The 56,289-nt window shown below is 66.6% G+C and carries 51 protein-coding genes, 1 tRNA gene and 1 other RNA gene (2 of these 53 cut by a window edge); 31 read left to right on the top strand and 22 right to left on the bottom strand.

Going from position 1 to position 56,289, the window contains the following annotated elements:
- The 6 genes from ASG86_RS17585 to ASG86_RS17560 all read left to right on the top strand — a co-directional run.
- Positions 1–86 carry the end of an NUDIX hydrolase family protein gene (locus tag ASG86_RS17585; RefSeq protein ID WP_056337381.1) on the top strand. 454 nt of this gene lie to the left of the window's left edge, so the window shows 86 of its 540 coding nt (coding positions 455–540); its start codon lies off the left edge, out of view; its stop codon occupies positions 84–86.
- 88 nt (positions 87–174) lie between these two features.
- The gene (locus tag ASG86_RS17580) at positions 175–1,206 is read left to right on the top strand and encodes a DUF6707 family protein (protein WP_056337378.1); all 1,032 of its coding nucleotides are present in this window, start codon (positions 175–177) and stop codon (positions 1,204–1,206) included.
- Between the two features lie 72 nt (positions 1,207–1,278).
- Positions 1,279–2,007, top strand: a complete 729-nt coding sequence (locus ASG86_RS17575; RefSeq protein ID WP_056337375.1) for an SRPBCC family protein — start codon at positions 1,279–1,281, stop codon at positions 2,005–2,007.
- A gap of 81 nt (positions 2,008–2,088) precedes the next feature.
- Positions 2,089–3,384, top strand: a complete 1,296-nt coding sequence (tgt, locus tag ASG86_RS17570) for a tRNA guanosine(34) transglycosylase Tgt (RefSeq protein WP_056337372.1) — start codon at positions 2,089–2,091, stop codon at positions 3,382–3,384.
- Positions 3,385–3,418: 34 nt separating this feature from the next.
- Positions 3,419–4,168, top strand: a complete 750-nt coding sequence (locus tag ASG86_RS17565; protein WP_056337369.1) for a dienelactone hydrolase family protein — start codon at positions 3,419–3,421, stop codon at positions 4,166–4,168.
- Positions 4,169–4,335: 167 nt separating this feature from the next.
- Positions 4,336–5,274, top strand: coding sequence for a type IV toxin-antitoxin system AbiEi family antitoxin domain-containing protein (locus tag ASG86_RS17560; protein WP_056337364.1), 939 nt, complete (start codon positions 4,336–4,338; stop codon positions 5,272–5,274).
- Positions 5,275–5,409: 135 nt separating this feature from the next.
- Here ASG86_RS17560 and ASG86_RS17555 read toward each other — a convergent pair whose 3' ends face one another.
- Positions 5,410–6,171, bottom strand: coding sequence for a queuosine precursor transporter (locus ASG86_RS17555; RefSeq protein WP_056337361.1), 762 nt, complete (start codon positions 6,169–6,171; stop codon positions 5,410–5,412).
- Positions 6,172–6,357: 186 nt separating this feature from the next.
- Here ASG86_RS17555 and ASG86_RS17550 point away from each other — a divergent pair, with 186 nt between their 5' ends.
- Positions 6,358–7,215: a hydroxymethylpyrimidine/phosphomethylpyrimidine kinase gene (locus ASG86_RS17550; RefSeq protein ID WP_056337358.1), complete on the top strand. Its 858-nt coding sequence runs from the start codon at positions 6,358–6,360 to the stop codon at positions 7,213–7,215.
- A 93-nt stretch (positions 7,216–7,308) separates the two neighbouring features.
- Here ASG86_RS17550 and ASG86_RS17545 read toward each other — a convergent pair whose 3' ends face one another.
- Complete coding sequence (locus tag ASG86_RS17545; RefSeq protein ID WP_056337356.1) at positions 7,309–9,057, bottom strand: pyruvate dehydrogenase; 1,749 nt, start codon at positions 9,055–9,057, stop codon at positions 7,309–7,311.
- 166 nt (positions 9,058–9,223) lie between these two features.
- A complete protein-coding gene (locus ASG86_RS17540) occupies positions 9,224–10,618 on the bottom strand; it encodes an MFS transporter (RefSeq protein WP_056337352.1) in 1,395 nt (464 codons plus the stop codon).
- Between the two features lie 244 nt (positions 10,619–10,862).
- On the opposite strand from ASG86_RS17540, the gene ASG86_RS17535 reads away from it, so the two are divergent.
- From ASG86_RS17535 to ASG86_RS17520, 4 genes are all read left to right on the top strand, one after another.
- On the top strand, positions 10,863–11,534 hold the full coding sequence (locus ASG86_RS17535; RefSeq protein WP_056337492.1) for a response regulator transcription factor: 672 nt from the start codon (positions 10,863–10,865) through the stop codon (positions 11,532–11,534).
- Positions 11,531–12,982: a sensor histidine kinase gene (locus ASG86_RS17530; RefSeq protein WP_056337349.1), complete on the top strand. Its 1,452-nt coding sequence runs from the start codon at positions 11,531–11,533 to the stop codon at positions 12,980–12,982. Before ASG86_RS17535 ends, ASG86_RS17530 begins: the two co-directional genes overlap by 4 nt.
- Positions 12,966–14,006 (top strand): TAXI family TRAP transporter solute-binding subunit, encoded by a 1,041-nt coding sequence (locus tag ASG86_RS17525; RefSeq protein WP_056337346.1) that lies wholly within the window; start codon positions 12,966–12,968, stop codon positions 14,004–14,006. The genes ASG86_RS17530 and ASG86_RS17525 overlap by 17 nt, the downstream gene beginning before the upstream one ends.
- 312 nt (positions 14,007–14,318) lie before the next feature.
- Positions 14,319–14,825: a hypothetical protein gene (locus ASG86_RS17520; RefSeq protein WP_156386215.1), complete on the top strand. Its 507-nt coding sequence runs from the start codon at positions 14,319–14,321 to the stop codon at positions 14,823–14,825.
- A 1-nt stretch (position 14,826) separates the two neighbouring features.
- Here ASG86_RS17520 and ASG86_RS17515 read toward each other — a convergent pair whose 3' ends face one another.
- Positions 14,827–16,311 (bottom strand): helix-turn-helix transcriptional regulator, encoded by a 1,485-nt coding sequence (locus ASG86_RS17515; protein WP_056337340.1) that lies wholly within the window; start codon positions 16,309–16,311, stop codon positions 14,827–14,829.
- A 176-nt stretch (positions 16,312–16,487) separates the two neighbouring features.
- On the opposite strand from ASG86_RS17515, the gene aceA reads away from it, so the two are divergent.
- Entirely contained in the window at positions 16,488–17,804 is a 1,317-nt protein-coding gene (gene aceA / locus ASG86_RS17510; RefSeq protein ID WP_056337336.1) for an isocitrate lyase, read from the top strand.
- A gap of 251 nt (positions 17,805–18,055) precedes the next feature.
- Positions 18,056–19,708, top strand: coding sequence for a malate synthase A (gene aceB / locus ASG86_RS17505; protein ID WP_056337333.1), 1,653 nt, complete (start codon positions 18,056–18,058; stop codon positions 19,706–19,708).
- Between the two features lie 269 nt (positions 19,709–19,977).
- Here the strand turns inward: aceB and ASG86_RS17500 are convergent, their stop codons facing one another.
- Complete coding sequence (locus ASG86_RS17500) at positions 19,978–21,174, bottom strand: MFS transporter (protein WP_056337331.1); 1,197 nt, start codon at positions 21,172–21,174, stop codon at positions 19,978–19,980.
- A gap of 142 nt (positions 21,175–21,316) precedes the next feature.
- On the opposite strand from ASG86_RS17500, the gene ASG86_RS17495 reads away from it, so the two are divergent.
- Positions 21,317–22,276, top strand: coding sequence for a D-2-hydroxyacid dehydrogenase family protein (locus tag ASG86_RS17495; protein WP_056337328.1), 960 nt, complete (start codon positions 21,317–21,319; stop codon positions 22,274–22,276).
- Positions 22,277–22,289: 13 nt separating this feature from the next.
- The gene (locus ASG86_RS17490) at positions 22,290–22,823 is read left to right on the top strand and encodes a GNAT family N-acetyltransferase (RefSeq protein WP_056337325.1); all 534 of its coding nucleotides are present in this window, start codon (positions 22,290–22,292) and stop codon (positions 22,821–22,823) included.
- Between the two features lie 31 nt (positions 22,824–22,854).
- Here the strand turns inward: ASG86_RS17490 and ASG86_RS17485 are convergent, their stop codons facing one another.
- The gene (locus tag ASG86_RS17485; protein ID WP_056337322.1) at positions 22,855–25,023 is read right to left on the bottom strand and encodes an amylo-alpha-1,6-glucosidase; all 2,169 of its coding nucleotides are present in this window, start codon (positions 25,021–25,023) and stop codon (positions 22,855–22,857) included.
- Between the two features lie 58 nt (positions 25,024–25,081).
- Positions 25,082–26,143 carry a glycosyltransferase family 4 protein gene (locus tag ASG86_RS17480; RefSeq protein ID WP_056337319.1) on the bottom strand — a complete coding sequence of 354 codons (1,062 nt, stop codon included), beginning with the start codon at positions 26,141–26,143 and terminating at the stop codon, positions 25,082–25,084.
- Between the two features lie 213 nt (positions 26,144–26,356).
- Between ASG86_RS17480 and ASG86_RS17475 the strand changes: the two genes are divergently transcribed.
- Both ASG86_RS17475 and ASG86_RS17470 read left to right on the top strand, forming a co-directional pair.
- Positions 26,357–27,055 (top strand): DsbA family oxidoreductase, encoded by a 699-nt coding sequence (locus tag ASG86_RS17475; RefSeq protein ID WP_056337316.1) that lies wholly within the window; start codon positions 26,357–26,359, stop codon positions 27,053–27,055.
- Between the two features lie 35 nt (positions 27,056–27,090).
- Positions 27,091–27,741, top strand: a complete 651-nt coding sequence (locus ASG86_RS17470; protein ID WP_056337314.1) for a TetR/AcrR family transcriptional regulator — start codon at positions 27,091–27,093, stop codon at positions 27,739–27,741.
- Positions 27,742–27,748: 7 nt separating this feature from the next.
- On the opposite strand, the gene ASG86_RS17465 is transcribed toward ASG86_RS17470, so the two are convergent.
- The gene (locus ASG86_RS17465) at positions 27,749–28,411 is read right to left on the bottom strand and encodes a LytR C-terminal domain-containing protein (protein WP_056337311.1); all 663 of its coding nucleotides are present in this window, start codon (positions 28,409–28,411) and stop codon (positions 27,749–27,751) included.
- Positions 28,404–28,703: a type II toxin-antitoxin system VapB family antitoxin gene (locus tag ASG86_RS17460; RefSeq protein WP_026264985.1), complete on the bottom strand. Its 300-nt coding sequence runs from the start codon at positions 28,701–28,703 to the stop codon at positions 28,404–28,406. Before ASG86_RS17460 ends, ASG86_RS17465 begins: the two co-directional genes overlap by 8 nt.
- A 138-nt stretch (positions 28,704–28,841) precedes the next feature.
- Here ASG86_RS17460 and ASG86_RS17455 point away from each other — a divergent pair, with 138 nt between their 5' ends.
- Positions 28,842–29,771 (top strand): hypothetical protein, encoded by a 930-nt coding sequence (locus tag ASG86_RS17455; protein WP_056337308.1) that lies wholly within the window; start codon positions 28,842–28,844, stop codon positions 29,769–29,771.
- Between the two features lie 82 nt (positions 29,772–29,853).
- Positions 29,854–31,491 (top strand): stealth family protein, encoded by a 1,638-nt coding sequence (locus ASG86_RS17450; RefSeq protein ID WP_056337305.1) that lies wholly within the window; start codon positions 29,854–29,856, stop codon positions 31,489–31,491.
- Positions 31,492–31,542: 51 nt separating this feature from the next.
- On the opposite strand, the gene ASG86_RS17445 is transcribed toward ASG86_RS17450, so the two are convergent.
- The 3 genes from ASG86_RS17445 to ASG86_RS21125 form a co-directional block, all read right to left on the bottom strand.
- Positions 31,543–32,472 carry a phosphodiesterase gene (locus ASG86_RS17445; RefSeq protein WP_056337302.1) on the bottom strand — a complete coding sequence of 310 codons (930 nt, stop codon included), beginning with the start codon at positions 32,470–32,472 and terminating at the stop codon, positions 31,543–31,545.
- 160 nt (positions 32,473–32,632) lie between these two features.
- Complete coding sequence (locus tag ASG86_RS17440) at positions 32,633–33,145, bottom strand: glutathione peroxidase (RefSeq protein ID WP_056337298.1); 513 nt, start codon at positions 33,143–33,145, stop codon at positions 32,633–32,635.
- A gap of 52 nt (positions 33,146–33,197) precedes the next feature.
- On the bottom strand, positions 33,198–34,502 hold the full coding sequence (locus tag ASG86_RS21125; protein WP_200946288.1) for a peptidoglycan DD-metalloendopeptidase family protein: 1,305 nt from the start codon (positions 34,500–34,502) through the stop codon (positions 33,198–33,200).
- Between the two features lie 601 nt (positions 34,503–35,103).
- Here ASG86_RS21125 and ASG86_RS17420 point away from each other — a divergent pair.
- Complete coding sequence (locus ASG86_RS17420) at positions 35,104–36,039, top strand: oxygenase MpaB family protein (protein ID WP_056337286.1); 936 nt, start codon at positions 35,104–35,106, stop codon at positions 36,037–36,039.
- Between the two features lie 78 nt (positions 36,040–36,117).
- On the opposite strand, the gene ASG86_RS17415 is transcribed toward ASG86_RS17420, so the two are convergent.
- A tRNA-Ser gene (locus ASG86_RS17415) sits at positions 36,118–36,202 on the bottom strand.
- Between the two features lie 389 nt (positions 36,203–36,591).
- Between ASG86_RS17415 and ffs the strand changes: the two genes are divergently transcribed.
- The 3 genes from ffs (at position 36,592) to recR (ending at position 40,919) form a co-directional block, all read left to right on the top strand.
- An RNA gene (gene ffs / locus ASG86_RS20320) (signal recognition particle sRNA small type) lies at positions 36,592–36,688 on the top strand.
- 21 nt (positions 36,689–36,709) lie between these two features.
- A complete protein-coding gene (locus ASG86_RS17405) occupies positions 36,710–40,243 on the top strand; it encodes a DNA polymerase III subunit gamma and tau (protein WP_082566842.1) in 3,534 nt (1,177 codons plus the stop codon).
- Between the two features lie 76 nt (positions 40,244–40,319).
- The gene (gene recR / locus ASG86_RS17400) at positions 40,320–40,919 is read left to right on the top strand and encodes a recombination mediator RecR (protein ID WP_056337278.1); all 600 of its coding nucleotides are present in this window, start codon (positions 40,320–40,322) and stop codon (positions 40,917–40,919) included.
- A 13-nt stretch (positions 40,920–40,932) separates the two neighbouring features.
- Here recR and ASG86_RS17395 read toward each other — a convergent pair whose 3' ends face one another.
- Positions 40,933–42,159, bottom strand: a complete 1,227-nt coding sequence (locus ASG86_RS17395; protein ID WP_056337275.1) for a hypothetical protein — start codon at positions 42,157–42,159, stop codon at positions 40,933–40,935.
- A gap of 166 nt (positions 42,160–42,325) precedes the next feature.
- On the opposite strand from ASG86_RS17395, the gene ASG86_RS17390 reads away from it, so the two are divergent.
- Positions 42,326–43,684, top strand: a complete 1,359-nt coding sequence (locus ASG86_RS17390; RefSeq protein WP_056337271.1) for an aspartate kinase — start codon at positions 42,326–42,328, stop codon at positions 43,682–43,684.
- Positions 43,685–43,765: 81 nt separating this feature from the next.
- Here ASG86_RS17390 and ASG86_RS17385 read toward each other — a convergent pair whose 3' ends face one another.
- Together ASG86_RS17385 and ASG86_RS17380 are read right to left on the bottom strand one after the other, a co-directional pair.
- A complete protein-coding gene (locus ASG86_RS17385) occupies positions 43,766–43,957 on the bottom strand; it encodes a hypothetical protein (protein WP_440153589.1) in 192 nt (63 codons plus the stop codon).
- Between the two features lie 156 nt (positions 43,958–44,113).
- Complete coding sequence (locus ASG86_RS17380) at positions 44,114–44,356, bottom strand: hypothetical protein (RefSeq protein WP_056337263.1); 243 nt, start codon at positions 44,354–44,356, stop codon at positions 44,114–44,116.
- 76 nt (positions 44,357–44,432) lie between these two features.
- Here ASG86_RS17380 and ASG86_RS17375 point away from each other — a divergent pair, with 76 nt between their 5' ends.
- The 4 genes from ASG86_RS17375 (at position 44,433) to ASG86_RS17360 (ending at position 46,817) form a co-directional block, all read left to right on the top strand.
- Positions 44,433–44,924, top strand: a complete 492-nt coding sequence (locus ASG86_RS17375; protein ID WP_056337260.1) for a MarR family winged helix-turn-helix transcriptional regulator — start codon at positions 44,433–44,435, stop codon at positions 44,922–44,924.
- Positions 44,925–45,014: 90 nt separating this feature from the next.
- Positions 45,015–45,578, top strand: a complete 564-nt coding sequence (locus ASG86_RS17370; RefSeq protein WP_056337258.1) for an SSI family serine proteinase inhibitor — start codon at positions 45,015–45,017, stop codon at positions 45,576–45,578.
- Complete coding sequence (locus ASG86_RS17365) at positions 45,547–46,488, top strand: hypothetical protein (protein WP_056337255.1); 942 nt, start codon at positions 45,547–45,549, stop codon at positions 46,486–46,488. Before ASG86_RS17370 ends, ASG86_RS17365 begins: the two co-directional genes overlap by 32 nt.
- Entirely contained in the window at positions 46,485–46,817 is a 333-nt protein-coding gene (locus ASG86_RS17360; RefSeq protein WP_056337251.1) for a hypothetical protein, read from the top strand. The genes ASG86_RS17365 and ASG86_RS17360 overlap by 4 nt, the downstream gene beginning before the upstream one ends.
- Positions 46,818–46,908: 91 nt before the next feature.
- Here ASG86_RS17360 and ASG86_RS17355 read toward each other — a convergent pair whose 3' ends face one another.
- Positions 46,909–50,040, bottom strand: coding sequence for a S8 family serine peptidase (locus ASG86_RS17355; RefSeq protein WP_056337249.1), 3,132 nt, complete (start codon positions 50,038–50,040; stop codon positions 46,909–46,911).
- A 263-nt stretch (positions 50,041–50,303) separates the two neighbouring features.
- The gene (locus ASG86_RS20315; protein ID WP_082566836.1) at positions 50,304–50,489 is read right to left on the bottom strand and encodes a hypothetical protein; all 186 of its coding nucleotides are present in this window, start codon (positions 50,487–50,489) and stop codon (positions 50,304–50,306) included.
- A 246-nt stretch (positions 50,490–50,735) separates the two neighbouring features.
- Here ASG86_RS20315 and purS point away from each other — a divergent pair, with 246 nt between their 5' ends.
- From purS to purL, 3 genes are read left to right on the top strand one after another with little or no spacing between them, the layout of a single operon-like run.
- Positions 50,736–50,987 carry a phosphoribosylformylglycinamidine synthase subunit PurS gene (gene purS, locus ASG86_RS17345; protein ID WP_056337243.1) on the top strand — a complete coding sequence of 84 codons (252 nt, stop codon included), beginning with the start codon at positions 50,736–50,738 and terminating at the stop codon, positions 50,985–50,987.
- 1 nt (position 50,988) lies between these two features.
- On the top strand, positions 50,989–51,762 hold the full coding sequence (gene purQ / locus ASG86_RS17340) for a phosphoribosylformylglycinamidine synthase subunit PurQ (protein ID WP_056337240.1): 774 nt from the start codon (positions 50,989–50,991) through the stop codon (positions 51,760–51,762).
- Positions 51,759–54,068, top strand: a complete 2,310-nt coding sequence (purL, locus tag ASG86_RS17335) for a phosphoribosylformylglycinamidine synthase subunit PurL (RefSeq protein ID WP_056337237.1) — start codon at positions 51,759–51,761, stop codon at positions 54,066–54,068. Before purQ ends, purL begins: the two co-directional genes overlap by 4 nt.
- 84 nt (positions 54,069–54,152) lie before the next feature.
- Here purL and ASG86_RS17330 read toward each other — a convergent pair whose 3' ends face one another.
- The 4 genes from ASG86_RS17330 to ASG86_RS17315 form a co-directional block, all read right to left on the bottom strand.
- The gene (locus ASG86_RS17330; protein ID WP_082566840.1) at positions 54,153–54,929 is read right to left on the bottom strand and encodes a hypothetical protein; all 777 of its coding nucleotides are present in this window, start codon (positions 54,927–54,929) and stop codon (positions 54,153–54,155) included.
- Between the two features lie 283 nt (positions 54,930–55,212).
- Positions 55,213–55,506, bottom strand: coding sequence for a DUF503 domain-containing protein (locus ASG86_RS17325; protein WP_056337233.1), 294 nt, complete (start codon positions 55,504–55,506; stop codon positions 55,213–55,215).
- Between the two features lie 74 nt (positions 55,507–55,580).
- On the bottom strand, positions 55,581–55,898 hold the full coding sequence (locus ASG86_RS17320; RefSeq protein WP_056337230.1) for a putative quinol monooxygenase: 318 nt from the start codon (positions 55,896–55,898) through the stop codon (positions 55,581–55,583).
- A protein-coding gene (locus ASG86_RS17315) for a DUF1990 family protein (RefSeq protein ID WP_056337228.1) crosses the window boundary here: on the bottom strand, positions 55,895–56,289 show its 3' portion. Its footprint extends 148 nt past the window's final position; only the last 395 of its 543 coding nucleotides appear in the window; the start codon falls outside the window, past its right edge; it ends in the stop codon at positions 55,895–55,897. Before ASG86_RS17315 ends, ASG86_RS17320 begins: the two co-directional genes overlap by 4 nt.

Below are 56,289 nucleotides of genomic sequence, written 5' to 3'. Positions count from 1 at the left end.
TCAGCCCGGGCGTCCAGATGGAGTTCGTGGGCGGCCGCGGCGGCCTCATCCGGCAGGCCCTGGCGTTCGCAGGTGTTGGCTTCTGACAACCCCGCCGGGACGTGGGGGTCCCCGGTTTTAGGCGTCCGCCTTTGTAGACTGTAGGGCGGACCGCAAGAGAACTTAAGGACTCCCATGACCGAATCACCAGCCGCCAGGCACCACCGTGAACAGCAGGCTGGATCTCTGACCACCGGCACCCACATCCTCCTTCCGGACGGCCGGCGTACCGCCGAAATCGACCAGGTGGAGCTTGAGCACGACGACTTCGGCTCCCCGGCGCTGGTGCTGGCGAGCCTTTCCGGCGGCGGGACGTTGCGGGTGGCCATCGGCACCACGGTCACCGTGGTTGACGGAGCGCACGACGACGTCACCCAGCTTCCGCTGCCGGCCAACCTTCCGGAGGCCACACCGCCGCTGGAAACCGCCGCACCTGCCGATGGGCGGCAGGAGCAGCCCGGCCGCGGGACGGGACCCATCAATGTGACGCCCGCCGTCGTCGTACCTCCCCTGCCGCCGGTACCGCCTGCGGTGACCGGGCCCAGCGAGGAGGAACTCGCGCTCATCCCGGCGCCGGCCGGCACACCCGAATCCGTGGTGGAAGCGGCCGCCGAGGCGCATCCGGATGCGGAGGGCGTCCTGCTCCTGGCCGACCGGCTTTCCAAAGGCGTCAATTTCAAGTCCGGAAGCTGCCTGAAGGACCTCAGCGACCTGGCCCACGAACTGTTCATCACGCTCAAGGACGCCGACGGGGCACTGTCCGTGGCCGACCTCCTCACCGTGCTGCCCTACGACGGGAACCCCGGCCGGTGGACCTCGGTGGAGGCTTCCCTCGCCCTGGCCAGCTACATTTGCCGGCAGGATGGCCAGAACGCGCGCGCCGAGGTCTACGAAAAGCTGATCCGCACCCCTGAGAACCAGGAAACGGACCCGTTCAAGGCGCGCATGGCGGCCAAGGTGCGCCAGCGCTCACTCAACGAGCCCAACCTGTACGACAAGGAAATCTTCCGCTCCATCGACAACTCCAACCACGACGCCGAGCGCGAATGGCGGCTGCTGCGGCTGGAGTCCCTGTTGTTCCTGCGGGCGCACGGCGGTTCGGAAACCATCGGGATGTCCGAGCTGGAACGACGGATCAGCAACGAGCTGGAGGCCGTGCGCTCCTGAGCGCCGGAGCGGCGTCCGGGCGGGGGAAATTACCCCTACCCGGGGCGTGGCCGGAGTTGTACATTCGGGGCTATGACCAACAATCTCAGCGTAGTGATCAACGCCGACGCGCCGCAGGTCTGGACCATGCTGCGCGAACCGTCCAAGGTGGCCCAGTGGCACGGCTGGCAGGCCGGGGACCTGGACTCCGAGATCAAGGAGATCTACTTCTCCGGCGACGTGGAGGAATCCGCGGACCACACCCGCCTCACCGTCCACGGCGGGGACACCTTTGAGCTCCACCCGGAGGCCGGCGGAACCCGGGTCAGCGTGACCCGCGGGGCCATGGACCATGACTCCGAGTGGGCTGCCTGGGACGAGGACATCACGCAGGGCTGGCTGACCTTCCTGCAGCAGCTCCGCTTTGCCCTGGAACGCCACCCGCACGGCAAGCGGCACACCCTGTTCCTGCACTTGACGGAAGGGAAGGGCTCCGCGATCGAGAAGCTCGGGCTGGCCGATCTTCCTGCCCCGGGCGAGCCGTACCATGTGACACTGGACACCGGCGAGGAGATCAGCGGCAAGGTCTGGTACCGGACCAGCCACCAGGTGGGACTCACGGTGCACAACTACGCCGAGCACGGCGAAGGGCTGCTGGTGGTGGCCGACCATCCCGCCATCAAGGACGTCCGCGCAGAGGGTGAAGGCTCGCTGGTCATCGCCTCTACGTATGACCTGGGCGCCGGCAAGCTTGAGGCCATCCGGTCCGAATGGGACTCCTGGCGGACCAGAAACTACCCGGACTCGGAACCGGTCAGCTGACCCCGTCTGCTGATTTTTGGGGCACGCGCATTGCCGGCGCTGGTTTATTGAGGCGGCGCCAATTGCTGGCACACTGGTACGGTGCCAGCCAACCCCGCCTTCGCCCTGCCTGATACCCGGTCACAGTTTTCCTATACGGTAGGCACGCGCCTGGCGGAAACCTGCCCGCCCACCGGGGCGCAGGTGGCCGACAACGGCGGGGAATTCCTCGGCCGCACCGGCACCATCTCCACGCCGCATGGTGACATCCAGACCCCGGCGTTCATCGCCGTCGGAACCAAGGCCACGGTCAAGGCGGTGCTGCCGGAAGCCGTAGCGGATCTCGGCGCGCAGGCTGTGCTTGCCAATGCCTACCACCTGTACCTCCAGCCCGGCGCGGACATCCTGGATGAGGCGGGCGGCCTGGGTGCGTTCATGAACTGGTCCGGGCCCACCTTCACGGACTCCGGCGGGTTCCAGGTGATGAGCCTGGGTTCGGGGTTCAAGAAGGTCATCGACATGAAGACCGTCGCCGCCGCCGGTGCTCCAGGACCGGACGACGCCGTGGCGCCGGGCAAGGAACGCCTGGCGCACATCGACGACGACGGCGTGTGGTTCAAGAGCCACCTCAACGGGGACCGCCACCGCTTCTCCCCCGAGATCTCCATGCAGGTCCAGCACCAGATCGGCGCCGACATCATGTTCGCGTTCGACGAGCTCACCACGCTGCAGAACTCCCGCGGGTACCAGGAGGAATCGCTGGAGCGCACGCGGCTGTGGGCAGAGCGGTGCATCACGGAGCACTTCCGCCTCACGGAGGAACGGGCGGGCAAGCCGTACCAGGCATTGTTCGGCGTGATCCAGGGCGCCCAGTACGAGGACCTGCGCCGGAAGGCCTGCCGGGACCTGGGCGGCATACCGTTCGATGGCTTCGGCATCGGCGGCGCTCTGGAAAAGGAGAACCTGGGCACAATTGTTCGCTGGTGCAATGAGGAACTGCCGGAGGACAAGCCGCGCCACCTGCTGGGCATTTCCGAGCCGGACGACATTTTCTCCGCCATCGAAAACGGCGCCGACACCTTCGACTGCGTCTCCCCCACCCGGGTGGCCCGCAACTCAGCGTTCTACACCCCGGAGGGCCGGTACAACCTCTCGGGGGCGAAGTACAAGCGCGACTTCGGGCCGCTGCAGGACGGCTGCGACTGCTACGCCTGCGCCAACTACTCCCGGGCGTACATCCACCACCTGTTCAAGGCCAAGGAGATGCTGTCCGCCACCCTGATCTCCATCCACAACGAGCGGTTCGTGGTGAAGATGGTGGACGACGCCCGGCTGGCCATCGAGTCCGGCACCTTCTTCGATTTCAAGGCAGAAACCCTGGGCCGGTACTACTCCTAGGCTGTGCACCTGGGAGCTCCGGTAGTGTGGGCGGATGCCTATCGAAATCCCTGCCGCAGAAGGCACCGCAGAGGCCCTGGTGGCCCGCCCGTCCACTGGAGCCGGTCCCTTTCCCGCCGTCATCCTCTACATGGATGCCTTCGGCCTGCGCCCCCGCATCCAGGAGATGGCCCAGCGCATCGCCGACTGGGGCTACGTGGTGCTGGCGCCCAACGTCTTCTACCGTGAAGGAACGGCCGCGGAACTCGCCCCCACCGGGGACATGTCCACCCAGGAAGGCCGGGAAGCCGCGGGCAAGGCCGCTTTCCCGCGGGTTGGCCGCCTGACCCCGGACAAGGCGCTGCCGGACATCGGTGCGTGGGTTTCGGCCCTGGCAGCGCTCGACGGCGTGGCGCCCGGCCCCATCGGCACCGTGGGCTACTGCATGGGCGCCCGGCTCGCCGTCCGTACCGCCACCTCCCACCCTGACCTGGTGGCTGCATGTGGCGGCTTCCACGGCGGCGGCCTGGCCACTGACGAGCCGGACAGCCCGCACCTGGGGCTCCCGAATGCGCGGGCCCGGTTCGTGTTCGGCCATGCGGACCATGACCGGAGCATGGCTCCCGACGCCGTTGCCCGGCTGGGCGAAGCCCTCCAGGCTGCGGGGCTCGAGGCCTCGAACGTTATCTATGAAGGGGCGCCGCACGGATACACCATGGCCGACACTTCGGCCTTCCACCCGGACGCCACCGAGCGTCACTTCAAGGAACTGCGGGCCCTCCTGGACGCGACCCTGAAGGGCTAAGCCGGCGGTCCGTCGTCGAACCCGCCGGAAAGCGTCCGGCGCGCCGGAACGTTGCGGCGAGCCGGACGGGTTCCGGCGGTCCCGGGAACCAGGGCGGCGGTGGCGGGTTGTCCACATGACGACGGCGGCGCCTTCCGCAGCTGCCACAGCCGCGGGATCCTGCCGGGATGACACCACAGCAGCCAGTCCGTCTCCCCTCTCTTCCGAGCACCGGCAACCTGTGGCGGACGGGGCAACTGCACGAGAGGGGACTCAATTCCCGGGCCATCAAGGCCTTGGTCCTCCGCGGGAAGCTGGTCCGCCTTCGCCACGGCTGCTACATCCGCGCTGAGCTGTGGGAGAAGCAGACACGTCCCGTCCGCAGCAGGCAGCTGATTCGCGCCCATGCCCACGCGACGCTGACCACTTCAACGGGCGGCTATGTGTACAGCCACACCTCGGCGGCCCGGCTGCACGGTTTGTATCTGTGGGATCTTGATGACCTGGTGCACATTCTGCTGCCGGGGAGCCCTTCCACTGAGCGGCTCGGCAAGGACGTCCGGGGCCATACCCGGCCGTGGACCGCGCCGGAGGTGGTCACTCTCCGCGGCCTCCGGGTGACCTCGCTTGAGCGGACGACAGTGGATTGCGGCATGATGCTGGGCTATCGCCAGGCACTGGTGCTGATGGACCACGCCCTCCGGCTCGGCGCTGACAAAGCCCTGATGGAGAGTATGGCGGAGTCCCTGCAGGGACGCCGCGGGATCCGGACCCTTAGACGCGCACTCGCCCACGCAGATCCACGTTCGGAGTCACCCGGTGAGACGCTCACCCGCGAACTCCTGACACGGCTGAAGCTTCCCCTGCCGGAGCCCCAGGTTGAGGTGGCTACACGCGCTGGCCAGTACCGGCTGGATTTCGCCTGGAAGGAAAAGAAGGTGGCGCTGGAATTCGACGGGAAAGCGAAGTACTTCGACTACCGGCCAACGGCCGAGGTGCTGTTCCAGGAGCGGCAGCGCGAGAAGGCCCTCACCGAGAATGGTTGGACCTTCGTGCGTGTTTCATGGGCCGACCTGTTCCGCGAACATGAGTTCAAGGCCCGAATCCTTGCCGCGCTCCGGCGGTAGCCATGCTGCCGGACCGTCAAACCGCCGGAACGCGACCAGGCCGCCGGTACTTTCCAGCGATCCGGCACCATTCCGGCGATTCGGAACCAGGCAGCCAACAGGTCAGCAGTCAGAACGTGCGACGCCGGGTGGCAGTTACGCGGGGTTTGTCACCGCTGGGGCGGCCTGACCTGCAACGCCGTAACTGGGTTCGCGCCTCTTGACCCAGTTGATGGCCAATGAGGTGACGGGTACGAAGAGGAACTCCACCAGGGTCTTGTACACAAAGCCCACCACCACGTAGTTCACAAAGCTGCCGAAGTCCGCAATGCCGATCACCGATGCCGCGATGCTGCAGAAGATCAGCGTGTCCACGAACTCTCCGGCGCCCGAGGAGCCCATCAGCCGGGCCCACAGCGACTTCTCTCCGCTGCGGGCCTTCATCCGGACCAGGATCCAGGAGTTGATGGTCTGCCCGGCCAGGAAGGCCAGCAGTGACGCCAGCACGATCTGCGGCACGGGACCCAGCGCACCCTCCAGCGCCGACTGCTTCGCGGCACCGTACTCGTCGTCGAAGCCCGGCAAGGCAATGATCACCCAGTAGCAGACGGAGGCGAAGACAGACAGCGCGAAGGTGGTGAAAATGGCCTTTCGCGCCACCTTGAAGCCATAGACCTCGCTGATGACGTCGCCCAGGATGTACGCGAGCGGGAAGAGGAAGAAGCCTCCGTCGGTGATGATCGTCCCGATCGCAACACCCTTGGACGCCCCGATGTTGGAAAGGATCAGCACCACGGCCATCGCGGCCAGCATGATGCCGAAATAGGGCGAGCCGACGGCGGCGAAACGGACAACGGGGACTGCGGCCGCAGTCTTGATGGCGTCGGGCGCGGCGCTCTGGCCGGGGGCAGGGGACATGATGGATCCGTTCAGAAGTGGTTGGCCGGCGCCCGGAGCGGGACTGCCGGTTGTATTAGCACTCAGGCCATTCTTCCATTGCCGCTGCTCACGAACCCGGCCCTTGTGGCGGTGAACACTTCCCCGCAGCCTCCGCTGTACGTCGCCACATGGAAAGCGTCCGACGCCGGGTGGCAGGATGGGTGCATGACTTCCGCTTCCCCTGACGCAACGCTGTCCGCCAACGGTCCCGCCGTCGTCCTCACCATCGCAGGTTCCGAAGCCACCGGTGGCGCCGGCGCGCAGGCCGATCTGAAGACCTTCCAGGAACTGGGTGTCTTCGGCATCGCGAACCTCACCTGCATCGTCTCCTTCGATCCGAAGGACAGCTGGAATCACCGCTTCGTGCCGGTAGACCAGCAGGTGATCGCGGACCAATTGGAGGCGACGACGGCGGCGTACGGTCCGGGATCGGGCGCGCCGTCCGCTTTGGACACGGTGAAGATCGGCATGCTGGGCAGCCCGGCGACGATCAGCACGGTGGCCGGCGCGCTGCAGGAGAACAGGTTCGCCAACGTGGTCCTGGATCCGGTGCTGATCTGCAAGGGCCAGGAGCCCGGCCACGCGCTGAACACCGACCAGGCCCTCAAGGCGCAGATCCTGCCGCTGGCCACGTTTGTTACGCCCAACCACTTTGAGGCGGAGTCCCTGTCCGGCCTGGAGATCACCGACGTTGAGTCCCTCAAAGCCGCTGCCGTCCGCATTCATGAGCTCAGCGGCGCTGCAGTCCTGGCCAAAGGCGGGGTGCGGCTGGAAGGCCCGGACGCCGTCGACGTCTTCTACGACGGTGAGACCCTGGAAGTCCTGAGCGCCCCGAAGGTGGGCGAGGTGGCCGTCTCCGGCGCCGGCTGCTCCCTCGCCGCCGCCGTCACGGCTGAACTGGCCAAGGGCGCCAGCCCGTTGGAGGCTGCCCGCACGGCCAAGGACTTCGTCACCGCCGGCATCCGCAACCGCGTTGCCTCCGGCGCCCCCTTCGACGCCCTGTGGCAGGGCGGCGCCCGCTAGAACCTTTCTCCCCGCGCCGGATTCGCCGGAAGCCCTCGAGATCGCCGGGATTCTGCGGCGAACCCGGCAGTTTCCGGCGAACTCGACGTGCGCCTACCGCCGGGGGATGTTGCGCAGGTTGGAGCGGGCCATGCTTACGGCCTCGCCAGCGCCACGGTTGAGGACCACCTTGGACATGGCCGTGGCGAACCCGATCACCTGGGAGCCGGAGATCTTGGGCGGGATGGACAGCGCCTTCGGATCGGTGATCAGCTCCACCAGCGACGGGCCTGGGTGCGCGAACGCTTCCCGGTAGGCCGTCTCGATCTGCGCGGGATCCGTGACGCGGACCGCGTGGAAGCCCAGCGACTGCGCCACGGCAGCGTAATTGGCGTCCGGCACGTCCACGCCGAAGTCGGGCAGCCCGTCCACCAGCATCTCGAGCTTGACCATGCCCAGGGTGGAGTTGTTGAAGACCACCACGTTGACCGGCAGCTTGTAGGCGGCCGCGGTGAGGAGCTCGCCCAGCAGCATGGACAGCCCGCCGTCACCCGAAACCGAAACCACCTGCCGCCCCGGGTATGCCAGCTGCGCGCCGATGGCGTGCGGCAGGGCGTTGGCCATGGAGCCGTGCAGGAAGGACCCAATCAGCCGCCGCGTGCCCAGCGGGTTGATGTAGCGGGCAGTCCAGACGTTGCACATTCCGGTATCGGCCGTGAAGATGGCGTCCTCCGCGGCCACCTGGTCCAGCAGCGAGGCCGCGTACTCCGGGTGGATGGGCTGCTTCTTCTCCACTTTGCGGGTGTACGCGCCCACGGCCTTGTTCATGAGCCGGTCGTGCTTCTTCAGCATCTGGTCCAGGAACCGGCGGCTCTTCTTGGCATTCACCAGCGGCAGCAGCGCGCGCAGGGTGGGGAGGACGTCGCCATGGACGGCGATGTCGACGTCGGTCCGGCGGCCCAGGCGCTGCGCCGCCCGGTCAACCTGCGCGGTCCTGGTGTCCGGCAGGAACTGGTCATACGGGAAGTCCGTGCCCAGCAGGATCAGCAGGTCTGCGTCCTCGATCCCCTCTGCGGCGGCGCCGTAGCCCAGCAGGCCGGTCATTCCGATATCGAACGGGTTGTTGTACTGGACAAAATCCTTGCCCCGCAGCGAGTGCCCCACGGGCGCCTTCGCCAGCTCGGCGAGCGCCATTAGTTCCGCATGCGCGCCTTCAACGCCGACGCCGGCGAAGATGGCCACCTTCCCGGCGTCGTTGATGGCATCCGCCAGCTCCCGCACGCTTGCCGGGTCCGGGACCAGCGCTGCAGGGCGGAACGTGGCCGGGAGCGGTGTGGGTGCCGTTGCCTCCAGCCCGGCGATGTCGCCGGGCAGGGTCACGACGGCGACTCCCCCGAGTCCCAGCGCGTGCTGGATGGCGCTGTGCATGACGCGCGGGGCCTGCTCGGCCGTGCTGACGAGCTCGGAGTACACCGAGCACTCGTTAAAGAGCCTGTCCGGGTGGGTCTCCTGGAAGAAAGTGCTGCCGATCTGCTTGCTGGGAATGTTGGAGGCGATGGCCAGCACCGGAGCGCCGCTGCGGTTGGCGTCGTAGAGGCCGTTGATCAGGTGCAGGTTGCCGGGGCCGCAGGAGCCGGCGCACACCGCGAGCTTGCCGGTCAGCTGCGCTTCGGCGGCCGCTGCAAAGGCGGCGGCTTCCTCATGGCGGACGTGGATCCAGTCGATGCCGCCCTTCGCAGAGCCTCCCGTCTGGCGGACCGCGTCCACGATCGGGTTGAGGCTGTCACCGACAATCCCGTGGATCCGCTGCACGCCGGCAGCCTGGAGTTGTTCGATGAGCTGGGTGGCAAGTTCCTTGGCCATAGGTGCAGACTCCCGCGGTTGTGGTGGTGTGCCGACATGGCCCAATATAGTCCGCCCGGCTGAAGCGGCCATGTGGACCGGCAAACAATGGAGGCGTACGACGGCGGCCGGGCAGCCGCCGTCGTACGCCTCCTAAGGGAACAATCGCCTTGGTTCAGGCCGGGCACTAAACGCCGAGGGCGTCCTTGTCTTTGCCGCTGCCCGTGGGAGCCTGGTCCCAGGCGTGGCCCTGTTCGGTGTCCAGGTGCGTGGCCTTCTTGTTCTTCAGGGCGAAGATGTAGACCAGCAGGGAGATGGCGATGGCCACGGTGACGTAGGTGAAGAACAGGTCCTCGCGTTCCGCCTTCTGGAAAGCGGCGCCGATCAGCGGGACTGTGCCGCCGAAGAGCGAGTTGGCGATCGCGTAGCCCAGGCCCACGCCCAGGGCGCGGATGGAGGCCGGGAAGAGCTCGGCCTTCACCAGGGCGTTGATGGAGGTGTAGCCACCCACGATCAGCAGGCCGCCCATCATGAGCAGGAACGCGGTGAACGGATCCTTGGTGCCGGCCAGCGTGGACAGCAGCGGCCAGGTGAACAGGACGCCCGTGATGCCGAACCACAGCAGCAGGGGCTTGCGGCCCACCTTGTCCGAGATGATGCCGTAGACCGGCTGCAGCAGCATGAAGATGAACAGGGCCCAGAAGTTGATCACGGAGGTGTCGGTCTTGGCGATGCCGGAGGTATCGTTCATGAACTTCAGGATGAAGTTGGTGTAGGTGTAGAACGCCACGGTGCCGCCCAGGGTGATGCCGATGCAGACCAGCAGCGGCTTCCAGTAGCTGGTGAACAGCAGCTTCATGGTGCCCGGCTGGGCCTGGCCGGCCACTGCGGGGGTCTTGGCCGCCTCGATCTGTTCGGCCGAGACGGTCTCCTCCATGGAGCGGCGCAGCCACAGCACCACCAGGGCAGCGACGCCGCCGATGGCGAACGGGATCCGCCAGCCCCACTCGTTCAGGTCGCCCTTGGGCAGGGCGTTCTGCAGGATCACCAGCACCAGCAGGGCCATCATCTGGCCGCCGATCAGGGTGACGTACTGGAAGCTGGAGAAGAAGCCGCGGCGCTTGGAGGTGGCGGCCTCGGACATGTAGGTGGCGCTGGTGCCGTATTCGCCGCCAACCGAGAAGCCCTGGATCACGCGGACCAGCACCAGCAGGATCATGGCCCACAGGCCGATCACGTCCTGGGTTGGCAGCACCGCGATGGCGAAGGAGCCTGCGGACATCAGGGTGACGCTGAGCGTCAGCGCGGCCTTGCGGCCCTTGCGGTCCGCGTAGCGGCCGAAGAACCAGGCGCCGATGGGACGCATGAGGAACGACGTCGAGAAGACAGCCATTGCTTCGAGGCCGGCCTGCAGTTCGTCCTTGGAGTTGAAGAAGTGGGCTTGGAAATAGGCGGCGAAAACGGTGTAGACGTAGAGGTCGTACCATTCCACAAGGTTGCCGGCGGAGCCCTTCAGGATATTGCCCACGGCCCGTCGGGTCTGGGCTGCCTCCGATGGGGGCGCGGCTTGTTGGGTGCTCATCGGCGAGTTCCTCCTTGTAGTGACGGCGGCCTCCGGCAGCGGAGGGCCTTATCCAAGGTATGGGTGATCCACCGCACAACCTACGCGGCGGGGCATTTCCTAACACTTCCTTAGGATTCGGCGCGGGACGGCGTGCGCGCCGGCCTGGCAAGCCCCGCCGTCGGGCAAACTTTGCCGCCGCGCGGTAATCTCACGGAGCGGGGATGAACCGGCAACCGCGGATAACGCAGCAAGGAAGATGGCCATGGACGTGCTGATCGTCGAGGACGACGACGCCATGGCCGGTGCCCTGGGCGCCGCCGTCGAAAGCGCCGGGCACCACCCGCAGCGGCTGTCCCGGGGCGCCGACGCCCTGCTCTCGCACCGGAACTTCCAGGTGATCCTGCTGGACCTGGGGCTGCCGGACATGGATGGGCTGGAAGTGCTGCGCAAGCTGCGCCAGGTCACCGATGTCCCCATCCTGATCCTGACCGCCCGCGACGACGAACGCAGCGTGGTGCTCGGGCTCCGCTCCGGCGCCGACGACTACCTGGTCAAACCCGTAAAGCTGGTGGAACTGCTGGCCCGGATTGAAGCGGTGACGAGGCGGGCGGGACGGGGCCGCGGAACGCCGCAGGAGGACGTTATTGTCCTGGACGACCTGGCGATCGACCTCAACCGGCGCAGCGCTTCCAGGGCAGGCACGCCCCTCCCCCTGACCGCCACGGAATTCGAACTCCTGGCACTGCTGGCACGGCATGCCGGTTCTGTGGTGACGCGCGAGCAGATCCTGGACGCCCTGTGGGGCGACGCGTTCCTGGCGTCCTCCCGGTCCTTGGACGTGCACCTCACCGGGCTCCGGGCGAAACTGCAGAAGCCCGGGTTCATCATCAATGTGCGAGGCGTCGGGTACCGGGTGGAGGCGGCTTCCGGATGAGGCTGCGGGTGCTGGGCGTCCTCAGCGTGCTCTGCCTGGTGGTGGTGTTCCTGATTTCGGGGACCATCCTGGGTTCCGCGTCCCGTGAGCTGACCCAGGAACTGCAGATCAACCGGGCGGCGTCCCTGAACCGGCTGGCACAGGTCGCCTTTGACGCGGCAGGCGACGGCGATACGGCCCGCCTTCAGCGGGAGATGGACACGTACTCGGGGCTCTACGGGGAGGGCATCGTAGTGCGGGTGCAGCAGCGGACCCTCGCTTCCGGCGGCCTTGATGCGGGGCAGCCCGACGTGCAGGATGCCTTGTCCCTGGCCCGGCTGAACGTGAGCAACACAGCCCTGGAACCCCTCGAGCCCTTTGGCTCCGCTTCCCGCGTCATCTTCCGGCCCTTCGGCAGCGCCAGCCAGGTCCTGGGCGCCGTGGTCCTGGACGTCGATGCCGCAACGGCGCAGCAGAAACTCCGGGAGCGGTGGCTTGCGGTGGGAATCGCTGCCCTTGCACTGGCCGCCGTCCTTTTGGTGGGGGCCGCCCGGGTCACCGGATGGGTTCTGCGGCCCGTCCTGCGGCTGGATTCGGCCGTGCACCAGCTGGAGCGGACCGGGCAGGCAGGGCGCCTCCCCGAGGATGGCCCGCCGGAGCTGCGGGAACTGAGCCGGTCCTTTACGGCCATGGCACGGACCGTCAGCGCCAGCATGGCGGCGCAGCGGCAGCTGATCGCTGATGCGTCCCACCAGCTGCGGAACCCGGTGGCGGCGCTCCGGCTGCGGCTGGACCTGCTCCAGCTTGAGCTGAAGTCCGCCAGGGAACACGATGCCGCCGAGAAGGCCCTGGCAGAACTCGAAAGGGTGGAGGAGATCCTGGACGGAGTACTGAAGCTCGCGGCCGCGGAACACCGGGCGTCCGAGGGATACCTGCGGGCTTCCGGCAGTCCTGCAGGCCGTGCGCCTGCCCCACCGGTGGACCCCTTCCCCATCCTCCAGGGGGAGCTGGAGCGGGCAGCGCCGCTGGCGGATCAGGCCGGCTGCCAGCTGGCCCTTGCCCCGCCGCCGCAGCCGCCGGCACTGGTGGCCTGCCACCCTGCAGAGCTGGCCCAGATGGCGGGCGAACTCCTGAACAACGCCATCAAGTACGCCCAGGGTGCCGCCATTGCCGCTGCCGTGCGGACGGAACCGGACAAGGTGGTGGTGGAAATTTCCGACGACGGTCCCGGGCTTTCCGCTTCAGAACGCGCCTTGGCTGCCACCAGGTTTTGGCGGTCCCCCCAGCACTCCTCTGTTCCGGGGACCGGACTGGGCATGACCATCGTGGGTGAGCTTGCCGCCGCGAACGGGGGGCGCCTGGTCCTGGCCGAAGCGGCCCCGCATGGACTGGCGGCCCGGATCGAGTTTCCGGTGCCGCCAGCGGACCAGCTGGCAGCAGGGTCCGGCAGGGATGGTGCCCGTGCGTGAGCCCGGCGCCCCAAACAGCCCTGGTGCCCCGGGCGGTCCGGCCGCTCTCCCGCCGCGGCGGTCCGTGCTCAAGTCGGCCTTCGCCGTCGGACTCGCCGCATGCCTGCCGTCTGCCCTCGCTGCCTGTACCGGCGGGGACCGGCCGGAGACCCTGATCGTTGCCGGCGGCGAACCGGGCGGCTTCTACCTCGAGTTCTCAACGCTGCTGGCAGCCGCTCTGGAACGCCACGGAGTGGCGAACCAAGCCAGGCCCCTGGCCACCGGTGGCAGCCTGGACAATATCGCGGAGCTGCGGGCCGGGCGGGCTGCCTTTGCCGTGGCACTGGCAGATGCTGCCACCGACCAGCCGGGCGGGGACACAGCGGAGATCTCCGCGGTCGGCAAGGTGTACGAAAACTACGTCCACTGCGTGGTCCGGAAGGACAGTGGAATCCGGGACATCTCCGGGCTGGCCGGACGCCGGGTCGCCGTGGGCCAGCCCGGTTCCGGCACATCGCTGACCACGCCCCGGCTGTTCGAAGCGGCGGGAATCGCCACCTCCGAAGGTGCCGCTGCGCCTCCGGCCGGAACCGCCGCCGTCGAAAACCTTGGCCTGAACGACGGCATCGCCGCGCTCAAAGCGGAGAGGGTGGACGCCCTGTTCTGGTCAGGCGGAGTTCCCACCGCTGCCATCGCCGCAGCCCAACAGGAGGTGGGGCTGGCCCTCCTGGACCTGTCGGGCCTGCTGCCGGAACTGCGCCGGCGGTACGGCGGCATCTACGACCGCGTGCTCATTCCGGAGGGAAGCTATCCCGGTGTGCCGGCGGTGTGGACGGTGGGTGCTCCCAACCTCCTCCTGTGCCGCAGGGACCTGGACAACGCCACGGTGGAGCGGACGGTGCAGCTGCTGGTGCACTCCGCCGCCGAGCTGATCCCCCAGTCGAGCCTGGGCGTGCAGTTCCTCAGCGCCGAAAGCCTCATCAATACCGCCGGCGTCCCCCTGCACCCCGCCGCCGCGGACGCGTACCGGGCGCTCCACGGCTGACCCAACGCCCGCTCACATTTGACGCTAACCACAGAAACGCCCGCTCACCTCTGGCGCTAACCACAGAAACGCCCGCTCACCTCTGGCGCTAACCACAGAAACGCCCGCTCACCTCTGGCGCTAACCACAGAAACGCCCGCTCACGTTTGACGGCCATTCCCCAAACGCCCGCTCACTTTCTTCAGGAAAGTGAGCGGGCGTTGAGTCAGCCTGCACGCGGTCTTTCCACATACGGTTCTCGGGGCGTAGCTATCCGGTCGCTTCCTCCTTAGCGTTTGATCCGACCGAAACCCCAAGCAAACGAGGAACAAAGTGGCACGGAAGCAGGGCCAGCAGGCGGCACGAGCGAACCATGTGCGGAACCAACCAGGAGACCCGTTCAAAGCCGCCACCGGAAGAGTGACATTTCCTTCATCCGGCAACGTGCGGGAGTTGGAAGCCCTGGCACCGGCCTTTATCGAGTGGTACGGCCGGCACCAATTCAGTGCAGACATCGAGGAGGTGCTGGAGAGCCTGACACACTTTTTCCGCTATTACCCCGAGTTCGATGGAAGTCGAACCATCACTGCCCTTGAACCAGCGGAGGTGATTGCAAAGCTGACGACGCTCATGACGCATGCCCTCCTCGATGGCGTCATGGCCACCTACTCCCTCATGCGGCTTCTGGGCTTCCTCCGGGATTCCGGCCGATGGTCCGGCAGCCAGGAATCCTTCCAGACCGTGCACGGCATCTTGGAGGACATTTTGCACTCCGAGGTGCAGGTGGTAATTCGCCATCGGCCAATTACAGACCATGCCACCACCGGAACCGCTGAGTAGGTCAGTTCCCCGAGTGCGCCTGCAGGAAGCTGTACACCTCGGTTTCGTCCACGCCCGGGAAAGCGCCGGGGGGCATGGCCGCCAGCAAGTGCGAATGCGCACGGGCCGAGGGCCAGGCGTTGCCGGCCCACTCGCTGGCGAGGGTGGCCGGCGGCCGCTTGCAGCACGTGGGATCCGGACAGTTGGACGTGGCCCGGGCGGTGGTCTCCCGCCCGCGGAACCACTTCACGTGCTGGTACGGCACCCCGATGCTCAGCGAGAACTCCCCACTCGCAGACCGCTCAGTGCGGGCGGTGCACCAGTAGGTGCCCGACGGCGTATCCGTGTACTGGCTGTACGCGCTGAACTTGTCCGCGACGTCGAACACGGCCCGCGACGTCCATGCCTTGCACGACGGCTGGCCCTCGATGGCGCCGGTGTGGTCCTGGGGAAAATTCACGCCGTCGTTCTCATACGCCTTGTAGATGATGCCGCTCTGGTGTGTCTTCTGGAAATGCGTGGTGATGCCCAGGTGCTTGGTGGCCAGGTTCGTGAACCGGTGCGCTGCGGTCTCATAGGACACGGCGAACGCGTCCCGGATGTCCTCCACCGCGATTTCCTTGGCTGCCTTGGCTTTTTGCAAAAATTCCACGGTGGCCTGCTCCGGAAGCAGCAGGGCGGCGGCGAAATAGTTGGTGGCCACCCGCTGGGCCAGGAAGTCCCCGTAGTTCTTGGGCGTCTCGTGACCCAGGACGTAGTGACCCAGGGCCTGCAGCAGCACCGAGCGGGGGTCGTGGTCCTGCCGCTGGCTCTGCGTCAGGTAAATTCTGCGGTTCTTCAAATCCGTCACGGAGCGGGTGGAATGCGGCAAATCACCCACATGGTGGAGGGTGAACCCAAGGTGCGCGGCGATGTCCGCAATGACATGCTGGCTCAACGGTCCGGTGGTGTACCCCACCTCCTTAAGGACCTTCTGGGCCTCGGCCTCGTACTCCGGAAAGTAGTTCCCCCGCTCCCGCATCATGGCCCGCAGTTCACCATTGGCGCGGCGGGCTTCCTCAGGGGTGGCCACCTGCTCGTTCATCTTCCGTTCGAGCTCATGCAGCAGCCCCACCTGGGCCTCCAGCACATCCAGCGGAAGCCGTGAACTGATGCGGATTTTGGGCAGGTCCAGGGATTCGTACAGCGGGCCGCGCTGGTAACGCTCCAGCTCGATTTCCAGGGCAGCGCGCCGGCTCGGCGGCTCGGCGCCAAGCAACTGGTCAATGCTGACGTTGAGCGCCCCCGCGAGGTGCTGGAGCAAGGTCAGCTTGGGCTCACGCTTGCCGTTCTCGATCAGGCTGAGCTGGCTTGGAGCGGTCCCGACGGCGGCGCTCAGGTCATCGAGCGTCAGCCCGGCTTGTTTGCGCAGATGGCGGACGCGGCGGCCCAAGGCGATGACGTCCAGTTCCGCCGCGTCGGTGGACGGCGGCTGGGAAACGTCCCTGTTCCAGCTTGAAGGTGACATTTCTGAAGAATACGTGAAGAAGTGCGTTTCTTTCCAGAGGTTTCATCTAGAAAGGGGCTTGAAAGTGCTGAAAAGTAGTGGCTACGGAAAGAAACACCGCACCGGAAAAGCCGGTGGGAACCTCAACGACGCGGTTCCCACCTACTCCCTCCGGAGCTCAATCAAGGAGATCAACGATGACTGCAGCATTTGAGCCCACCCAGCAGACGCCCGAACAGCAGGCCGCCGCCCTGGAGCTCGAGTGGGCCGCCAACCCCCGCTGGGAAGGTGTGACCCGGGACTACTCAGCCTCCGACGTCGTCCGCCTCCGCGGCCGCGTCTCCGAAGAACACACCCTGGCCCGCCGCGGTTCGGAGAAGCTGTGGAAGCAGCTCACCGAAGAGCACAAGGAAGGCAAGTACACCAACGCCCTGGGCGCCCTCACCGGCAACCAGGCCGTCCAGCAGGTCAAGGCCGGCCTGCGCGCCATCTACCTCTCCGGCTGGCAGGTAGCCGCGGACGCCAACAACTCCGGCCACACCTACCCGGACCAGTCGCTCTACCCGGCCAACTCGGTTCCCACCGTGGTCCGCCGCATCAACAACGCGCTGCTCCGCGCCGACCAGATCGAATTCTCCGAGGGCGTGCAGACGGTCGAAGACTGGCTGGTCCCGATCGTTGCCGACGCAGAGGCCGGCTTCGGCGGCCCGCTGAACGCCTACGAACTCATGAAATCCATGATCCAGGCCGGCGCCTCCGGTGTTCACTGGGAAGACCAGCTCGCCTCGGAAAAGAAGTGCGGCCACCTCGGCGGCAAGGTCCTCATCCCCACCCAGCAGCACGTCCGCACCCTGAACGCCGCCCGCCTGGCAGCCGACGTCGCCTGCACCCCCACGGTCGTCATTGCCCGCACGGACGCCGAGGCCGCCACCCTGATCACCTCGGACGTCGACGAACGCGACCAGGAATTCATCACCGGCGAGCGCACTGCCGAGGGCTTCTACAAGGTCCGCAACGGCATCGAACCCTGCATTGCCCGCGCCAAGGCCTACGCCCCGTACTCCGACCTCATCTGGATGGAGACCGGCACCCCGGACCTGGAGCTGGCCCGCAAGTTCGCAGAATCCGTCAAGGCCGAGTTCCCGGACCAGATGCTCTCCTACAACTGCTCGCCGTCGTTCAACTGGCGCAAGCACCTGGACGACGCCACGATCGCAAAGTTCCAGCGCGAGCTCGGCGCCATGGGCTTCACCTTCCAGTTCATCACCCTGGCCGGCTTCCACGCCCTGAACTACTCGATGTTCGACCTCGCCCACGGCTACGCCCGTGAAGGCATGAGCGCCTACGTCGAGCTCCAGGAAAAGGAATTCGCCTCCGAATCCCGCGGCTACACCGCCACCAAGCACCAGCGCGAAGTCGGCACCGGCTACTTCGACACCATCTCCACGGCGCTCAACCCCAACGCCTCCACCCTCGCACTGGTCGGATCGACCGAAGAGGGCCAGTTCCACTAACTTCCCGCCCAAGGTGAGCCGTTCGCTTCGCTCACCGGAGAGGCACGACGGCGGCACTCACCTGAGAGTGTCGCCTGGCCGGGAGGGGGAATCCGGAAGCGTGCGTAAAAGGGGCCCCGTCCCCGCCATCGACCGAGCTCTGCGAGGTCTTAGGGCGGGGACGGGGAATAGCACGCGGAGGATTTCCCTTCCCGGCCCCACCTTGGCAAGTCCCGCCGTCGAACTTCCCTTTTGTCTTTAAGGAGACTGAGATGAACAGCTTTACTGACAGCTTCACGATCAATGGCATTACCCTGACCGCCCAGCCGATTTGCCGGCAGGACGAGGTGCTCACGCCGGATGCACTGGCCTTCATTGCAAAGCTGCACCGGGCCACCGCTGAGCGCCGGCAGGAACTGCTGCAGGCACGGCGGACCAGGCGGGCTGACATCGCCGCCGGCGCGGATCCCCGGTTCCTGCGGGAGACCGAGGAGATCCGCAACGATCCTTCCTGGCGCGTGGCTCCCCCGGCCCCCGGCCTGGAGGACAGGCGCGTTGAAATCACCGGCCCGGTGGACAAGAAGATGACCATCAACGCCCTGAACTCCGGTGCCAAGGTGTGGCTCGCGGACATGGAGGACTCCTCCACCCCCACATGGCGCAACGTCATCAAGGGCCAGCTGAACCTCACCGACGCCCTGGAACGCCGGATCGACTTCACTTCCGAGGAGGGCAAGGAATACAAGCTGCGCCCTGCCGGGGAACTGCCCACCATCGTGGTGCGTCCCCGCGGCTGGCACCTGCCGGAGAAGCACATGCTCATCGACGGCCAGCCAATCGCCGGTGGCATCGTGGACTTCGGCCTGTTCTTCTTCCACAACGCCCGCCGCCTGCTGGCCCAGGGCAAGGGTCCGTACTTCTACCTGCCCAAGATCGAGAACCACCTCGAAGCCCGGCTCTGGAACGACATCTTCATCCTCGCCCAGGACCTGCTCGGCATCCCGCAGGGCACCATCCGCGCCACCGTGCTCATCGAAACCATCACCGCAGCCTTCGAAATGGAGGAAATCCTCTACGAACTGCGCGACCACGCTTCAGGCCTGAACGCCGGCCGCTGGGACTACATCTTCTCCCTGATCAAGAACTTCCGCACCCGCGGGCCCCGCTTCGTCCTGCCGGACCGCGGACAGGTGACCATGACCCAGCCGTTCATGCGCGCCTACACCGAACAGCTGGTCCGGGCCTGCCACAAGCGCGGCGCCATGGCCATCGGCGGCATGGCCGCAGCTGTTCCCAACCGCAAGGACCCTGAGGCCAACGCCAACGCCCTGGAGAAGGTGCGTGCAGACAAGACCCGCGAGGCCAACGACGGCTTCGACGGTTCCTGGGTGGCCCATCCCGACCTCGTGCCCGTCTGCCGCGAGGTGTTCGACGCCGCCCTGGGCAGCAAGCCCAACCAGCTGGACCGGCTCCGCGAGGACGTCACTCCCGATGACCGCGCCCTGATCGACGTGGCCGCCACCACCGGCACCATTACCGAACAGGGCATCCGGAACAACATCGAGGTGGGCATCCGCTACATCGAGTCTTGGCTGCGCGGCAACGGCGCGGTGGCCATCCACAACCTGATGGAGGACGCCGCCACCGCCGAGATCTCCCGGTCCCAGCTCTGGCAGTGGATCTACGCCCGGGCCATCACGGACCACGGCGAGATCATCAGCCACGAGTGGGTCGAAGAACTGCTGGATGAGGAATTCGCCCGACTGGAGCGCTTCGACGGCGACCGGTTCGAGGACGCCCGGGACATCTTCGAAGAGGTCACGCTCAGCCGCGAGTTCCCGTCCTTCCTCACCCTCCCCGCCTACGCCCGCTACCTGACCGAGGCCCGCGAGAAGGCCACCGTGGAGGAACTGGCTGCGGCCTGACACGCAGTAGATTTCCGTCCGCCGGGCCGGCACGCCCTCCGCAACAGGCCCCCCGAAATCCGGGGCGCCGGTCCGGCGACGGAGCACGCACCACACGCCCGCTCAGTTGATGCGGGAAGACACGGGACGCCCGCTCACTATCCTCAGGAAAGTGAGCGGGCGTCGTCGTAATTGTTGCGATAAGTGAGCGGGCGTCGTCGTAATTGTTGCGATAAGTGAGCGGGCGTTTAGGAAACGCCGGCGGGTAAGGTTCGACGGCGGGAGGGGCCCTAGCGTCCTTTCGGCACCTTCCGCACGGACAGGGTGGTGGCGGCGAAGAAGGTGAGCACCGAACCCAGGACCAACAGCAAGGGCGCGGTCCAGGACCCTGAAGCGTCATGGACAAAGCCCACCAGCGGAGGGGCCACGGCAGCGAAGCAGTAGCCCACCCCCTGAACGGTGGCGGACATGCGCCCTGCCGACGCCTGGTCGCGGGCAAGCTTGATGATCGCGATGAAGATCAGGGTGATCCCGCCCCCTTGGGCAACACCGCCAAAGGCCGACCACAGCCACCACCACCCAGGCGCCAGGAGAAGGCCTGCCGGAACAGTTGTCCACAGCACGCCCAAGGTGACCGCCACCGCCGTCGTACTCATGGAGCGGGCCACCAACGGCACGCCCAGTCCGCCCACAATGGCGAGGATCTGGAAGAGCGAGGAACCCGCGCCTGCCGCAGAGGCTGACATGCCCAGCTCGTCGTTGAGGTAGCTCGGAAGCCAGGCCGTCACCGCGTAATAGGAAAATGCCTGCCCGGCGAATCCGGCGGTAAGCCCCGCAGTTATCCCCGCCGAACCCTGGACCGCGGCCTGCCGGATTTCACCGCCGTCTCCGTCGGGCTCAGGCAGGAACGCAGTCCGCGGCCCCACCGCCAGGATCCAGAAGACAATCGCAGCCCCCGCAAGCACTCCCACCGACGCCAACGCGGTCCGCCAGCCAACGGCTTCGGCCAGCGGTGCGGTGACCACGGAGGTCACGAACGAGCCGATGTTCAAGGCGGCTGTGTAGATCCCCATGGCCGCACCTTGCCGCCGGGGTGAGAAGTCGCGCCGGATGATGAGGGGAACGGCGATGTTCCCCACGGTGATGGCCAGGCCAATCACCACCGTGCCACTCACCACCAGCCCGGGACCGCCCGCGGATCGGACCAGCACCCCTGCCAGCACACCCAGGATGGTGAGGGTCACCGCGAACTCCGCCCCGAACTTCCTGGCCGCCAGGGACGCCAGCGGAGCCGCGAGCGAGAAGCAGAGCACGGGAATGCTGGTGAGCAGCCCCAGGACCACGGGCGAAAAACCCAGGTCCGCCTGCATCAGCCCAACCACAGGGGCCACCGCCACGAACGGCCCCCGCAGGTTCAGTGCCAACAGTCCTATGCAGGCGAGAAGGATCCAACTGCTGGGAAGGCGGGCCAATTGGCGGCCGCTCACGAAGACCGGCCGGGAAAGAGAGGTGAGTTCATCACTCCCATTGCTATCACGCCCGGCGTCCCAGGAGTTTCAGGCGCCCTGCCCGCCGCCCCTGCCATACGATGAACGTGACCAAGGACTCAGGACACCGCGAAGGACAGCCATGACGCACCGCCTTGCCATCCTCGACGACTACCAGGACGTGTCCCATGGCTTCGCCGATTTCGCGGCCCTGGAAACGGCAGGCGTCACGGTGACGTCCTACCGGGAGCCCTTTGCGTCCCCCGACGCCCTGGTGGCGGCGCTGGCGGACACCACCATGGTCATCGCCATGCGCGAGCGGACGGCGTTCCCGCGGGAGGTCTTCGAGAAGCTGCCGGCGCTTGAGCTGCTGGTCACTACCGGAATGGCCAACGCCTCGATCGACGTGGCCGCCGCAACCGAGCACGGGGTGACGGTGTGCGGCACCCCGGGCTCGCCCACCGCCGCGCCGGAACTGACCTGGGCCCTGCTGCTTGCCATCGCCCGGCATCTGCCGGCGGAGGAAAACTCCCTCCGGGCCGGTACGTGGCAGTCAACGGTGGGCGTGGAGCTGGCCGGGAAAACCCTGGGCATCGTGGGGCTTGGCAAGATCGGCCGGCGGGTGGCCGCATACGGGCAGGCGTTCGGCATGGACGTCGTCGCGTGGAGCCAGAACCTCACAGCCGGCGCTGCCGCGGAAGCCGGCGCCCGGCTGGTGTCCAAGAAAGAGCTCTTCACGGTCGCGGACGTCGCCACCCTGCACCTGCGGCTCTCCCCGCGGTCGGAGAACACCGTGGGTGAGGCCGAACTGCGGCTGCTGGGCCCCGAGGGCATCCTGGTGAACACAGCCCGCGGGCCGCTGGTGGACCAGGATGCACTGATCAAGGCGCTCAACCAGGGCTGGATCCGCGGAGCCGCCCTGGACGTCTTCGACCAGGAGCCGCTGCAGGCCGGGCATCCTCTTCTGGCCGCACCGAACACCGTCCTGTCCCCCCACCTGGGCTACGTCACCCAGGAAAGCTACCGCCAGTTCTACGGCGGGGCCCTTGAGGACATCACCGCGTGGCTCGCCGGCTCCCCCATCCGGACCATCACCGCCTGACCTGGAAGTGCGCATGACCCACACCATCCGTAAAGCAACAACGGACGACGCCGGCCCGCTCGCCGCGCTGGCGGCCGTCACCTTTCCGCTGGCCTGCCCGCCGTCGTCGTCGCCTGCCGACATTGCCGCCCACCTGGCCAACACCCTCAGCGAGGAACACTTTGAGGAGTACCTCGCGGACCCGGACACCACCATCCTGGTCATTGACGCGGACGGGCAGCTCAACGGCTACAGCCTGCTGGTGGACCGGCCTGCGGCGGATGAGGACGTGTCTTCCGTCCTGACCCTGCTGCCGTCCGTGGAGATCAGCAAATGCTATGTCCACCCCGACTACCACGGACTGGGGGCCGCCGCCGAGCTCATGCACGCCAGCCTGGCGGCGGCTGCAGACTCCGGCGGTGCCGGTGCCTGGCTGGGGGTCAACAGCCAGAATGCCCGCGCCATCCGCTTCTACGAAAAGTCTGGCTTCCGCAAGGTGGGCACCAAATCCTTCCGGCTGGGCAGCACGGTGGAGCACGACTACGTGCTGGAGCGTCCCCTGCCGTAAGCGGTACAGCCCCTCGGTGCCGCCGGGCCCGTCAGTGCAACCGGCGGGCGTCCATCCCGGCCGCCACTCCTTCCACCGGGTAGGCCAGCGGCGGCCGCGGTTCGGCCAGGAGCTTCAGTCCCGGGGGAAGGCCGTCAATGGTGCCGGTGGATCCGGCGGCGCTAATGGTCACGCGGCTGGTATCCAGCAGCACGTTCTCCGCCCGGAAACTTCCCACGGTCTCCGGCAGGATCGGTGCCAGGTGCACTACCCCGCGGGTAAAGACGGGGTCGAAACGCAGCAGGATCCGCGCCAGCTGCACCGGCGCCGCCGCTGCCCAGGCCTGTGGTGAGCACGCGGTGGGATAGGGAACAGGCCCGGGGAACTCGCCGCGGTCAAACCCGCAGAACAGCTCCGGCAACCGGCCGTCGAAATGTTCGGCAGCATCGAGGACGCCCAACGCCACCCGTTTGGCTTCGTCCACGAACCCGTACCGCATCAGGCCGGTGGCCACCAATGCCGTATCGTGCGGCCACACCGAGCCATTGTGGTAGCTCACCGGGTTGTAGGCGCCCATGTCGGACGCCAGGGTCCGGATGCCCCAGCCCGTGAACATCGTCGGGGACATCAGGTTCTCCATGACGGATTCCGCTTTGTCTTCGTCCACGATGCCGGTCCACAGGCAATGCCCAATGTTGGAAGTCAGCGCATCAACGTGCCGCTTGTCCTTGTCCAGCGCCACCGCGAAATAGCCCTTGTCCGGCAGCCAGAACCTCTTGTTGAACTCCTCTTTGAAGGCCGCCGCCTTCCCGGCCCAATGCTGTTCCAGGCCCGAATCCCCGCTCCAGTGGGCCAGCAATGACCTGCCAAGGTAGGCGGAGTAGACATAGGCCTGGACCTCGCAGAGCGCGATCGGTGCTTCCGCAATGGTGCCGTCAGCGAAGTTGATCCCGTCCCAGGAGTCCTTCCAGCCCTGGTTCACCAGCCCATGGTCGTTGGGCCGCTGGTATTCCACAAAGCCGTCGCCGTCGCGGTCGCCGTACTTCTCGATCCATTCAAGCGCCCGGTCCGCGTGCGCCAGCAGCGGCTGGATCGCATCCCGGGACAACCCCCACCGGCTCAACTCGCCCAGGGTGGACACGAAAAGAGGCGTGGCGTCCGCTGTCCCGTAATACGCCGTGCCGCCCAGCGACAGCCCGGCGGTGACACCCAGCCTGACCTCGTGCGGAATACGGCCGGGTTCCTCCTCGGAATCGGGGTCCACTTTCTTTCCCTGGATTCCGGCCAGGGTCTGCAGGGTGCCCAGGGCCAGGTTGGGGTTGACCATCAGGCTCATATAGGACGTCAGCAGCGAATCCCGCCCGAACAACGCCATGAACCAGGGGGCACCGGCGGCAACCGCGGCGCGGTCGGGATGATGCGCATCGAAGATCCGCAGGGCGCCAAGATCACTCTGGCTCCGGTTGAGCACGTTCTGGAAGCTGGAGTCCTCGATGCTGATCCGGGGAAGGTTCTCCTCCCAGGCCAGGTGCCGCCGCACGCCCTCGCGGTGGTGCGGCAGTTGGCCTTCCTTGAAGGGCTTCTCCGGCGCTTCCCCGTTAACCAGCGGCACCACGATCACGCTGGTGGCCCATTTGCCCCTGGCCGGGACGGTGATCCGGAAACGGAGGCCATCCGTGCCCACCTCGGCACCCCGTGCCCCGATGGCGGAACCCCGCTGCTGGCCATGACGGGATGCTTCAATAATGAGCTTTCCGTCCACCACGGTGCGGGTGGTGTCGTCCGGGCCCGTGGTGCGCCCGCCCTTCACCTCGAACAGGTCAGCCTGGTCCGCATCGACCAGGAGTTCAATGTCGCACTCGACGGCCTCAGCCGCATAGTTCTGCAGTGTGATGTCGTCCTGCAGGCCGGGTCCAATGTGGCGGACCTGACGGACCACCAGGGGACTGTCGAACCGGCCACCCGGCCAGGTGGCACGGCCCACGAAAGTTGCCTCGAACGGATGGGGCCGCTGGGCTGACAACGGCTCCCGCAAAGACCCGTTGATGCGCAGCACCCAGCGGGAGATGATCCGGGTGTCCTGGTAGAACGCGCCGTTCGTCCCGGCGTCGGGACTGATGTCACCGGTTCCGGCGGAGATGCAAAACGAAGACCCCTCCAGGACGGTGACGGCGCCCACGTCGGAGCCGGAGGCTTCGTTGTCTTCGTTCCAGGCGGTCATGGAAGGACTCCCATCTCAGGCGGAATGCTGCCGGGGAGCCGAAAGCCCGCCCGCCCCCTTAACGATTTTGGTGCACGGGCGCGGCATCCGGAACCCCTCCCGGCAATCTGCCTGCCAACAGATCGTCAAAGAGCCTCAGATGCTGGGCCACCATCCGTTCCGCACTGAATCTTTCCTCCACCGATGCCCGGCACCGTTCCCTGCTCAAGCCGGCGGCTGCCTCGACGAAGCCGGCCAAATCCTCTGTCTGCCCCAGGAAACCTGTCCGGCCGTGCTCCACAATCTCGGGCGCGGAGCCGATCCGAGTGCCAATGACGGGGGTCCCTGTGGCCAGCGCCTCGATCATCACCAGGCCGAACGGCTCGGACCACTGGATAGGGTTCAGGAAGGCCATCGCCTCGCCCATCAGCCGGTACTTGGTGGCGTCATCCACTTCCCCCACAAAGTCCTCATTGGGGCCGAGCATCGGTTCGATGACGTCGCGGAAGTAGCGGATCTCGTCGGGTTCCCGCATCTTGACGGCAATCTTGAGGTGCATGCCCACTTCCCGTGCGAGGTTTATTGCCTCGAGCAGGCCCTTGTCGTGGCATGCGCGCCCGACGAAGCACAGATACCCGCCGCGGCCGCTCCCCACCGGGACGGCGGAAACGTCCATGCCGTGGTGGATTACCTGGGTTATGGGAACCTCCGGAGCGTGCGACGCCTGGTCCCGGGAGATCGCCACGATCGCCACGTCCCGGGCCATGGCCCGGTACAGGTCCTCTGCGTCCTTGTGGAGCGGCCCATGGATGGTGGTGACCACGGGGATCCTGGCCGGACGGCGGACATAGAGCGGACCGGCCAGCGTATGGTCGTGGATGATATCCACATCCCGCAGCCCGTCGTAGGCCCGGATGACGTGGCTGAGTTCGGACATGGTCAAGCCAAGCTCATCCCGCGACGCGGGCCGCATGCCCGGCACCAACGGCAGTGGACAGGTGCTGTCCGAAGGGGCCGCGAGCAACACCTCGTGTCCGGCGGCCGCGAAACCGCGCGCAAGTGTGTCCACCACCCTTTCGATGCCGCCGTAGGTCAACGGCGGAATGGGAATCCAAGGTCCGGCAATAAGTCCAATTCGCATATCTGGCCTCCAGGGAACGGGGCCTGAGCTCCCCAGCCGCCAGGCACATACCACCGCGGGGCATCGTTGTCCCGTGGTGTACTAATTCGTGGGCGTCTGCATCACCTAACTCCGACTATTACCCGCGATTGGCCCCCGCGACAAGACCCGGATGTGATGGATGTCATGCCGCACCAAAGGAATCCGGATCCGGGCAGGCAGGTTGTGCAAGGCATGAAGATTGAGATCTGGTCAGACGTCGCGTGCCCGTGGTGTTTCATTGGCAAGCGCCGGTTCGAGGCGGCCCTCGCAGCATTCCCGCACCGTGATGCCGTTGAGGTGGTGTGGCGGAGCTACCAGCTGGACCCCACACTTCCGGAGCACTATGACGGGACCGAACTGGAGTACCTGAGCAGCCGCAAGGGCATGCCGGCGGGGCAGGTTTCGCAGATGTTCGAGCACGTGGCGCAGCAGGCCAAGGGCGAGGGCCTGGACTACCACTTCGACAAGGTGGTGGTGGCCAACAGTTTCACCGCCCACCGCCTGATCCACCTTGCCACGGCGCATGGCAGGCAGGACGCGGCCAAGGAGCGCCTGCTCAGCGACCACTTTGAGCACGGCAGGGACATCGGCAGCCGGGACTACCTGTCCTCCCTCGGCAAGGACCTTGGGCTGCCTGCCAACGAGGTGGATGAACTCTTCACTTCCGACAAGTACACGGACGAGGTCCGGTTCGACATCCAGGAGGCCCGGGGACTGGGAGTCAGCGGCGTGCCGTTCTTCGTGATCGACCGCAAGTTCGGACTCTCCGGCGCCCAGCCCACGGAGACGTTCACGGCCGCCCTGAACCAGGCCTGGCAGGATGCCAACCCGCTGGTCCTGGTCAATTCCGGTGACGGGGAGGCCTGCGGCCCTGACGGCTGCGCGGTATAACATCTTTTACTGACACATCGCGGTAAAGTGTCTGTATGCCCAGGATTTCAGCGGCCAGCAACGCGGAACAACGAGCGGACACCCAGCGCCGCATCCTCACCGCTTTCGGCGAACTTCTCTTCACCCATGGCCTTCCAGGGCTGACCATGACCGACGTGGCCCGGCACGCGGGTGTGGGCCGCACCGCCGTCTACAACTACTATGCGGACATCGAGGAACTCCTCATCTCCTACGCCCTGGATGAGACCGAAAAGTTCCTGTCCGACCTGCGCGAGTCGCTGGCGCGCCTGGAGAACCCGGTGGAGCGGCTGGCCCTGTACGTCCGCGCCCAGGTGGTTGACCTCAGCCGGCGCCATCTCCCGCCCGGACCTGCCATGGGGGCGGTGCTGTCGCCGTCGTCCTTTGCCAAGCTCTCCGACCACGTCGGTGAGCTCAGCGTCCTGCTGCAGGGCATCCTGCGTGACGGCATGGAGCAGGGCTACCTGCCGGTGGCGGACGTGGGCCAGCAGTCCCAGTTGATCCTGGGCACCCTGTCCTCCAGTGCGGCGAGGGGCAGCGATGAGCCCGCCGAGCTGGAGGCCCGGGTGGCCAGGACGGTGCGCTTCATCCAGTTGGGCGCGGGTGCAAGGTTCGACGACGACGGGCGGCCCATCCGCCTGGCACAGCTTCCCGCAGTGGCCGGCTGAGCAAGGGTCAGGCAGCAGGGGTAACGGGCAGTTTGTCCGTGTCCGCTGCGCGCCGGCTTTCCCGCGGGCAGCTGAGCTTGCCGGGCGTCTGGTCCACCAGGTCCGGCGGGACGAGCGCCTTGTAGTCCTGCGCCAGGATCAGGTCCACGCTGGCATCGGTCCTGCCGTCCTGGAAGTAGTCGGACCCCGGCGCATTGCGCTGCACGGTAAACGCCGCCGATTGTCCGGCCGCCCCTGACACCACGGCGGCCACACCCCGGTAACCGGCGTTGATGTTGGAGACATTCCCCACCACGAACTTCCGTGCCAGCAGCTCGTCCGCGACTGTCCGGGCCAGCCCGGGCCTGCTGGTGGAGTTGTAGACGTTGAGGTTGATCTTCTCGTTGGGCGTGTAGTCGAACATCGAGGCAGGGCAGGATGACACCGGCGTTGGGGCGGGCTCGGCGGCGGGTATCCGCAGCCGGCCGTTGATGATGGCCAGTGCAACGATGATGCCTGCGGCGATCAGTCCCGCCAGGAGGACCAGCACCACCCCGTGCAGCACGCGGCGCCGGACCCGGGCAGTCTCATCGGCATCCGCTGCCGCTTCCATGGCGGCCCGCAGCTCGGGGCCGGAAACTACATGGTGGCCGTGAAGGACACTGGGGTCCACCGGCCGCTTCCTAGCCATCGAGCACCAGGACCCGGGCGTGGATCGCGGTGCGCTGGTGCAGGGCGGTCCGGACTGCCCGGTGCAGGCCGTCCTCCAGGTAGAGCGTCCCCTGGTACTGCACCACGTGCGGGAACAGGTCCCCGAAAAATGTCGAATCCTCCGCCAGCAGCGCTTCCAGGTCAAGGGTGCGCTTGGTGGTCACCAGTTCGTCCAGCCGGACCGGTCGCGGCGGCAGCGACGCCCACTGTTTGGGGGTGCTGTAACCATGGTCGGGGTAAGGGCGGCCCTCGCCCACAGCTTTGAATATCACCATGCCACAGTAGGCACCGCGCTGCGCCAGCGAAAGTGGCAGGGCGGACCGGCGCCAGGTTGTAGCCAAACAGTGACCATACGTCACGCGCCCGGTGGGCAGGCAGGACAGGGCCCCTCCTGCTGACAGAATGGAGCCATGACAGCATCCGAGTCCCCTGCCGCGGCCGTGCCCGGAATCCGCCTGCCGTCCGCACCCCCGCTGGCGCTCCTGCTTGACGTGGACGGGCCGGTTGCCAGCCCCGTGACGCGGGACGTCAAGCCGGACATCATCCTTGACCTGGTGGCCCTGGCAGCGGCGGGAATCCCCGTCATCTTCAACACCGGCCGCTCCGACGCCTTCATCCGCGAGCAGGTCATGGAGCCGATGATCGCCGCCGGCATCCCAGCGGGAACCGTCATTCACGCCGTTTGCGAAAAGGGTGCGGTCTGGTTCAGCTACACCTCTGCCGGCCCCGGGCCCATCCACGTGGACCGGGAGCTTGCCGTTCCGGCGGCCTACGGCGACGACATCCGCCGGCTGGTGGCAGAAGACTATGCGGCCCACATGTTCTTCGATGAAACCAAGCGGGCCATGGTGTCCGTGGAGCAGCACATCGATGTCCCCAGCGCCGACTACCTGGCAGAGCAGAAGCTGTTCGACGCCGAGGCCATGGAAATCATGGGCCGTCACGGGCTGGGTGTGGTCCGGCTGGACCACCACGCCCCGAATTCCGACGACGAGGTGGACTACCGCGTGGACCCCACCATCATTTCCACTGACATCGAATCGGTGCGGCTGGGGAAGGACCTTGGCGCCAGCCGCGCGGTGGAGCTGCTGGCAGCCCAGGGCATCACGCCGCAGGCGTGGCGGACCGTGGGCGACTCCCGCACGGACTACGCCATGGCGGACTGGCTGCACCACAATGACCACCCGGTGAAGCATGTGGACGTGCGGCCGGCGGACGGCGTGCCGGCCAAGCCCTACCCGGTGCTGACCGCAGCGGACCTGGGGCTGGAGGCAACAGTCATCCACGACGACGCCGGCGGCGCCTTCCTGCGCAGCTGGCGTGAGGCGCTGGGCGCCTGAGCCCCTGCCGGGCCGCCGTCGACAGTTCACCAGGGCGCCCAACAGCGCCCCGGAAACCTTCCGTTACTCCGGCAGGACTATCATGCAGGTAAGAATGCCCACTTTCACCAGCTCGGAGACAACCATTACAGAAGCACCGGTCCAGGACGAGGTCTACTACGGCGGCCAGGCGTCCGTGGAGGAACAATTTCACGCCGAGATCACGTCGGCGGCGGCTGAACAGCGGCTCAGGCACCGCCCTGACGTCATCCGGCACAAGGGCCGCTACGCCCTGATCAACGACACCAGGACCCCGTACCAGGCCATGGTGGAAGACCTGCTGTTCCTGCGCAATGTCCTGGCCGGCGCCGGCCTGGCCTATCTCCTGGTCCGCGGCAACAACGACCGGCCCGTCCTGGCCCTCGACTGGCAGGACCGGAAGAAGCTCCGCGCCGCCCTGGTGGAGGCGTGCCGCGACGAACCCTTCTATTCCATGACCGTGGACGCCAAGAAGAAGACGTCCGTCCTGGTGGCCGACGGCGAGCTCTCGCCCAACCGGCAGGGACGCATCTTCCGCCTGTACCGGCCACGTGTGGAGCCGGTGGGCGGCTTCGAATTCGGCGCCTCTGCCGGCGTGCAGATCGAACTGTGGTCCTTCGAGGGCGAGGAACTCACCCTCCCCATCGAAAACTCCCTGACCCGCAGGACCCTGCTGCGCCAGGACGCCGTCCGCGGCACCGTGGAACGCTACGGCCACACCTGGCCCACCATCGAGAACATGTTCGCCGACCATGCAAGCGACATCAGCTTCGACATCGACATCGTCTTCTCCTGGGTCGACGGAAGCTCCCCGGAATACATTGCGGCCCGCCGCGCCCAGCAGCAGGGGGTTGTCCTGGGCGAAGGCGACGACCACGAGGCCCGGTTCCGGCAGATCAACGAACTCAAGTATGCGCTGCGGTCCGTGTACATGTTTGCGCCCTGGATCCGCCGCATCTTCATTGCCACGGACTCCCCCGCCCCTGCCTGGCTGGCTGAGCACCCCGCCGTCACGATCGTCCGCAGCGAGGAATTCTTCGCCGACCCCTCCGTGCTGCCCACCCACAACTCACAGGCCGTGGAATGCCAGCTCCACCACATTGAGGGCCTGTCCGAACACTTCCTCTACTCCAACGACGACATGTTCTTTGGCCGCGCCGTGGGGCCCGACATGTTCTTTACCCCCGGCGGCATCACCAAGTTCATCGAGGCGGAAACCAGGATCGGCCTGGGGGAGAATGCCGCGGAGCGCAGCGGGTTCGAAAACGCCGCCCGCGTGAACCGGAAGCTCCTGTGGAACCGCTTCGGCCGGATCACCACGCGCCACCTGGAGCACAGCGCCGCACCCCTGCGACGCAGCGTGGTGGGCCAGATGGAGGAGGAGTTCCCGGCAGAGTTCAGCAAGACGGCGGCCAGCCGGTTCCGTGCGGCGGACAACATCTCCGTGACCAACTCGTTCTACCACTACTATGCGCTGCTCACCGGCCGGGCCGTCACACAGACCGCCGCCAAGGTGCGCTATGTGGACACCACCATGCGGTCAGGGCTCAAGTACCTGCCCAAGTTGCTGGCCAAGCGGAATATGGACTTCTTCTGCCTGAACGACGGCAGTTTCCCTGAGGTCAGTGCCGACGAGCGCGCCGAAGTGGTGACGGACTTCCTGGAGAGGTATTTCCCCATCAAGGCACCCTGGGAGAAGTAGCCCGGGACAGGCTGCGCCTACGCGCAGCCTGTACTCACCGGCCGGCTGTGATCACCGGCCGGGGGACACTCCGAACTTGGCGTTGGCGCGCTTCTTGGTGGTCTCCGGGATCCGGACTCCCGCAGCCTCCAGGCGCCGCGCCGTCTCCTCGGGTGACACGTACTCCCCCACCGTTGGTGAACTGCCCAGGGGGACCACGGAGTGCACGATGGTGTGCTCGTAGACGTGCACCAGGTTGAAGGATTGGCCGGCGTCCTGTCCGCGGGTGCCTCCCGCAGGGACGTTCAGGTCCTGCGTGTAGCAGGTGGCGGAAGCGACCGAGACGGGAACGCCGGCGAAGCTGGCGGTGGTGGAGTAGTGCAGGTGGCCGGCCAGGATGGTGCGGACGTCCGAGTTGCGGACCACTGCTTCCAGCGATGCCTGGTCGCGCAGCTCCACCAGCACGGAAAGGTCCAGCACTGACGGGACCGGAGGATGGTGGAGGGCCAGGATGGTGCCGTCCGGGGCAGGGGTTTCCAGCTGCCGGGCCAGCCAGTCCAGCTGGGCGGCACTGAGTTCGCCGTGATGGAAACCAGGGACGGTGGTGTCCAGGGTGATGACACGCAGCCCGTTGATGAAATAGCTGTGGTCCACCGGTTCGTCACTGCCGGGCTGGTCCAGCAGGCCTTTCCGGAAGTTGGCCCGGTTGTCGTGGTTTCCCATGGCCCAAATGACCTGGGCTCCAAGCTCCTTGCAGGCAGGCTCCACAATGGCCCGCAGTTTCACATAGGCCCGGGGATCACCCTTGTCGGCGAGGTCGCCGGTGAAGATGACTGCCTCCGGCCGGGCCCCGGACGCTTTGACTTCGTCGAAGAGCTGAATAAGCCTGGCTTCGCTGTCAACGGTTCCGTAGAGGGGGTCCGGACCTCCCAACAGGTGGGGATCGCTCAGGTGGAGTAGGAAGTGGCGTGGCCGGGGATGTTCGGCCTCGATGTGCTCCATTGCTACCTCTATGGTCGGTGGGAAGCCGTTCTTCCCTTGTACCCTTCAGTAATATTTATCCAATCAGACATTTGGCAAACTTGGGGTGAATCGCCGTAGCTGATGTGGAAAAAGTTGGAAGAACTGCGCTTTTGCAGGCCGGATTCGGCGAGACCCCTGTTTAGCCGAGCGCCCGCTCCACCGCGTCGATCACCTCAGCGGAATCCGGTTCAACCGAGGGGGCGAACCGGGCCACCACCTCGCCTTCTCGGTTGACCAGGAACTTCTCGAAATTCCACTTCACCAGCCCCGGCAGCAGCCCCGTCTTGAACTTGGTGAGCTCCGTGTACAGCGGGTGCTGGTTCCTGCCACGGACGTCGGACTTGACGGTGAGCGGAAACGTCACGCCGAAGTTCCGCTCGCAGAACTCCACGATGTCACTGTCACTTCCCGGCTCCTGCCCCGCGAACTGGTTGCAGGGAACGCCCAGGACCTCGAAGCCGCGGTCCTGGAACTTTCCGTAAAGGGCCTCCAACCCGGCGTACTGGGGAGTGAAGCCGCAGTTGGAGGCAACGTTGGCCACCAACACCACCTTTCCCCTGAACCGGCCGAAGTCGGTCATGGTGCCGTCGTTAAGGACCAGGGGGACTGGATACAGTGGCCCCGGCCCGCGGGTCTGCGGAAGGTTGTTCATGTGGACGGTTCGTCGCCGATCCGCCCAGGGACGGGTCCCAGGTGCAGATTTCCTACGCCGGCGGCGTCGCTGCCGCTGCGGTTGGCGTCGCGGTGGCCGTTGCGGAGGCCGTTGGCCCGGGTTCTGCCGGCGGCAGTGTGGGAGTGGGTGCAGGTTCAACTACCGGAGGCGGAGCCGGGATCGTAGCTGCCGGCGCAGGCGCGGGCTCTTTCACGGTCGGCGCGGGCGCAGGCTCAACTACCGTGGGCGGCGGGGCCGGCGTTGTGGCCACGGGGGCGCTCGGCAGTGGTTCCGTCAGCGGGGGCACAGGTTCACTCGAGGCCGGAGCCGGTTCAGGTTCAGTTGGAGTCGGTGCAGCAGTTCCAGAACCAGTCGGCGACGTGGCGTGAGTCGGAGTCGCGGTATCGGTCGGCGACGGGGTCGGAGTCGCAGAATGCGTCGGCGACGGGGTCGCGGTTTCCGCGTCGGTCGGCAACGGCGCAGCAGTTCCAGAACCAGTCGGCGACGGGGTCGCGGTTTCCGTGTCAGTGGGCGACGGCGCAGCAGTTCCAGAACCAGTCGGCGACGGGGTCGGTGTCGGGGTCGGGCTGGGGTCCGTCGGCGACGGGGTGGGAGCCGGAGTCGCCGTATCGGTAGGTGACGGCGTCGGGTCGTTGGGTGTCGGGCTGGGCGCAGGGTCCGTGGGCGGCGGCGACCCGGCACTTCCTGAAGGTTCAGCGGATGGCGGGGCCGTCGTCGTCAATTGCACGTCAGGGGGTGGAAGCACCACACCCGTTGCCTGCGACGGCGCAGGTGCCGGAGCAAGGGGCAGGAGTGGCGGGAAGGGCGGGGCCTGCAGCCCGGCTGCAGGGAACCCACCGCCCGTGTCCACCTTGAGGGGGATGGTCCAGGTGATCCTGCCGCCGGCCGACGCCTGGCCGGGCGCGTAGGAAACCATGCCGGCAGGGAGTGCCCAGTTCACGTCGCGGAGCTGTAGGAAGCTCCATTTGAGCGGGTTGATATAGCGCCCGTCCAGGATGGCCTCGAAATGCAGGTGGCAGCCCGTTGACCACCCGGTGGTACCAACGCGGGCGATGACCTGGCCTGCCTGGACAGTGTCGCCCGAACGGACGCCGATGGACTCAAGGTGGTTGTAGGTGGTGATGAGCCCGTCGCCGTGATCGATTTCCACACGGTTGCCGCCGCCCCAGGGATGCCACCCTGCCGCGCGCACAACACCGGCGTCAGCTGCGTTGACGGCGGTGCCGCAGGCCGCTGCATAATCCTGGCCCAGGTGGAAATCACCGGCAGCCCCGCTGATGGGACTGACCCGGAAACCGAAGGGCGAACTCGGATTCAGAAGCTGCAGCGGGGCCATGAGAAAGCCGGCTCCGGGCCTGCCCATGCCTGCGGGGCCAACTGTCAGGGCCCCGTCGCCGCCTTGGACGGCATCCCCTATTGCCGTGTGCGGGAAGGCCAGGGTGACCAGCGGATTGGACAGGATGGCCGGGGGGACCGCACCTGCGCCCACCTGGTCCGACGTCGGGTGCGCCGGTTCCCTGCGCGCTTCCAGGAGGTTGTCCCCCGCGGAGGTTCCACCCCGAAAAGCTGCACCCTGGGCCGCGGTCCCGGCGACTGACCCCGCCAACTGCACGCGCTCAGCGGGGCCGCCAGAAAGATTCACGGCACATACGGAGGCCGCCAGCACCCCTGCAGCGGCCACGGCGCGGGCAACCGGGGAAAAGGTACGCTGGCCCGGCTTCCTGTTGCCGCGCACTGAATTCCTGCCCAATTGATTGACTCCACGACGTGGCCTGCCGCACGTTGTCTCGACGGTATGTCCCATGGGACCACAGCGGTGCAGGGGTGGAAACCCCACAGGGGGACTTTGCGGGTTTTTTGCGGGCGTTAGGGGGTGGGAGTTTCCGCTGTTCAGGCGGTGAATACGGCACCTTCGCGGAAATGGGCAACAATGTCTCATGCGCAATGTCCTTCGCACCTGGCAGGACGAAGTCAAAAAGACCTTCTCCGGGAAGGCTGATGCCCCACCTGAATGGTCGCTGCGGCTGGCGGACGGTGACGACGCCGGCTACCACCTGCCCGGTTCAGCTGTGTGGGCAGTACACGGCTCCATGACGCCGATCGTGGGCGGAATCCGCACGCTGCTCATGCAGTCGCTCCATCCTGGCGCCCTGGCGGGAGTGCACGAACATTCCAACTTCCGCGAAGACCCCCTGCGTCGGCTGGCCAACACCATCCGCTGGATTTTCACGGTCAGTTACGGGTCAACGGCAGCTGCGGAGGAGGCAACGCGGCGCGTCCGGCTCCTGCATGAGCCTGTCCAAGGCAGTTACCAGGACAACGACGGCGGCGTCCGCACCTATAGTGCCAACGATCCCGGGCTGGCCGGCTGGATTCACATCGCCTTTACGGACGGCTTCCTCGCGGCCCACAAGATCTGGGGCGGACCCATTCCCGGCGGCCCGGACGCCTACGTCAGGGAGTGGGCACAGGCCGGGCGGCTGATGGGAGTGGACAACCCGCCGCTGACCGAAGCGGAGATGCGCAGCCAGCTGGACCAGTGGTACACGCAGGGCGGGCTGCGGTCGGACGCCAGGGTGAAGGAAACCGTTCAGTTCATCCGCAACGCTCCTCTGCATCCCCTGCTGAAGCCCGGTTACCGGATCCTGTTTGCAGCTGCCGTCTACAGCCTGGAACCGAGGTACCGCCGGATGCTCGGGCTTTCCGTTCCACGGCTAGGCCCCTTCCCCCTGCCCGTGAAGCTGGCCACAAAGATGGTGCTCGGCGTCGTCCATCTCGCCCTGGGCGGCCCCCGCCGGCGGATGGGTCCCAGCGAACTGGCAGCGAGGCAGCGCCTAAGGCGGCTTGGTGAACCTTTGGCAGATATGGCTTAACGGCCGTGGGCCTTGGACGTTTGCGGCGAAAACGCAAGAACCCGGCCCCGGGAGTACCGGGGCCGGGTTCTTAACCGGCGGAGAATGGGGGATTTGAACCCCCGAGGGCGTTAACCCAACACGCGTTCCAGGCGTGCGCCATAGGCCGCTAGGCGAATTCTCCAACTGCTTCTGAATCAAAAGCAGGTATTAGATTACCTGAACTTTTCCCCATCGCCCAATTGGGCTGTTCAGGGCAGGACTTCGGCGCTCCGTGCACGCTGTGTTCGCGGCGCCCGCATGGCGCCTTAACCTGAAAATGGACGCCCCCAATGCGCCCATTCCCTGTTGCACCGTTGAGCTGCCGGGTCCGTCCCGTCCACCAGGCCACGCAGCTCACAACCTTGAGATTGCCCCAATCGGTGTACATGCCCATGATCGCGGCTCGCGCCGGGATAAGCAATGAAATCCGCGATCTGAATGCCCTTTCGGCACTCGGAGGCGATGGGCACGGGGCCGGGGAAGGGAGAGGGGGCCGATTCGAGTCGAGCCCGATGTTCGGGTAAAGTATCTGACGGCCCCTCATGTGGCGTCATCCTGTTGAACTCCCCCAGGACCGGAAGGTAGCAAGGGTAGGCGGGCTCTGGCGGGTGCATGGGGGGTCTTTACTATTCCCCCACAGGGCGGCATGATGTCAGCCCGGATTGGTAGGGTTTTCTCTGTGACAGTTACTACCGCCCTGTACCGCAGATACCGTCCCGACTCGTTCGCTGACGTTATCGGGCAGGAGCATGTCACCGAGCCGCTGATGACGGCTTTGCGGAAAAACCGCGTCAACCACGCCTACCTTTTTTCCGGTCCCAGGGGCTGCGGCAAGACCACGTCCGCGCGAATCCTGGCCCGCTGCCTCAACTGCGCCCAGGGCCCCACGGACACCCCCTGCGGAACCTGTCCCAGCTGTATCGAGCTGGCACGTGGCGGTTCGGGCTCCCTTGACGTCATCGAGATTGACGCCGCCAGCCACGGCGGCGTTGACGACGCACGCGACCTCCGCGAGCGCGCCACCTACGCCCCGGTGCGCGACCGCTACAAGATCTTCATCATCGACGAAGCCCACATGGTTACCTCGGCCGGGTTCAACGCCCTGCTGAAGATCGTGGAGGAACCGCCGGAACACATCAAGTTCATCTTCGCCACCACGGAACCGGACAAGGTCATCGGAACCATCCGCTCCCGGACCCACCATTACCCGTTCCGGCTGGTGCCGCCCGAGCCGCTGATGGCTTACCTCGAGCTCCTGTGCCGCCAGGAAAACGTCCCTGTGGCCCCTGGTGTGCTGTCGCTGGTCATCAGGGCAGGCGGCGGTTCCGTCCGTGATTCGCTTTCCGTCCTGGATCAGCTCATGGCCGGCGCCGGTCCCAATGGACTGGACTATGAGCTCGCCGTCGCACTGCTGGGCTACACCCACGCCTCACTGCTGGACGACGTCGTTGAGGCCGTAGCCGCCTCCGACGCCGCCACGGTCTTCCGTGCCGTGGACCGCGTCATCCAGACCGGCCACGACCCCCGCCGGTTCGTGGAGGACTTGCTGGAGCGCTTCCGCGACCTCATCATCGTCCAGGCCATGCCTGAAAGCGCGCACGCCATCCTGCGCGGGATGCCTGCGGACCAGATCGCCCGCCTGCAGAACCAGGCCCACAACCTTGGTGCCGCGGAACTTTCCCGCGCCGCGGATGTCACCAATACGGCCCTGACCGAAATGACCGGAGCCACGTCCCCCCGGCTGCACCTGGAACTGCTGTGTGCCCGGATCCTGCTGCCCAGCTCGGAACAGAATGAGCGCGGCATCGCCGCCCGGATCGACCGTGTGGAGCGGCGCCTCAACTACACCGGAAATGACGTCACCGCTCCGGTTTCCCAGGCAGCTCCGGTTTCCCAGTCCGCTCCCGCAACGCCAGCGCCGGCAGCCGCGCCTGCCGGCGTCCCCGAAGCCACATCCAGCGAACCCTCCTCGCCCGTGCCGCAGCCCATGACTGTCACGGCCGGCCCTTCCGCTCAGGCGGCACCGGAGCGGCGGTCCCAGTCCACATCCGCCCGGCCTGCCGCTGCAGGGTCCCCGCAGGCGCAAACCACGCCCTCCCAGCCTGCAGCGGAGGCTCCGCGGAGCCCGCTCACACCACCGCGGGTAAGCACCAATGACTGGCCTGTCGAGGACACCGCACGCGTGCGGACATCAGAGGGCCCCGCCGCTGCAGGCCCCGGCCAGGCAGCGCCGCAAAGCACCGGGGCACCGCAAGCCGGTGCAGGACCGCAGTTCCAGGAAGACCGGCAGGCTCCCAGCCAGGCAGCCGTGCCGCCTGCCCAGGAAACACGCCCGGCGTCCGGCCACCGCGTACCAAGCCCGCAGGTGCCCGGCGAACAGGCCCCTGGCCAGCAGTCTCCCGGCAACCAGGCGGCCAGCCAGGACCCGGCCAGCCGCCCATTCCCGGGCACGCAAGCGGCTGGTCAGGCGGCACCGACGTCGGCCCAGCAGGAAGCGCCCGCCAGGTCCACCCCTGCCGCTCCCCCGGCCATGGGTGACGTTGAGGTCGTCCGCAGGGCCTGGCCGGACGTCCTGCAGGCACTGTCCAAAATCAAGCGAAGTACCTGGGCGCTCGTTGAACCCAATGCGCAGGTCAGCGCCTTCGACGGCAGCGTTGTGACCCTGTCCTTCACTACCCAGGGACTGGCCGGCGCCTTTGGCAGGGCGGACCACTCGGACAACTTGCGCCAGGCCATCCACAAAACCGTTGGCATCGACTGCCAGATAAACGCGGTTGCCAGCGGAGCCACCCAAGCGAGCTCTGAGCCAAACCCAAAAGTGCCCGCCAGCCCGGTGGTTCCGGCCACGTCAGCTGACGTTGCCTGGGGGCTTGCTCCTGCCCCTGCTCAACCAGCCCCGCCGGCACCGGCTCCCGCGGCCGGTGCAGGCTCCGCGGCGCCGGTGGAGGGAAACCCTGGGCGGGCCGCTGCTGTCCGCAGCAACACCTCTGCCCAGGACCCATCCTTCGGCGGAAGTGGCGGAAGTACTGCTGTTGCTGCCAGCCCCGCAGCTGCAGTAGAGGGAATCCGCGCGGCGGCCGCCTCTCCCGCCTTACGTCCGGCACCTGACGTCAACCCGGACGGCCAGGACACGAATTCTGTCCAGCCAGAAGCCCAGGGCACAGAAACCCCGGGCCATGGCTCCCGTGCGGACGCCGGCGTATCCCCATACCCGTCAGCCGGCGGCGACTATTCGTACTCGGATGACGACTGGGGTGCCCCGCGGGACGAGGACGCTCCCCCGCTGGAGGAGGAGCCTCCCATGGACTGGGAGCCCGCAACGCGTCCCGGCAACAGGACAGCGCCATCGTCCCCGGTGATGGGCAACCGCACGGAAGCCCCCGGCTCCCGCAGTGAGGCAGCCATGCACCCCCGGGAGACACCAACCGGTGGTTCCGGCACGGGCAGCGCGCCCCAGCCGGTGAGCCAGAATCCGGGCCCCGCCCACGATCCCTGGACGCGGGCTGTGGAACAGGCCCCCGGCGTGTGGGTGGTCGGAGACAGGAGCAACGTTGGCGTCAGGCCCGCCCCCGGGTCCGTGCCTGACAACATCGGAACCCAGACCGATGTCCCGCACTACCCCCCGGCAACAGCCCAGGTGCCACCCTCCATCCCCGTTGCACCGGCAGCCCCGGCTGTTGCGACAGCAGGGTCGGGTTGGGGGCCGGCCGCGGCTTCCAACGGAGCTTCGGGTCCGGGCCACGGAGCGTCGGCGGGAACCTACCAGGGGCCATCCCCTGACCGCGCGCCTGCGCCCGAATTCGCCATGGCGTCCGCGGCACCCGCCCCAGTTGCCCCCTCGATGACGGCACCGGCCCAGGTTGCACCGACGCCCGTTGCCTCCACCGTTGCACCCTCCCGGCCCCAGGCGCAGGCGGTTGCACCGGCAGCCGGACGAACGGAAACGCGGCAAAGCCTTTACCAGCGGCTCTCCAACAGTCCCGAAGCTGAGGCCGGACGGGCCAAGGCGCCGGCCAGGGCCGCCGCCGCACCGGGCGCCTTCGTCCAGGACGTGCCGAGCGCTGACGATGAGACCATCGAAGAATCGGGGGTGTTCGGCCGGGCCGCCGTGGAACGCATCCTGGGCGGAAAATTGATCGAGGAGCGGTCCCTGGACGGAAGCCCGGTCGCGCCACGCTACTGATAACCGCAAGGCAGCACCGGCAGCATGACCAACTTTTTGTTCCACCCGCCATCCACACCAAGCTAAAGAGGGAAACGTGTACGAAGGTGCTGTCCAGGAGCTGATCGATGAGCTCGGACGCCTTCCGGGGGTGGGCCCCAAGTCCGCGCAGCGGCTGGCGTTCCACATCCTTGAAGCCGACCCCCAGGACATGAAACGGCTGGTGGAAGCCATCACCACCGTCAAGGAACGCGTGAAGTTCTGCACAGTCTGCGGCAATGTCACCGAACAGGAACTGTGCAACATCTGCCGTGACCCGCGCCGCGACCCCTCGGTCATCTGCGTCGTGGAGGAATCCAAGGATGTCCTGGCCGTGGAACGCACGCGTTCCTTCCGCGGCCGCTACCACGTGCTGGGCGGCGCCATCAATCCCATCGCGGGCGTGGGACCGGAACAGCTGCGCATCCGTGAGCTGCTCACCCGGTTGAACGACGGCGAAATCCAGGAAGTGATTATCGCCACCGACCCCAACCTGGAGGGGGAGGCGACGGCCACCTACCTGGCCCGCATGCTCAAGACGATCGGCATCGCCGTGACCCGCCTCGCCTCCGGCCTCCCTGTGGGCGGTGACTTGGAGTACGCGGACGAAGTCACCCTGGGCCGTGCCTTCGAGGGCCGGCGCAACGCCCTGGGCTGACGCGTCCCGGACTTTAAGCTCCCGGGCTCATTCGGGCCGGATCGTCCCGCGTCCCGGCAAGGTATCCTTTTCTGCGGTATCCCCCTGCCACGATGGCGCCGGCTACCGCGGCCTGGCCAAGGAACCCTACCAACGCCATGGGCATGCGGGGCTCGTCCCGGCCGCGCGGCTGCCCCTGCACGCACGGCACCTGCCTGGCGTCCGCGGCTTCCTGAAGTGCTGCAGGCACCCACCCCAGGACATGGCCGACCTTGTCTACCTCCGCGCCCGTCATCAGGAACAGCACGGGCGGGCTCAGCGCCGGGAGCCACATCAGACGCTCGGTATGGTAAACCTCACTGATCCCGGCGTCGATTTTGGAGCATCCAAACGCCAGGCGGGTTCCGTCAGCCGCCCATTCGACATTCAGCGCCACCGTGACCGGTTCCTCCGCCCGGACCAGGGGCAGCAATGCGATGGCGGCAGCCGGGGCTCCCGCCACAAAGGCAAGGCACAGCATCCATCCGGCGGCAGGCGCCAGCCGCCGTCGTCCGGCCCACTCCGAAAGCCCCGCCCCGATGGCGCCAAACACCACGCACTCCACCAGGACGACGCCGGCCGACACAGCCGCCACGGCGCCTGGGGCCCCGGCAATCCAGGCTTGCACCAGCAGTACACCTAAGACAAGAGCTCCCAAGGCCATGCCCCTCAAAGCGGTGGCCAGCACCGGATTAAGGAGAGAACCTCCGGGACGCCCTGGCGTTGCCCGGAATCGGCCCTCCGCATGCACGCCCCAGGTAACAGCCAGGAATGCGGCGGTCGCCGGCATCAGGGCGGAGGCAAGGGAGTAGACCAGCAGGGGTTGGACCAATGGACTTCCCTCGGCACCCGAGGGCGCCAGCAGGACCACAGCGCCAGCAGCAGCCCAGGTGCCCAGGACCGCGGCTGCGACAGTGAACCAAAACCGGATTGTCCTCATGCCGGCCAGCCAGTCGGCCAGCACCCGAACCAGGTTTGCTTTGGCAAAGCGGGCACGTGAGAACCCGGGCAGGCCGGTATCCGCATCCTCATGGGGGCCAACCGCACGGGCGTCATTGTCCATTCCCGGGCCGATCGGTTCGAAAACCGGCTCCTGGTCCAATCCTGCAGCAGGCTGCGGGTCGTCGGCCACCACGGAATCCTCCATGCCTCCAAAGGACTGGACCTGGCCCTGGGCATGCACCGGTCCGTGCTGCTGCCGGAGGCCGGGCAACTGGTCCAATCGTGGTCCGCCCCGGCCGGCCTGTCCATAGGTCCGTGGCCGGTATGTGGTCACAATTCAGCGCCGCTGCGGGCACGGCGATAAACTGTCTCAAGGAATGTTGCGCCGTCCCGGCGTCAGGCTGCCTGGCCTCCAGAACTCCAATTGATCCAATGAAGGTACGCGCATGAGTACGCCCACTACCGAAGTGCACAACGCAACGCAGCCGCAGGTGGCCCCCGCCGCCGGCGCGGTGACCAAACAGCTCATCGTGCAGAAATTCGGCGGCTCCTCCGTGGCGGACGCTGACGGGATCAAGCGCGTGGCAAAGCGGGTGGTTGATGCCCAGGAAGCCGGCAATGAGGTGGTAGTGGTGGTCTCGGCCATGGGCGACACCACCGATGAGCTCCTGGACCTTGCTGCGCAGGTGACCGATTCCGCCCCCGCCCGCGAAATGGACATGCTCCTGTCGGCCGGCGAGCGCATCTCCATGGCGCTGCTGGCCATGGCCATCAACAAGCTCGGCGCCTCCGCCCAGTCCTTTACCGGATCGCAGGCCGGCATGATCACCGACGGGATCCATGGCAAGGCCCGGATTATCGACGTCGACCCGCACCGCATCCGCACCGCCCTGGACAAGGGCAACATCGCCATCGTGGCAGGCTTCCAGGGCATGACCCGGGCCACCAACGAAATCACCACCCTGGGCCGTGGCGGATCCGACACCACCGCGGTGGCGTTGGCGGCAGCCCTGGAAGCGGACGTCTGCGAGATCTACACCGACGTGGACGGCATCTTCACCGCCGATCCCCGTGTAGTCCCGTCAGCCCAGAAGATCGACACCATCTCCAGCGAGGAGATGCTGGAACTCGCTGCATCAGGGGCCAAGATCCTCCACTTGCGCTGCGTGGAATACGCCCGCCGGTTCGGCGTCCCACTGCACGTCCGTTCCTCATTCAGCCAGCATGAAGGCACCTGGGTCATCCCCAGCGCCGACGACAAGATCACCACTCAAGAGGGAGTTGCCTTGGAGCAGCCAATCATCTCCGGCGTTGCCCATGACCGGTCCGAAGCGAAGGTCACCGTGGTCGGCGTCCCCGACATCCCCGGCAAGGCCGCCGCGATCTTCCAGGTCATCGCCGACGCACACTCCAACATCGACATGATCGTCCAGAACGTGTCCACCCACGGCACGGGCAAGACCGACATCTCCTTCACCCTGCCCATCGTCGAAGGCGCAGACGCCCTGGCCGCCCTTCATGCAGCCCAGGACCAGATTGGCTTCGAGACCATCGAATACAACGAGCAGATCGGCAAGCTCTCCCTGATCGGCGCCGGAATGCGTTCCCACCCGGGAGTCTCCGCCACCTTCTTCAAGGCGCTGTCCGATGCGGGCATCAACATCAACATGATCTCCACCTCCGAGATCCGCATCTCCGTGGTGACGCATGCCGACCTGCTGGATGAGGCCGTGCGCGTAATCCACAAGGCGTTCGGCCTGGACACCGAAAGCGAAGCGACTGTCTACGGCGGCACCGGCCGCTAGGCGCATCAAAAAAGCCGGGCTGCCTTTCCCTCGAAGGAAAGGCCGTCCGGCTTTTTGGTTTCTGGGAGCGGCCTGGAAAGGTCAGCTTTCGCGTTCCAGGTCTTCGCGGCGTACTGCGTAATGGTGGCCGGTAGAGTCGGTCTCGACCACGAAATGCGAGAGGTCCTCTTCGGAAGCCTGTTCGAATTCATCGTGTTTGTGCACCACGGGCGTATCAGAGTCCAGTCGGGTGGCAGGACCGAAGAAGAAGCGGAGCCTCTCAGTCAGGCCCATGAAACTATCGAGTACATGTGCCACTGTTTTCCACCCCCTTCCCGATTCCTCGGGCGAAAGCGCACTTGGCTCCGGCAGGAACCAGTGCCCTCATTTTAAGCCCGCAGAAGGAAAAAGGCGCCGATGCATTAAGGCGGCAAGGTGGAACAGGTCCGGCTACCGCAGGGACCGGTCTTCGGGATTTCTTGGCACCACGTACGTGCTGCCGTCCGGCCTGGTGACGGTTTCCCACTGCTGGGTTTCCGCCTGGCGCTGTGCCAGCAGCCTGCGGTTCTCCTCGGTCATATCGTGCCCCAGGGCAGTGCGGCTCGCGGGGCCGAAGACAGCGCGCAGCTTTCCTGTGGCGCGCATGAAGCGCTGGGAGGCGTTGCCCTTGTCCGCGGACTTGTCCCTGCCCATGAAGAAGTTCCTTTCACTCACGTTGACCTGTAATAATTGTACACTAATCATTAGTGCACTAACAATGGGAGGACGCATGAGCACCACGACAGCAGAAACGGACACGGCAAGGCGCGCCACAGGAGAGCCGGCTGAAGTGCAGGAGGAAGACCTGCTGCTGGAACATCAGCTCTGCTTTGCCCTCACGGTGGCTGCCCGCAGCGTGGTGGGGGCCTATAAGCCGGTGCTCGAGAAACTCAACCTCACCCATCCGCAGTACTTGGTGATGCTCTGCCTGTGGGAAGAGAGCCCGCGGACGGTACGGAACATCAGCGAGGCCCTCGCCCAGGAGCCGGCCACCATATCGCCCCTGCTCCGCAGACTTGAGGCAGCGGAGCTGATTACGCGGCGCCGCGCGGACGGAAACGAGCGTGCACTCGCCGTCGAACTGACGCCCAAAGGTGCGGCACTGCGGCAGCAGGCCCTGCAGGTACCGGGGACAATGATGGAGCGGCTGGGGCTGACCCGGGACCAGGTCACGGAGCTGCACGCATCCATGATGGGGCTGATCGCGGCGACGTCCCGGTGAACGGCGGACAGGACCAATGCCGGGACCAGTCCCGGCCTGTCCGCACCGGCTCAAGCGACTAGAATTACTGGACCAAGGAGAGGAAGCCTGATGCGCAATTTCCGCATGCTCGCAGCGGTCCTGGCGGTTGGCGCCGGGCTGATTTCCGGTTGCAGCGGCACTCCTGACAAGGGCGCGTCGGCCTCACCAGCTCCTTCTTCCTCCGCGGCAGCAAGCTCTCCCGCCGCCTCTGCCGCTCCCTCCCCGGACACCGAAACCTCGGTACCGGCACCCGCTCCCGCCACGTCGCAGCCAAATGCCGGTCCGGGGCAGGGAAACGCGGAACTTGCCATCACTGTGGTCCCGTCCCAGGGCGCGGCCGAGCTCGATTACACCCTTGTCTGCTCCTCCGGCACCCCGGCCGCGGAAAGCATCCACCCCAATGCCGCTGCGGCCTGCTCAGCCCTGAAGGCCAACCCGGGCATCCTGTCACCGGCGGAGCCCGGAACATCCCGGCCCTGCACCCAGCAGTATGGCGGTCCCCAAAAAGCCACAGTGACGGGCATGGTGGACGGCGTAGCGGTGGAGTCCTCCTTTGCGCGGAGCAACGGATGCGAAATCAGCGCCTGGGAGGCTGCCAAGGATGTACTGGGTGCCGCCGGTGGAGCCTCTTAAGCTTCTGGCGGCGGCGGATGCGTTGGCGCGGGAAGAAACCCACATCCAGCGCGTCAGCCGCTACGCCGATCCCTACCTGGCCCGACGGTCGGCGGGGCAGAAACACCCGGTGGAGGATTTCCTCTTCACCTATTACACGCAGAAGCCCGGCCAGCTGAAGCGCTGGCACCCAGGTGCCGGAGCGGTCCTCACCGGCGGACAGGCAGCCGGGCGGCTGGGGTGGAAGCATTACCGGATGCTCGACGACGGCGAACTTGCCTCCCTGGGGCTGGCTGCGGGAAGCACCGCGGTCACCTTCGACCGGCCCGCCTTCCTTGCCGACCGCAAGGAGGCCGTGGACTTTGCCGGGATCATCCTCCGCGGGACGGCGGCCAGGCCGGCGCAGTTCGGCTGCTTTGGCCTCCACGAGTGGGCCATGGTGTACCGCCAGGACAAGTTCGACCTCCGCCACGAGTATCTGCAGCTGCGCCTGGGAGCGGCCGGCACGGACCGGGTGGTGGAGGACAACAGGATCCGCTGTACCCATTTCGATGCGTTCCGCTTCTACACCCCGGACGCCATCCCGCTCAACGAGCATTCCCCCAGCCGGGACACGCAGCGCCACCTGGAGCAGCCGGGCTGCCTGCACGCCAACATGGACCTTTACAAGTGGGCTTACAAGCTGCTGCCGGCGCTGCCCAGCGAACTGGTCATGGACTGCTTTGAACTCTCCTGGCGGATCAGGGCCATGGATATGCAGGCTTCCCCGTACGACCTGGCTGAGTGGGGCTACCCCGCCATCCCCATCGAGACGCCCCAGGGCAAGGCAGCTTACGTCGAGCACCAGCGGGCATTCGCCATGGAAGCGGGGATCCTCCGGGAACGCCTGGCCGCGGAACTTGGGGCCCTGTCAGACCGGGCGCCACGGTGATCGACCTGACCATCAGGATCCGGGAGGACCCGGACGCGCCTGAGCACGTGTTCCGGCTTGTGGCCACGGACGGCGCTCCCGCCGCCGGAACCACGCTGCCCCGGCCCGGGGACGCCCTGGCCGCCGTGGAGCGGTTCGGTGAGGACATCTTCTTCCCGAAACCGGGCCCGCCCAGGCTGTGCACCCAGCAGTACGGCGGCCCCCAGATCGCGGTGGTCACCGGCACCTTCCACGGCCGCCCCGTCAACTCGACCTTCACCCGCACCGACGGATGCGAGATCGCCCGGTGGAAGGCCATGGGCCCCCTGCTGGGCGGGACAGCCACCTAGCTTCTGCATTGCCGGGTATTCCGGGGGCAGGAACGAAAAAGGTCCCGGGCGGCCTGATGACCGCCCGGGACCTTCCCCCCATGCTTTCCGGTCAGGTGCCGGGTACCGCCTGGGCCAGGTCAAGCTGCGGAGCGCCGGCCGGGGCGGGAGCAGCGCCCTGTCCCACCTGCACGTTCACCCAGGTTTTGATGCCGTTGCTGCCAAGGCTCAACCGGGAGAGATAGGACCCCTCCTGGAGTCCCGCCCAGTTCACGGTCGCCGAGGTGGCGGTTCCGTTCGGTGCCACGATGGGGTTGGGGTCCACCGTGAGGTTGCCTGCGTCGCCGGCGAAGCTCACAGCCTGGACGGAAGCGGTGGCGGGGCCGTTGTCCGGTGTGGCGTACAGGTTGGCCACCACGTAGTAGGTGCCGGCCCGCGGCGATTCCAGGTCCAGGAATTCACTGGCCGATGCCGTCGCCACCTGGGCGGGGGTCAGCCCGCCCGACGCGTTCGGTGCGTAGACCACCATGTCCCAGTCGACGTCGTTCGACTGCGCCTGAATGCCCAGCCGCGCAAAGGAGGCACCGGCCGGCACCTTCACCTGGAGCACGGCGTTGTGGGCGTCATTCGTGGGTGCGTACTCGCCCGGGGTCTTGGTGACGGCGGTCTGGCTCAGTGGTGCCAGGCCCTCCACGCCGACGGCGATGGGGCTGTCGGAGCCGGAAACGAGCTCCATGGAGCCGCTGCCGGTGCCTGTGGCCGAGCTGAAGGAGAACGACGGGGCAATCTGGGCATCAACCGGCCGGACGGCGATCGGTGATGTCACCGTCCGGGGGCCCTTCCAGGTGAGGCTTCCGGTGCTGAATTTGCCCACCGGGGCGCTGGCGTTCCGGATGGTGACGGTTACTTCGCGGGTCTGGCCGGCCTTGGCGAAATTCAGCGCCTTGGGTTCGACGTTGACGTTGAAGCCCGGCATGCTGACTTCGGGGTGGTACATCCCCGGCACCAGGGCGGTGAGCTTGCGCTTCACCTGCACTTCTCCCACCAGGCTGCCCAACGCGATGGAGGGCAGGTTGAGGTCGCGGGCGGCGATGCTGCCGGCCTGCGGGGCACCCGTCTCAACACCCTGGCCGTTCAGGAAGCCCAGCCAGTCCTGGATTCCCGAGTCGTAGACCAGCCCGGGATCAAGGACACGGGTGGAATCGATGTGGCCCGCGCCGCCCTGGAACGGGTCGGTGTTGGGCGAACCGTCGGCCTTGACCAGCGGGTAGGCAGTGGTCATCATGGCGGACTTCACCATCGCAGGGGTCCACTTCGGCTGCTTGCTCAGCACCAAGGCACCGAAACCGGCGATGTGCGGTGCAGCCATGGAGGTGCCTGACATGAATCCGAACTGGTCCCCGTCGTTGCCGATCGTGGAGACACCCGCCAGGACGTTGACGCCCGGAGCGGAAATATCCGGCTTGAGCAGGTCACCGCCGGATGCCAGGGTGGGTCCGCGGGACGAGAATCCTGCGATCTGGGGTGCCGCGGCCGGTGGCAGGCCGGTCAGGTCGCCCTTGACCAGGCTGACAGTCAGCGCCGGGTTGGTCTCCAGCTTGGACTTCAGTTCCAGGCTCTTGGGGGCGTTGACGTGGACGGTGGGGACGACGTGGTTGTCGGCGTCCTCCGAGCTGCTGGTGAGGTTCACCAGGATCATGCCCACACCGCCCTTGTCCAGGACTTCCTGGCTCTTGGCAGTCCGGTCGATAACGCCGCGGTCGCAGACCACAACCTTGCCGGCCACCTTGGCGGCATCGAGGGTACCCGGGCCGCAAAGGTTGGGGTTGACAGCACCCGGGGCGGCGGCGGCCGCAGCGAGGACGGCGGGCTTGCCCGCCACTTCCGACTTCATGATGGAAGCGCCGCGGTACAGCGATCCGTCGGAGACCTTGACGGTTCCCACCAGGTCGCTGGGAAAGGTGGAGGCAGCCACCGTGGTCAGCCAGGGTGAGGCATGGTTCACGGTGGAGGCTGCAGGACCGGAGTTGCCGGCCGAGGCCGAAACGAACACACCGGCGGCGGCAGCGTTGAGGAATGCCAACGCCACCGGATCAGTGGTGCTGTTGTTGTTGCCGGAGATGGAGTAGTTCAGGACATCGACGCCGTCCTTGATGGCTGCGTCCACGGCCTCAACAGACGCCGAGGAGTAGCAGCCGCCGGTGTCCGGGTTGGTGTCCTCCCAGCAGATTTTGTATACCGAGACCTTGGCGGCGGGTGCCACACCGGAGCTCTTTCCGAAGCTCGCGCCGTCGATCACCTGCTCGACGTTGGCGTTGCCGGCTGCCGTGGTGGCGGTATGGGTGCCGTGGCTGCCCACGTCCACGGGGGAAATCTGCTCTTCCGGTGCCCGGTTGCCGGGTGCCACGTACTGCAGGAAGGAATCGGCGAAGTAGCGGGCACCAATGACCTTGGAATTGCAGAGCGAGCCGTCAAATGAGGCTCCGGTGCCCTGGCCTTTCTGGCATTCCCCTTCGAAGGTGCTGCCGTCCGCCTTGAGCATGGCAATTTTGCCGTCACCGGTGCGGTAGGGAACGCCCACCTGCGGATCACCCTGCAGTGGCTTCACCGGTTCGCCTTGCAGGAAGGGGTTGTCCGGGGCGTAACCGGAGTCGATGACACCTACAACAACGCCCTTGCCGGCGTTGGCCTGCCCACCGAACTGCTTGGCCCAGGCACCGTCAGGGCCGCTGAGCTTAAGGAAGTCGGTGGTGGTGTAGTCAGGCTTGTTTTCGACGTCGGGCGCCACCACCAGGACACGGCTGTCCTTGGACAGGGCTGCCGCCTGCGTCGCGGTCAGCTCGGCAGTGAACCCGTTCAGTGCCGCGGTGTACTGCTTGGCGGGGCTGACGCCCTGGGCCGCTGCGACTTCACGCTGCTGCTTGCGCAGGTGGGCGTCGTAGGCCTGGTAGCTGGGGCTGCCGGCGTCGAGCTTCCTGCCCTGCTGGGGCTTTGTGGCGCCCAGTCCGGCAACTCCCCCTTCGTACGCCGCAGCAGCGGGACCAGCGAGCACCACGATGTACCGGCCGTCCTTGAATTGACTGTCCTTCGCAGTAGACGAGGAGTTCTCCGCACCCTGGCCTCCGGGTGCCGCGGACGCGGGACCCACTGCCAGGGAGCTAAGGAGAAGGGGCAACCCGACAGCCAGCGCGGCCGCCTTCCGGAGTCCCCCAGCCCGCGAGGGGCTCTTTCCAGTTGATTTCACGTGCAACCCTTTCACGATGTACCACCCAGCCTTGGTGGGCAGCCCTGACGCCTGGAACTGCAGAGGGAATTACAGGTTTTGTAATTTGCTGAGACCAGACTGTTCACAGAGTACAGACTGAGAGCGCGATATGACATAGGGCACATTCGTGAAATTTCCGCTTGTCAAACGGGTTGGGCTGCGGGCCGGCAGGATCGGGAAGCAGTCATGGAAAAGGGCGCCCCGGAGGACGCCCTTGCAAGGTGGCAGGATGGCAGGCGGCGCTACGAGCGCGGGGTGCGCACCACGTCACTGATCCATTGCCTGGTCTTTTCATCCACGGGGCCGGTCACCCGCGTCTCGCGGGCCAGGCGGTCCGCCTTTATTTTCTGGAACACCATCCTGCCCAGGCCGGCAAACACCGCCGCGGCAACCACGGGCAACAGCACGGACTTCGAATTCTCAGCCATCCAGCAATCCTAGTGAAGGCCCTCCGGCAACTCCAGAACCACGCCCTTACCGGTCCGCCCCGCTTCCTGAACCGCCGAATGCAAAGGGGTGCGTCCGGCCCGGTAGAATGGTAAGGCAAGCTCGCGGAGCGCCCGACCTCATGGTGAACCAATGCAGGTGACCAACTGTCCCCAACACCCCGGTACGGCGTGAGACGGCACCACTCCGCTGCGCCCTTACCCAAGCTCACGCACAGGAGTTGCCGGATGCCCCGGATCGTTGTTGACGTCATGCCCAAGCCCGAGATTCTGGACCCGCAGGGGAAGGCGATCGTCGGCGCTCTCCCCCGGCTGGGCTTCACCAGCTTCAGCTCTGTCCGCCAGGGCAAGCGTTTTGAACTGACGGTCGACGGCGAGGTGACCGAAGACATCCTGGCCCAGGCCCGTAATGCCGCAGAGACCCTCCTGTCCAACCCGGTGATCGAGGATGTCGTCAACGTCGAGGTCGTCGAGGCCTGACATGACTGAACTCCCCCTGATCGGCGAAGCCGTGGCGGTTGCGGCCGCGCCGCGCCTCGCCGGCGCCCGCATCGGCGTCGTTACTTTCCCCGGCACCCTTGACGACCGGGACGCTGCCCGCGCCGTCCGCCTGGCCGGCGGCACCGCCGTCGAACTCTGGCACGGTGACAGCGAACTCGGCGACGTGGACGCCGTCGTCATCCCCGGCGGTTTTTCCTACGGCGACTACCTGCGTGCCGGCGCCATTGCCCGCTTTGCGCCGCTGATGTCCAAGATCATCGACGCCGCCAACTCCGACGCCAAGCTGCCTGTCCTGGGCATCTGCAACGGCTTCCAGATCCTCACCGAGTCGCACCTGCTGCCCGGCTCGATGATCAAGAACGACCACCTGAAGTTCCTCTGCCGCGACCAGGTGCTGCGCGTCGAGAACAGCAACACCGCGTGGACGCTGGACTACCAGGCGGGCCAGGAGATCACCATTCCGCTGAAGAACCAGGACGGCCAGTACATCGCGGACGAAAAGACCCTGGACGCCCTTGAGGCCGAGGGCCGCGTAGTGTTCCGCTACGTCGGCTTCAACCCCAACGGTTCCCGCCGTGACATCGCCGGCATCTCCAACGCCGCCGGCAACGTGGTGGGCCTCATGCCGCACCCGGAGCACGCCGTGGAGCCCGGCTTCGGCCCCGAATCGCTGGACGGCATCGGCGGTTCCGACACTGACGGACTGGGTTTCTTCACCTCCGTACTGAACAAGATTGTGGGAGGCGACAAGTGACCACGGAAACCACCAAGAAGTTCAACATCGACACCGTCGAGCACGCCGCGAAGACCCCGGACACCGAACTGCCGTGGGCCGAGCTGGGCCTGAAGCAGAACGAGTTCGACGAGATCGTCAAGGTCCTGGGCCGCCGCCCCACCGGCGCCGAGCTGGCCATGTACTCCGTCATGTGGAGCGAGCACTGCTCCTACAAGTCCTCCAAGAACCACCTGCGCCAGTTCGGCCAGAAGGTCACCGAGGAAATGAAGAAGGACATGCTGGTGGGCATCGGCGAAAACGCCGGCGTGACCAATCTGGGGGACGGCTGGGCCGTGACCTTCAAGATCGAATCACACAACTCGCCGTCGTTCGTTGAGCCCTACCAAGGTGCGGCCACCGGCATTGGCGGCATTGTCCGCGACATCATCTCCATGGGCGCCCGCCCCGTTGCCGTCATGGACCCGCTGCGCTTCGGCGCCATCGACCACCCGGACACCGCGCGCGTCATGCACGGTGCCGTCGCCGGCATCGGCGGCTACGGCAACTCGCTGGGCCTGCCGAACATCGGCGGCGAAATGGTGTTCGACTCCGTCTACCAGGGCAACCCGCTGGTCAACGCCCTCGCTGTCGGCGTCATGCGGCACGAGGACATCCGCCTGGCCAACGCCTCCGGCAAGGGCAACAAGGTGGTCCTGTTCGGTGCGCGCACCGGCGGCGACGGCATCGGCGGCGCCTCCGTGCTGGCCTCCGAATCCTTCGACGACACCAAGCCCTCCAAGCGCCCCGCAGTCCAGGTGGGCGACCCCTTCGCAGAGAAGGTCCTCATCGAGTGCTGCCTGGAGCTCTTCAAGGGCTCGCTGGTGGAAGGCATCCAGGACCTCGGCGCGGCAGGCATCTCCTGCGCCACGTCCGAGCTGGCTTCCAATGGCGACGGCGGCATGCAGGTTGAGCTGACGTCTGTGCTGCTGCGCGACCCCACGCTGACCCCGGGCGAGATCCTGATGTCCGAGTCGCAGGAACGCATGATGGCCGTCGTCACGCCGGAGAACGTCGAGGCGTTCGAGGCCGTCATGGACAAGTGGGCCGTGGAGTACTCCTGGCTGGGCGAGGTGACCGACACCGGCCGCCTGATCATCACTTGGGAAGGCGAGGTGATTGTCGACGTCGATCCCCGCACCGTGGCACACGACGGTCCGGTCTACGACCGCCCGTTTGCCCGTCCCGAGTGGCAGGACGCCGTCCAGGCAGACACCTTCACCGGCTCCGTGCAGGACGCCGGCCGCCCGGCCGCCCCGGCTGAGCTCGCTGCCGCTGTAACCGAACTCGTGGCGTCGCCGAACATGTGCTCCAAGTCCTGGATCACCAACCAGTACGACCGCTACGTTGGCGGCAACACCTCCATGGCGTTCCCCGACGATGCCGGCGTGGTCCGCGTGGACGAGGAATCCGGCCTGGGCGTGGCCCTGGCCACCGACGCCAACGGCCGCTATACCTACCTGGACCCGTACCACGGCGCGCAGCTTGCATTGGCCGAGGCCTACCGCAACGTGGCCACCGCGGGCGCCATCCCCATGGCCGTCAGCGACTGCCTGAACTTCGGCTCCCCCGAGGACCCGGACGTCATGTGGCAGCTCGCCGAGGCCATCCGCGGCCTGTCCGATGCCTGCATGGTGCTGGGCATCCCGGTCACCGGCGGCAACGTCTCGCTCTACAACCAGACGGGCACCACGCCCATCCACCCCTCCCCCGTGGTGGCGGTCCTGGGCAAGCTCGACGACGTCGCGCGCCGCACGCCGTCGGGCTGGCGTGAGGACGGCCAGGCCATCTACCTCCTGGGCACCACGGGCGCCGAACTGGATGGTTCCGAGTGGGCCAACATGCGCGGACACCTGGGCGGCCAGCCGCCGAAGGTTGACCTCGAAGCCGAACGCGCGCTGGGTGAGATCCTGATCAACGCGTCCCGCGACGGCATGATCGATTCCGCGCACGACCTCTCCGAAGGCGGCCTCGCGGCTGCCCTGGTGGAGTCCTCACTGCGCTACGGCGTGGGTGCCCGGATCGCACTGCAGGACGTCATGGACCGGGACGGCGTGGACCTGTTCACGGCACTCTTCTCCGAGTCCCAGGGCCGCGCCGTGGTGGGCGTCCCGCGCTCTGAGGAAGTCCGCTTCACTGACATGTGCACCGCCCGCGGCTTCGCCCACACCCGCATCGGCGTGGTGGACGCGGCCAGCGGCAAGTTGGAGATCAACGGCGTGGAGGGCCTGTCCCTGGACGCCCTCCGCGAAGCCCACGAAGGGACCCTGCCGAAGTACTTCGGCTAGAACCTCCCCACCGCCACCCACCCATCGACTGCTCCGTAACTGCCCTTTTGAGCCCTCAAAAGGGCAGTTACGGAGCAATCGTTTTTAAGAACCTCTCCGCCAGCCGGCCTGTGCCAGGGCAACAAGAACTTTGGCCGCGGCCGGTTTCGCATCGTTGACCATGTGCCGCTTGGAGATCCTGACCTCCGTCCACCCCAAGGCGGCGTACCGTTCAGAGCGCGCTATGTCCCTGGCGATCTGGCTTTCCTCGCCGTGGTGCTCGCCCTCGTACTCGATTCCGATCCTGTATTTGCGGTAAGACAGGTCCGGTTCATGGTGCCTGACGCCGTCCTCAGTGATGATCGGGATGTTCAGCTCGGGTTCGGGCAGGCCCGCGCGGACGATAGCCAGCCGGAGCATGGTTTCCTGGGCCGAATCCGATCCGACCCGGATGAGTTCCAGGGCCTCCTTGGCCTTCCGGAGGCCCCGCTTTCCCCGATGCCTGTCAATCGTCCGCTGCAGATCCCACATGCTGCACAGCGGCATGCTTCGGCCCTCGAATTCGAGGCGCGGAACGCGAACGCATGCATCCCCCATGGCCACGATTTCATCGACGGACAGCAGTTCCGCCATGTCGAGCCACGTCCGCTCCGGCGTTGTCACCGGAATCCCGTCCATCGTTGCGAGTTCGTCCTCGTACAGCTTCATGCGGTGCACGATGACGTGGGGCCTGTCCAGGTGGGCTGCGCCCTCGGGACGGATGAGGTGGAAGGCGTCGAAGGCGTCGTCCCGGCGCCGCTGCGGCAGCGAATGAAGCTCCGCGGCCGTAACGTGCGAGGCAGCACATAGCTCGTTGACCTCAATGAAGGGCCGCACCCGCATGGCCAACGCAAGCTCCGCCGTCGGGCCGTCTGCTCTGATGCCCTTACCAAGCCTGCTGAGGGAACGATGCCTCAAGCGCTTGGCTGAGACCCCCGCCCTTGCCGCCTCAGCCGCAGTGAAGGGCCTGCCCTCAAGTACGTCAGGAAGCGGACGTGCAGTCTTCATTGCTACATCAGAGCAGAAGGAGCCGCATGTCCGCAGAAGTTATCCACATCCTCCATCGACTGCTCCATAAACGCCCTTTTGAGGCGCCAAAAGGGCGTTTACTCAGCAACCGATGGGATCAGTCTTCGCTGTGAAGCTCGCGCTGGCGGACGCTGAGCAGCTCGATCTCGGGCCGTCCCGCCACGAAGCGTTCGACGGCGGCGAGCACCTCCACGACGTGCCTCCGGTCGGCTGCCACCAGGCCGACACCGAGCTGGGTTCGCCGGTACTGGCTGTGGTCCCCCACCTCGGCAACGGAGACTTCAAAGCGGCGTTTGAGTTCGGCCAGGAGGGGCCGCACTACGGAGCGTTTCTCCTTCAGGCTGTGCACGTCGCCCAGGAGGATGTCGAACTCACTCCACCCGATCCACATGCTTCATGCTATCGAGTGCTCCGTACCCGCCGTTTAGGACGCCCAAAACGACAGCTACGGAGCAATCGATGGGGTCAGATGGTGAGTTCGCCCATCAGGTCCCAGCCTTCGCCGTCGAGCTGGCGGCTGATGATCCGGGGCGTTTCGGCGAGCGCCTGCGGCATGTCCGCCATGGCCTTCTTGAAATGCGCGCTGTTGACGTGGTCCCCAGCGGCGTCGTCCTTGAACGCCTCCACCAGGACGAACTCGTTGGGATCATCCACGCTGCGCGACCAGTCGAACCACAGGTTGCCCGGCTCCTCCCGGGTGGCCCGGGTGAAGTCGCCCACGAGATCGAGCCAGCGCTCCGACCATTCAGGCTTGACCTTGAACTTGACGACGATAAAGATCACTGGGATGTTCCTTCCGCGGCGAGACTGCGTGCCCCTTCAATGTACCGGGAAGTAACGTAGCGCTGCGCCGCGCGGGTGACTATGCCGCCGGCGGCATAGAACCAGTTGGCAGGCTTGCTGAAGGCACGGATCCTCAGCCACACTTCCCCGTGGCTGTTGATCTCCACTTCGAAGGATTCCTCCCCCAGCGCAGGATGACGCGGCAGGGTCCCGTAACCAAAACCGGCGGACTGGGGAACACCCTCCGGCGCAGGCTCATGCACCCACACCACTTGGCAGGGGGCGGGCAGTCGGAAGGGCCCGACGCCGAATCCGCTCACCACGTGCATCCCCGGCACAGCCCTCGGCGAATCGGCGCGGACGCGCAGCCCTGCCCGCCGCTGCAGTTCCC

The organism is Arthrobacter sp. Soil764 (genome assembly GCF_001428075.1).
Classification (GTDB): domain Bacteria; phylum Actinomycetota; class Actinomycetes; order Actinomycetales; family Micrococcaceae; genus Arthrobacter.
This window is presented reverse-complemented; position numbering and strand designations above follow the sequence as displayed.

What these genes read in the sequence shown, in the direction of transcription:
- ASG86_RS17580 (WP_056337378.1), top strand. Translation starts at nt 175, where the DNA reads ATGACCGAATCACCAGCCGCCAGGCACCACCGTGAACAGCAGGCTGGA.
- ASG86_RS17575 (WP_056337375.1), top strand. Translation starts at nt 1,279, where the DNA reads ATGACCAACAATCTCAGCGTAGTGATCAACGCCGACGCGCCGCAGGTC.
- ASG86_RS17565 (WP_056337369.1), top strand. Translation starts at nt 3,419, where the DNA reads ATGCCTATCGAAATCCCTGCCGCAGAAGGCACCGCAGAGGCCCTGGTG.
- ASG86_RS17560 (WP_056337364.1), top strand. Translation starts at nt 4,336, where the DNA reads ATGACACCACAGCAGCCAGTCCGTCTCCCCTCTCTTCCGAGCACCGGC.
- ASG86_RS17555 (WP_056337361.1), bottom strand. Translation starts at nt 6,171, where the DNA reads ATGTCCCCTGCCCCCGGCCAGAGCGCCGCGCCCGACGCCATCAAGACT.
- ASG86_RS17550 (WP_056337358.1), top strand. Translation starts at nt 6,358, where the DNA reads ATGACTTCCGCTTCCCCTGACGCAACGCTGTCCGCCAACGGTCCCGCC.
- ASG86_RS17545 (WP_056337356.1), bottom strand. Translation starts at nt 9,057, where the DNA reads ATGGCCAAGGAACTTGCCACCCAGCTCATCGAACAACTCCAGGCTGCC.
- ASG86_RS17540 (WP_056337352.1), bottom strand. Translation starts at nt 10,618, where the DNA reads ATGAGCACCCAACAAGCCGCGCCCCCATCGGAGGCAGCCCAGACCCGA.
- ASG86_RS17535 (WP_056337492.1), top strand. Translation starts at nt 10,863, where the DNA reads ATGGACGTGCTGATCGTCGAGGACGACGACGCCATGGCCGGTGCCCTG.
- ASG86_RS17530 (WP_056337349.1), top strand. Translation starts at nt 11,531, where the DNA reads ATGAGGCTGCGGGTGCTGGGCGTCCTCAGCGTGCTCTGCCTGGTGGTG.
- ASG86_RS17525 (WP_056337346.1), top strand. Translation starts at nt 12,966, where the DNA reads ATGGTGCCCGTGCGTGAGCCCGGCGCCCCAAACAGCCCTGGTGCCCCG.
- ASG86_RS17515 (WP_056337340.1), bottom strand. Translation starts at nt 16,311, where the DNA reads ATGTCACCTTCAAGCTGGAACAGGGACGTTTCCCAGCCGCCGTCCACC.
- aceA (WP_056337336.1), top strand. Translation starts at nt 16,488, where the DNA reads ATGACTGCAGCATTTGAGCCCACCCAGCAGACGCCCGAACAGCAGGCC.
- aceB (WP_056337333.1), top strand. Translation starts at nt 18,056, where the DNA reads ATGAACAGCTTTACTGACAGCTTCACGATCAATGGCATTACCCTGACC.
- ASG86_RS17495 (WP_056337328.1), top strand. Translation starts at nt 21,317, where the DNA reads ATGACGCACCGCCTTGCCATCCTCGACGACTACCAGGACGTGTCCCAT.
- ASG86_RS17490 (WP_056337325.1), top strand. Translation starts at nt 22,290, where the DNA reads ATGACCCACACCATCCGTAAAGCAACAACGGACGACGCCGGCCCGCTC.
- ASG86_RS17485 (WP_056337322.1), bottom strand. Translation starts at nt 25,023, where the DNA reads ATGACCGCCTGGAACGAAGACAACGAAGCCTCCGGCTCCGACGTGGGC.
- ASG86_RS17480 (WP_056337319.1), bottom strand. Translation starts at nt 26,143, where the DNA reads ATGCGAATTGGACTTATTGCCGGACCTTGGATTCCCATTCCGCCGTTG.
- ASG86_RS17475 (WP_056337316.1), top strand. Translation starts at nt 26,357, where the DNA reads ATGAAGATTGAGATCTGGTCAGACGTCGCGTGCCCGTGGTGTTTCATT.
- ASG86_RS17470 (WP_056337314.1), top strand. Translation starts at nt 27,091, where the DNA reads ATGCCCAGGATTTCAGCGGCCAGCAACGCGGAACAACGAGCGGACACC.
- ASG86_RS17465 (WP_056337311.1), bottom strand. Translation starts at nt 28,411, where the DNA reads ATGGCTAGGAAGCGGCCGGTGGACCCCAGTGTCCTTCACGGCCACCAT.
- ASG86_RS17455 (WP_056337308.1), top strand. Translation starts at nt 28,842, where the DNA reads ATGACAGCATCCGAGTCCCCTGCCGCGGCCGTGCCCGGAATCCGCCTG.
- ASG86_RS17450 (WP_056337305.1), top strand. Translation starts at nt 29,854, where the DNA reads ATGCAGGTAAGAATGCCCACTTTCACCAGCTCGGAGACAACCATTACA.
- ASG86_RS17445 (WP_056337302.1), bottom strand. Translation starts at nt 32,472, where the DNA reads ATGGAGCACATCGAGGCCGAACATCCCCGGCCACGCCACTTCCTACTC.
- ASG86_RS17440 (WP_056337298.1), bottom strand. Translation starts at nt 33,145, where the DNA reads ATGAACAACCTTCCGCAGACCCGCGGGCCGGGGCCACTGTATCCAGTC.
- ASG86_RS21125 (WP_200946288.1), bottom strand. Translation starts at nt 34,502, where the DNA reads ATGGCCCCGCTGCAGCTTCTGAATCCGAGTTCGCCCTTCGGTTTCCGG.
- ASG86_RS17420 (WP_056337286.1), top strand. Translation starts at nt 35,104, where the DNA reads ATGCGCAATGTCCTTCGCACCTGGCAGGACGAAGTCAAAAAGACCTTC.
- ASG86_RS17405 (WP_082566842.1), top strand. Translation starts at nt 36,710, where the DNA reads ATGTCAGCCCGGATTGGTAGGGTTTTCTCTGTGACAGTTACTACCGCC.
- ASG86_RS17390 (WP_056337271.1), top strand. Translation starts at nt 42,326, where the DNA reads ATGAGTACGCCCACTACCGAAGTGCACAACGCAACGCAGCCGCAGGTG.
- ASG86_RS17385 (WP_440153589.1), bottom strand. Translation starts at nt 43,957, where the DNA reads ATGGGCCTGACTGAGAGGCTCCGCTTCTTCTTCGGTCCTGCCACCCGA.
- ASG86_RS17380 (WP_056337263.1), bottom strand. Translation starts at nt 44,356, where the DNA reads ATGGGCAGGGACAAGTCCGCGGACAAGGGCAACGCCTCCCAGCGCTTC.
- ASG86_RS17375 (WP_056337260.1), top strand. Translation starts at nt 44,433, where the DNA reads ATGAGCACCACGACAGCAGAAACGGACACGGCAAGGCGCGCCACAGGA.
- ASG86_RS17370 (WP_056337258.1), top strand. Translation starts at nt 45,015, where the DNA reads ATGCGCAATTTCCGCATGCTCGCAGCGGTCCTGGCGGTTGGCGCCGGG.
- ASG86_RS17365 (WP_056337255.1), top strand. Translation starts at nt 45,547, where the DNA reads ATGTACTGGGTGCCGCCGGTGGAGCCTCTTAAGCTTCTGGCGGCGGCG.
- ASG86_RS20315 (WP_082566836.1), bottom strand. Translation starts at nt 50,489, where the DNA reads ATGGCTGAGAATTCGAAGTCCGTGCTGTTGCCCGTGGTTGCCGCGGCG.
- purS (WP_056337243.1), top strand. Translation starts at nt 50,736, where the DNA reads ATGCCCCGGATCGTTGTTGACGTCATGCCCAAGCCCGAGATTCTGGAC.
- purQ (WP_056337240.1), top strand. Translation starts at nt 50,989, where the DNA reads ATGACTGAACTCCCCCTGATCGGCGAAGCCGTGGCGGTTGCGGCCGCG.
- ASG86_RS17330 (WP_082566840.1), bottom strand. Translation starts at nt 54,929, where the DNA reads ATGCGGGTGCGGCCCTTCATTGAGGTCAACGAGCTATGTGCTGCCTCG.
- ASG86_RS17325 (WP_056337233.1), bottom strand. Translation starts at nt 55,506, where the DNA reads ATGTGGATCGGGTGGAGTGAGTTCGACATCCTCCTGGGCGACGTGCAC.